The following is a 55,992-nucleotide window of genomic DNA, read 5'->3' as shown; positions in this document are numbered from 1 at the left end:
CGCGACCGGCCGCGAAAGGCCGCGGGGCATGGCGCCGCTCTACAATCGGGGCATGGCTACTGATCGCCCGCAGTTCTTCGACCCCGCCACCGAACAAGGCGTGCTGCGCCTGTCGATCGCCGCCTCGCTGCTACTGGCCGCCGCCGCAGTGGTGTTCGGCCTGCTGGCCAATTCCTCGCTGATCATCTTCGACGGCATCTACGGCCTGATCGACGTGGTGATGACCTGGCTGTCACTGCTGGTGGCGCGGCTGATTGCGCTGTCCACGCAGACCGATGCGCTGCAATCGCGGCTCAACCAGCGCTTCACCATGGGCTTCTGGCACCTGGAGCCGATCGTGCTGGGGGTGAGCGGCACGCTGATGATCGGCGCGGCGCTGTATGCGCTGGTCAATGCGGTAGATGCACTGATGTCCGGGGGCCGCCACATTGCGCTGGGCCCGGCCATCGCCTTCGCCGGGCTGTCCATCGTCGGCGAAGGCGCACTGGCATGGTTCATCCTGCGCGCCAACCGCCGCATCGGCTCGGCGTTCATCGCACTGGATGCGAAGAACTGGGTGATCGCGGCCAGCATGTCGGCCTGCTACCTGCTGGCTTTCCTCGGCGGCGTGCTGGTGCAGGGCACGTCCTGGGCCTGGGTCGGGCCGTACATCGACCCGGCCATCCTTGCCTTCGTCTGCGTGCTGGTGATGATCGCCCCGCTCGGCACCGTGCGCCGGGCGCTGGCCGGCATCCTGCTGGTCACCCCGGCGGAGCTGCAGGCGCACGTGGATGCCGTGGCACGCGCGATCGTGGCCAAGCATGGCTTCGTCGAGCACCGCAGCTACGTGGCGCAGGTGGGGCGAGGCGAGCAGATCGAGCTGTTCTTCGTGGTGCCGGAAAACGACCCACCACGGCCGCTGGTGGAATGGGACCAGCTGCGCGACGAGATCGGCGATGCGCTGGGCGAGGCCTCGCCGGACCGCTGGCTGACCATCATGTTCACCACCGACCGCGAGTGGACGATCTAGGCCGACAGGACGATCGATCAAGTTTTTCGTACGCCCTGCAACCCAACGTACGCGGAAAGCGGGCAAAGTAGGCTCCAACGCACCACCCACCCACCGACCAGGAGCATCCCGATGTCCATCGAAAAGGTTCTGTACACCGCCCAGGCCACCTCCACCGGCGGCCGTGAAGGCCGTTCCGTCTCCTCCGACAACGTGCTGGACATCCAGCTGTCGACCCCGCGCGAGCTGGGCGGCGCCGGTGGCCCGGGCACCAACCCGGAACAGCTGTTCGCCGCCGGCTACTCGGCCTGCTTCCTGGGCGCGCTGAAGTTCGTGGCCGGCCAGGCCAAGGTCGCGCTGCCGGCCGACACCACCGTGACCGGCAAGGTCGGCATCGGCCAGATCCCGACCGGCTTCGGCATCGAAGCCGAGCTGACCATCAACGTGCCGGGCGTGCCGCGCGAGCAGGTGGAAGAGCTGGTGCAGAAGGCGCACATCGTGTGCCCGTACTCGAATGCCACCCGCGGCAACATCGACGTGACGCTGGTCGTGGCCTGATGAGGTGATGCCGGCCAGCGGCCGGCACTACTCGAGCGAGGGAAAAAAATGGGCGGATGCCGGTCGAAACCGAACATCCGCCCATCCCACCTTCGTTGTCCCACAGGGGGCATGAGGTTGCCGGCCAGCGGCCGGCACTACCAGGTCACTTCTCGCTGGTGATCAGCTGCACGACGCTGGAGAAATCCAGCTTGCCGCGGCCAGCCTGGTGGTTCATCGAGTACAGGTTGCGGGCCACTTCGCCCAGCGGGATCGAGGCGCCGACACTCATCGCTGCTTCCACTGCCAGGCCCATGTCCTTCAGCATCAGATCGCTGCCGAAGCCACCGCTGTAACCGCGCGACGCAGGCGCGTTTTCCAGCACGCCCGGCCACGGGTTGCACACTTCGGTGGCCCAGCTGCGGCCAGTGCTGACCGCCATCATCTGCGACAGCACCTTCGGGTCCAGCCCGTGTGCCACGCCCAGCGCAATGGCTTCACCGGTCACCGCCATGATCACGCCCAGCGCCATGTTGTTGCACAGCTTGGCAACCTGGCCGGCGCCGCTGGCGCCCACGTGGAAGATGTTCTTGCCCATCGCCTGCAGCACCGGGCGCGCGCGTTCCAGCGCGTCCTCCTCGCCACCGACGATGAAGGTCAGCGTGCCGGCCTGGGCGCCTGCGGTACCACCGGAGACCGGTGCATCGATCATCTGCAGGCCACGTGCGGCGGCGGCCTCTGACACCTTGCGCGCGCTGGCCGGTGCGATCGTACTGCAGTCGATGACCAGTGCGCCCTCCGGGATCGCGGCCAGGATGCCGTCGTCGCCCAGGTACACGCCTTCGACGTGACGGCTGGCTGGCAGCATGGAGATCACCACTTCGGCGTCGGCCAGGGTGTCGCGTGCCGACGACGCAGCACTGGCACCGGCGTCAACGGCGGCCTGGACCGCGGCCGGAACCAGATCGAACACGCGCACGCTGTGGCCGTTCTTGACCAGATTGGCGGCCATCGGGCCACCCATGTTGCCCAACCCGATGAATGCAATGCGGCTCATGCAAGGCTCCTTTCAACAAGGGGAGAGCGCAGGTCGGCCAGCGGATGCGCGGCATCGGCCCAGGGGGAAGCAAAGAAGGTGTCGGCCCACGCGCCGGTGGCCCCGGCCAGGGTGGCCGGGTTCCACTGCGGATTGCGATCCTTGTCGATCAGCAGCGCGCGGATGCCTTCGGCGAAATCGCCGTGGGCGGCGCAATGCAGGGCGACGATGTACTCCAGGCGGTAGATCGCGGCCAGATCCTGGCCGGCGCTGCGACGCTGAAGCTCGAAGGCCAGCCGCGCCGAACCCGGCGCACCGGCAGCAAGGGTCTTCTGAGCCGCCTGCAACCAGGCGTCGTCGGTCTGCAGGCCGGTAATGCGCGCCACGATGGCCTGCAGGTCATCGCCTTCGCACAGCGCCTCGACCTGTGCCGCATTGGCCAGCAGTGGACCGGTCGCAGCATCACTGGCATGCGACTGCAGCAGGTGGGTCAGGCGTTCGTGGTTGTGTGCGGGGTGGCTGGACCAGGCCACCTGCAGCAGCGCATCGAACACTGCACTGCGGCGCTCTTCGGCCACGTGCACATCGGCCAGGCCGGCATAGATGGCATCGCCCGGGTTGAGCAGTGCACCGGTCAGGGCCAGGAACAGGCCGCCCTTGGCCGGCACCCGCGGCAGCAGCCAGCTGCCACCGACATCGGGGAACAGGCCGACGGTGATTTCCGGGAAGGCCAGCTTGGAACGTTCGCTGACCACGCGGTGGCTGGCACCGGACATCAGGCCGATGCCGCCGCCCATCACAATGCCATGGCCCCAGCACAGGATCGGCTTGGCGTAGGTGTGGATGAGGTAATCGACGCGGTATTCGACGTCGAAGAACTCGGCAGCATAGGCGTTCTGGCGGATGTCGCTGTGGCCGGCCTCGCGGAAGGCGACCATGCTCTTGTACAGGCTGTGCAGGTCGCCGCCGGCGCAGAACGCCTTTTCACCGGCGCCCTGCAGCACCACCATGGCGATGCCGTCGTCGTCGGCCCAGGCATTCAACTGCTTCAGCAGCAGGTGCGCCATCGGCAGCGAGAAGCCGTTGAGCGTGCGCGGCGCGTTGAGCGTGGCGATGCCGATGCGCGTGCCATTGCCGGCCACGCGCTCTTCGAACAGCACCGGTGCGTCGTCGGCAGCGGTGTCGGTGCTCATGCGTTCTTCCACTGCGCGGTGCGCTTTTCCAGGAAGGCGGTCACGCCCTCGACCTGGTCGGCGGTGTCGAACAGGTCGACGAAGGCTTCGCGCTCGGCCACCAGCGCCGAGGCGTGGGTGCCGGTGCGGGTAGACTGCACCAGGGTCTTGCAGGCGGCGATGCTGGTCGGGCTCTGCTTGCCGGCCTTCTTCGCCCATTCCAGGGCCAGTGCCTTGGATTCGCCCTTGCCGACCTTTTCTTCGGCCAGGCCAATGCGCAGTGCGGTCTCGGCATTGATGCGCTCGCCCAGCAGGATCATGCGCTTGGCCCAGCCCTCGCCGACCAGGCGCGGCAGGTTCTGGGTGCCACCGGCGCACGGCAACAGGCCGACGGTGGCCTCCGGCAGCGCCACCTGGGCATGGTCTTCGATGATGCGCAGGTCGCAGGCCAGTGCGCATTCCAGGCCACCGCCCATGGCGTAGCCGTTGATCGCGGCGATCGACACGCCACGGAAACCGGACAGCGCTTCGAAGGCTTCACCGAAGCGGCGCGCGGCCTCGCGCGCAGCGGCCTTGTCGCCGGAGGCGAACTGGTTGAGGTCGGCACCGGCGGAGAAGAACTTCTCGCCGTCACCGGTGATCACCAGCGCGTAGATGTCGCGGTCTGCGTTGAGCGCGCCCACCAGGTCGCGCAGCGCCGACAGGCTGTGCACGGTCCAGGTGTGCGCCGGCGGGTTGTTCAGGGTGACCACGGCGGTGTGGCCATCGACCTCCACCTTCAGGCCCACGTGCTCTTGGGTACGCCAATCCTTCATCGCAGTTCCTCTTCGGTGTTGAGCAGGTGACGGGCAACGATTACCCGCATGATCTCGTTGGTGCCTTCCAGGATCTGGTGCACGCGGCAGTCACGCAGCAGGCGTTCGATCGGGTATTCACGGATGTAGCCGTAGCCACCGTGGATCTGCAGCGCTTCGTTGCAGACGCTGAAACCGGCATCGGTAGCGAAACGCTTGGCCATCGCGCACCACACGTTGGCGTCGCTGGCACCGGCATCGAGCTTGCGTGCGGCGGTGTGCACCATCTGCCGCGCGGCCACCAGCTGGGTGACCATGTCGGCCAGCTTGAACTGCAGCGCCTGGAATTCGGCCAGCGCCTTGCCGAACTGGCGGCGCTCGCCCATGTAGCGGCGTGCGGCATCCAGCGCACCCTGCGCGGCACCCAGCGAACAGGCGGCGATGTTGATGCGGCCGCCGTCGAGCCCCTTCATCGCCAGTTTGAAGCCGCCGCCTTCCTCTCCCAGAAGGTGGCTGACCGGCACGCGGACGTTTTCGAAGGTGATGCCGCGGGTGGGCTGGCTGTTCCAGCCCATCTTCTCTTCCTTGCGGCCGAAGCTGATGCCCGGCAGGTCCGCCGGCACCGCAATGGCGCTGACACCGCCGGCACCGGCACCGCCGGTACGCGCCATCACCACCAGCAGCTCGGTGGCACCGGCGCCGGAGATGAAGGCCTTCGAGCCGTTCAGCACATAGAAGTCACCGTCGCGCACGGCGGTGGTCTTCAGCGAGGCCGCATCGGAACCGGCGCCCGGTTCGGTCAGGCAGTACGAGGCCAGCTTGTTGCCCGATGACAGGTCGCTGCCCCAGGCATCGCGCAGTGCCGGCTGGCCCCACGTGGACACCATCCAAGAGGCCATGTTGTGGATGCTGATGTACGCCGCCGTCGACGGATCGACGCTGGCGAGCTCCTCGATGACGACGGTGGCGTCCAGTCGGCTCAGGCCGCTGCCGCCCACTTCCGGGTCCATGTACAGACCGCAGAAGCCCAGTTCACCGGCCTTGGCGATCGCCTCGCGCGGAAAGATGCCCTCCGCATCCCATCGCGCGGCGTGCGGCGCCAGTTCGGCCAGTGCGAAGTCGCGCGCAGCCTCGCGGTACGCCTGCTGTGCTTCGTCCAGTTCCGTCGTCATCGAGTGGCTCATGGCTGCTCCTGCCGTTACTTCAGGCTGATCGTGGTGTTGACGCCGTGGCTCAGCGTCTCGTCATCGAACCAGCGCGCGGTGACCGTCTTGGTCTGGGTGTAGAACAGCACCACCTGCTTGCCGTACGGGCCCAGGTCGCCCAGCTTGGAGGCGCGCGAACCGGTGAACGAGAACAGCGGCACCGGCACCGGGATCGGCACGTTGATGCCGACCTGGCCGACGTCGATGTCTTCCTGGAACTTGCGCGCGGCAGCGCCGGACTGGGTGAACAGTGCGGTGCCGTTGCCGTTCGGGTTGCTGTTGACCATCGCGATGGCGTCTTCCAGCGTCTCTGCTTCGAGGATGACCAGCACCGGCCCGAAGATTTCTTCCTGGTAGATGCGCATGTCGGTGGTGACACCGGCAAAGATGGTCGGGCCGACGAAGTTGCCCTTCTCGAAGCCATCGACCTGCGGCTTGCGGCCATCCAGCACCAGCTTGGCACCCTGCTCCACGCCCGAGGCGATCAGGCCTTCCACACGCTCGCGGGCGCTGCAGGAGATGACCGGGCCGACGTCGGTGCCGGCCACGGTGCCGGCACTGACCTTCAGGGTCTTGGCCTTTTCAACCAGATCCTGCACCCAGTTGCGCGCTTCACCGACCAGCACCAGGGTGGAGGCGGCCATGCAGCGCTGGCCGGCCGCACCGAAGGCGGCGCCGACCATCGCGTTGAGGGTCTGTTCCTTGTTGGCGTCCGGCAGCACCACGGCGTGGTTCTTGGCGCCCATCATGCACTGCACGCGCTTGCCGGCCAGCGAGGCACGGTTGTACACGTGGGTGCCGACGCGGGTGGAACCGACGAACGACACGGCCTTGATGTCCGGGTGGTCGCAGATCGCGTTGACCACTTCTTCGCCGCCGTGGACGACGTTCAGCACGCCCTTCGGAATGCCGGCTTCCAGCGCCAGTTCGACCAGGCGCATGGTGACCATCGGGTCCTGCTCGGACGGCTTGAGGATGAAGGTGTTGCCGGTGGCGATCGCCATCGGGAACATCCACAGCGGAATCATCGCCGGGAAGTTGAACGGGGTGATGCCGGCGCACACGCCCAGCGGCTGCATGATCGTGTAGGTATCCACGCCATTGGCCACGTTGTTGGCCAACTCACCCAGCTGCAGGTTGCCGATGGCGGCCGCATGCTCGACCACTTCCAGGCCGCGGAACACATCGCCTTCGGCGTCGGGCAGGGTCTTGCCCTGTTCGGCGGTGAGGATGTGGGCCAGCTCGCTCATGTTCTCGCGGATCAGCTGCTGGTACTTCAGGAAGATGCGCGCGCGGGTGCCGATCGGGGTCTTGCGCCAGGTCTTGAAGGCTTCCTTGGCGGCGGCGACGGCGGCGTCCACTTCCGCGGTGGTGGCGAACGGCACCTTGGCCAGCACGTCCTGGGTGGCCGGATTGATCACGTCCTGCCAGTGGGAGGTGGCCGATTCGATGAACTGGCCATCGATCAGCATGCGGATACGGGGCGCTTCAACAGTCATGACGACAATCCCACGGGCTCGAAAGATGCTTGGCATTATTCACAGCAGCCACCTCGATTTCCGGCCTGAATCCGCTTAATCTGGCCAACACGCCAGACGATTCATGTTAATTCTGTGAATTATTCATCCAGCCAGCGGCAGCTTGGCCTTCGCTTGCTGCGGCTGCGCGAGCAGCGCGGCTACAGCCAGGTGGATCTGGCCCGCGCCTTGGGCCTGTCGGCCAGTTACCTGAACCAGATCGAGCGCAACAAGCGCCCACTCACCCCGGCCGTTCAGAAGAAGCTGGGCGAAGTATTGGGCGACGTTTCCTCACTATTCGACGAAGATGAGCCTGCCGCGCTGCAGGAAGCGCTGGGCGAAACCCTGCGCGACCTGGGCTTGGCGGAGGTCAGCGCGACCGAGCTGCGCGCCTTGGCCGGCAACCTGCCGCAGGTCAGCCGCGCCCTGCTGGATCTGCACCGCCGCCACCTGGCGCTGCGTGAGCATGCCGCCGCCCTGGAGTTCCAGCTGGGCGAGCCCGGCGCCGGCAGCATCCTGCCCGCAGGCGACCAGGTGCGTGAGTTCTTCAACCGCATGCACAACCACATTCCCGAACTGGACGAGCTGGCCGAGCGTCTGTTCGCCGAGTGGGGGCTGTCGCCCGGGCACGTCGCACCACGCCTGCGCCAGCTGTTGGTCGACCGCCACGGCGTGCTGGTGGAAGTGGCCGCGCTGCAGGCCGGGCGCGAGAAGCGCCAGTACGACGCCGGCACGCGGCGGCTGTGGCTGCCCGATTATCTGGAACCGGGCCAGCAGGCATTCCAGATGGCCGCCGAGCTGGCCCTGCACGGCTACCTGCCGCAGATCGATGCGGTGGTGGCACGTGCCGGCTTCACCGATGAGGCACGCATCGCTCAGGCCCGCATCGGTCTGTCGAACTATTTCGCTGGCGCCTTGGTGATGCCGTACATGCGCTTCCTGCGTGCGGCCGAGGCCAGCAGCTACGACATCGAACTGCTGGCACACCAGTTCGGCGTCGGCTTCGAAGCGGTCTGCCATCGGCTGAGCACGCTGGCACGGCGCAGCGCGCCCGGGCTGCCGTTCTTCTTCATCCGCGTGGACCGCGCGGGCAATGTGTCCAAGCGCCATTCGGCCACCGACTTCCACTTCTCGCAGGTGGGTGGTTCGTGCCCGCTGTGGATCGTCTACGAGGCGTTCAACCAGCCCGGGCGCATCCTTACGCAGACCGCGCGCATGCCCGATGGGCGACGGCATTTCTGGCTGGCACGGCAGGTCAGCAGTGGTCCGGTCGGTCATGGCCAGCCGCGCAAGACCTTCGCGGTGGCGCTGGGCTGCGATCTGCAGCATGCCGAGCGGCTGGTGTATTCGCTGGGGCTGGATGTGCAGAGCCCGGGCAATTCGGTGTCGATCGGCCCGGGGTGCCGGGTGTGCCCGCGGGAGGACTGCATGCAGCGTGCGTTCGCGCAGTTGCCGGGGCGGTAGGGTTGGTTCGGCAGGGCTGCGCCCTGCACCTGCGGTAGTGCCGGCCGCTGGCCGGCAACCTCAAAAGCAAAAGCGGGCATTCAGTGGGATGGCGGGGTGGGTCCGGTTGCCACGCAACGGGCTCTGACCCCATCCGGATGAATTCTCATCTTGGAATGCATCCACGCGTGGCGTGGCTCTACTGGTAGGTGCCAGCCCTGGTTGGCGCGTTTTAGTCCCAAAACACGGTCAGTACGCGGTGGCCTTCCGAGGGCACGGGTGCGTCGATGTGTTGGCCGTACGGCCAGCCTTCGCCGACGCCGTCGCATTCCAGGCCCTGCAGCCATCCTTCCACGGTTGCGGCGTCGGCGCGGGTCAGCACGTGCACATTTTCCGCGGCAGGCCATTCGCTGTCGTCGTCCAGTGCGCTGCTCCAGTCCTGGTGCAGCCCCACGTAGACACCTTCCACTTCGGGCTTTTCGGCAATCGCGGCCAGGCGTGCGTACAGCTCGGCAATCGGCGGGCGGCCGTAGCCCCACTGGTTCGGTGCAATGCACTCTTCGAAATCGTTCCCTTCGAAGTACGCGGCCAGTGGCACAACCGGCAGGTGCTCCGGGTCGCGGATATCGAGGCGTTCAAGCAGATCCAGCAGTTCCTGGCGGGCAGACATCCAAAACTCCTTGCAGCGTGAAGCGCGATTGTATCGGCGCCGGTCAGTAGATCGGCGTCACCTTCATCTGCGGCAGCGGACGCGGTGCGCCGTCGGTCAGGTCAGGGCCCAGGTCCTCCCAGGTTCGGCCCTGCTCGACCATCTGCGCCCACAGCTGCTGCGAGCCGCGACGCTTGTCTTCCGAGCCCAGCTTGTACGACGGCGGTGTCGGTTCGCCGCGAGCGACCATCGAGTACGCCGCGCGATAGGCCAGTACCTGCTGCGCCGGGTCGTCGGTACGGGCCACTTCCAGCGTGTACCGTTGGTAGGCCGAGGCTAGGTTGCGCCAGCGGATCCAGTAGTGGTTCTCGAACGAGAACGAACAGAACCGCGCACCGGCCAGGCTGCCCTTGTCGGCGATGCGGGTCAGCACCTCCTGCGGCATGTCCAGGTTCATGCCACCTTCGTCGCCCTGCAGGCTCACATGCACGATGCGGTCGCGATAACCCGGCGCGCGCGCCTGCAGCAGGTCGCGCCAGTTCTGCATGGTCGCCACCACCGCGAACAGGAAACGCCCCAGCTCGGCTGCGGCCAGCGGCGTGGCAATGGACTGGTAATGCCGTTGCCAGCCGTGGCGGTTCTCGGTGGGCAGGAACACGGCATGCTCCAGTGCCTGCCGGCTACCGCTGCCCTGGCTCACGTCTTCGGCGTGCTGCGGGTAGACCAGGTTGATGGCGAAGGTCGGCCAGCGCGGCAATGCGGCGTCGAACAGATGGATCGGGAAGTTGCTGCTGATGCCACCATCGGAGAACCAGCAGATGCGGAAGGCGGTGATCACCGGACCGCAAGCCTGCCCGGCGCTGGTCAGCCCTTCCATGCTGTCGGCCACGTTGTGCTCGGGGTCGGCCGCCGGCGCGGTGGGTTCGCAGCGGCGCTCGCGGCGCGAGGGTTCGTGCAGTGGCACCGCGCTGATCAGCAACGGGAAGCTCAGGCTCATGCGTGTGGCCACCAGCACCGGCAGCTTCGGGCCCTGCGGCAGGGGGTAGTACTGCCGCCCCTCCACGTCCAGCGGCGGGCCAGCCTGATCCACCAGCCACTGCACCACGCTGGCCGGGAACAACTGCTCGAACTCTTCGCGCAGGAACCAGAACTGCGCGCCGCCCAGTGGCAGCGTACGCGGCTCGTTGTGCGAGATGCAGGTGGTGATCATCTGCAGGCTGATCGCATGCGGGCTGTCCGGCTCGCCGGCATAGCGCGGTGCGTCGTGCAGGTCGGCGAAGGTCAGCGGTGCATCAAGTGGCTTGCCTGACAACTGCTGCAGGCACTCATGCAGCCACTCGGTCAACGCCGGTTTGCGTGCATCGCGGCCGAGGCCACTGCACAGGCCCAGCAGGTTGCGCCGTGCCACGCGGGCCACGCGCAGCGCGGCACCGGCCACACCGGCACCGTAGGCGCACAGCAGCGACGGCAGCAGCGTGGCGGCCACACCGCTCCAGCCGCCGCCCCACCAGCCCAGGCCCAGCAGCAGCGCCAGCGACACCAGCACTTCCAGCGGCGCGATCTCGAATACCGCCACCGCCAGGCACAGCAGCTTGTGTGGCAGGCCCGCATTGCCGGTCAGCACCACCAGCAGCCGATAGGCCGCACGCGCGCCCCGCGCCGGTTGGAACAGGCTGTAGATGAACCCGCGCCGCGACAGCTGCGCCGACACCGCCGACAGCCCCCCATAACCGGCATCACTGGGCAGGTGCTCGCCGGCCTGCTGGCGACGATCGCCGCATGCCGCCGCAGCCGCCACCGCCGCAGCAATGGCGCCGGCCGAGGTGCCGCCGATGCTCTTGAAGCGATACTCGCGCGCCAGCGCCAGTACCGCATTGGGGTACACGATGCCGCTGGTGATGCCGCCTTTCATGACCAGATCGCAGTACTTCGCCGCCACGAGCCACCTCCCGTCTGTCGATGCCCAGTATGGCAAGCGGCGCTCTCACGGCCTGAGAAACGGACCACAGCCCCGAGCTTTCATTGACCCTTGACCATTGCCCTCGATGCGTCCACCGTGGGCACGCCGAAGGTATCCCCGCCGCAGCGTTGATGGCGACAGGGATTTGAACGGGAATCCGGTGAAGGCGCCTGGCGCGCCCATTCCGGAGCTGCCCCGCAGCGGTGAATGGAAACGAATCCTGCCAACAGCACTGGGCTCGCGCCTGGGAAGCGGCAGGTAGTAGGTGGGCTGCGGCCCGTGTCCATCAGCCCGAATACCGGCCCCGGCCGGGGGACACGACCGTCCCCTGACTCGACCTGGACTCTCCGCGGGGAGGGTGCCGGGGCCGTCGCTGACCTGCGCGTGCGGGCAGTGCGGCCGCGTGCGTCCTTTTCACGGTATCCGGCCAGCCCTGTCCACCCACGCACAGATGCATGGGCCACCGCCGTTGCCGGCGGTCCATGCGGTACCTGACGATGACCGAGTTCCAACGCCCCACCCTGACCCTGCCTGCCAACGGCAAGCGCCTGCTGCTGCATTCATGCTGCGCGCCCTGCTCCGGCGAGGTAATGGAGGCGATCACCGCCTCCGGGATCGACTACGCGATCTTCTTCTACAACCCCAACATCCATCCGGTGAAGGAATACGAACTGCGCAAGCAGGAAAACATCCGCTTCGCCGAGCAGCATGGCATTCCCTTCATCGACTGCGACTACGACACCGACAACTGGTTCAGCCGTGCGCGTGGCATGGAGAACGAGCCCGAACGCGGCATCCGCTGCACGATGTGCTTCGACATGCGTTTCGAACGCACTGCGCTGTACGCGCACGAGCACGGCTACGACACCATCAGTTCGTCGCTGGGCATCTCGCGCTGGAAGAACATGGCGCAGATCAACGATTGCGGCATCCGCGCCGCCTCGCGCTACGAAGGCCTGCAGTACTGGGACTACAACTGGCGCAAGGGCGGCGGTGCCAGCCGCATGATCGAGATCAGCAAGCGCGAGCAGTTCTACCAGCAGGAGTACTGCGGCTGCGTGTATTCGCTGCGCGATGCCAACCGCCACCGTCGCGAGAACGGCCGCGAGCGGATCAAAATCGGCCTGCTGTACTACGGGCAGGACGCTGGGACGCCGCAGGGCGATTGACGTGTGAGCGAGGGGCGGCCACGCTGGTCGCCCCTTCTCTTGTAGTGGATCTGCCATGACCGCCCTGCCCGCCGACGTCGCCCTGCTGGTGATCGACCTGCAGCCGGACTTCATGCCGGGTGGCGCGCTGGCCTGCGACCAGGGTGATGCGCTGGTGGCACCGATTGCCGGACTGCTGGCGCAGCGCCGCTACCGCACGGTGGTGGCCACCCAGGACTGGCACCCGGCCGACCATGCCTCGTTCGCCAGCCAGCACCCCGGCCAACGCCCGTTCGAGACCATCCTGCTGCACGCGCAGCCGCAGACCCTGTGGCCCGACCATTGCGTGCAGGGCAGCGATGGCGCCGCTCTGCACCCGGGCGTGGACTGGGCCATGGCCGACCTGATCCTGCGCAAGGGAACGCGCCAACAGGTGGATTCGTACAGCGCCTTCCGCGAGAACCACGGTCCCGATGGCGAGCGCCCGGCCACCGGCCTGGCCGGCTGGCTGCATGAGCGCCGCATCCGCGAAGTGCACGTGTGCGGCCTGGCCCGCGATTACTGCGTGCTGTGGAGCGCGCAGGACGCAGTGAAGTCCGGCTTCCGGGTGAAGTTCCTGTGGGAGCTGACCAAGCCGGTGACCGAAGCCAACGACGTGATGGTGCGCGAGGCGCTGGGCAAGGCGGGAATCGCGATCGTCTGAGGCGTGACCGCCGGGCATGGCCCGGCGCTACCGGGCACGTCGCTTATGCCGCTTGCGCGCTCCTGCCCACAACAACACAATCGATTCATCCAGCTCCCTAACTACGCCCCCCTACAGATCGCGGGACGGCCGAACCGGGGGCTTTTCATGGGATGAAATCAGGATTCGGTAGTGCCGGCCGCTGGCCGGCAACCTCGGGATCTCTGCAGTTGCCGGCCAGCGGCCGGCACTACCGGATAGCACCCGTGGTAGCGCCGGGCCATGCCCGGCGGACGCGGGATGGGCGATTACCGGAACACCACCGTGCGATGCCCGTTGAGCAGGATGCGGTGCTCCACATGGCGGCGAACCGCGCGTGCCAGCACCAGCGATTCGGTATCACTGCCCAGCCGCACCAGTTCGCGCGGCGCCATCGCGTGGTCCACGCGGGCCACGTCCTGTTCGATGATCGGGCCTTCGTCCAGGTCCTCGGTGACGTAGTGCGCGGTGGCACCGATGATCTTGACCCCGCGCGCGTGCGCCTGGTGGTACGGCTGCGCGCCCTTGAAGCTGGGCAGGAAGCTGTGGTGGATGTTGATCGCACGTCCGGCCAGCGCGCGGCACAGCGTGGGTGACAGGATCTGCATGTAGCGCGCCAGCACCACCAGGTCGATGCGCTCACGCTCGACCAGGTCGATGATCTGCTGCTCCTGCACCGCGCGCGTATCGGCGGTCACCGGCAGGTGGTGGAACGGCACCTGGTAGGAGGCGGCCAATGGCGCGAAGTCGGCGTGGTTGGACGCCACCGCCGCGATGTCGACCTTCAGCTGGCCGCTGTGGGCGCGGAACAGCAGGTCGTTGAGGCAATGCCCCTGTTTGCTGACCAGCACCAGCAGGCGTGCGCGGCGGCGGCCATCGTGCAGCTGCCAGTCCATGCCGAAGTCCTGGGCGAGCGTGGCCATCGCGGCGTGCACGGTCTCCAGCGGCAGGCCGGCATCGCGATCGAAATGCACGCGCAGGAAGAAGCGGCCGCTTTCCTCGTCGCCGAACTGCTGGGCGTCGAGGATGTTGCAGCCGTGGTCGAACAGCAGGCCGGACACGCGATAGACGATGCCGGTACGGTCGGGGCAGGACAGGGTAAGAATGGAATCGGGGCGCATCGCCACAGTGTAGGGCAGCGCCCTGCCCAGCGGCCGGATGATCACGGGTGCAACCGACCTGCTTGGTTCAGTACCAAGCGATACTTGGATCTTCCCGTGGCAAGCTGGTCGGTCATGAACCTGTTGCAACTGATCCGCAGCTTCACCCGCACCGCAGAGACCGGCAGCATTGCCGCCGCGGCCCGCATCCTTGGCATCAGCGCCACCGCGGTCGGCCAGAACATCAACCGGCTGGAGGCCCATCTGGGCGTACGGTTGCTGAACCGGAGTACGCGGCAGCTGGCCCTCAGCGAGGCCGGCGCGCTGTACCTGGCGCAGGTGCGCCACATCGAAGCCGACCTGGCGCGCGCGCAGGCGATGGTCACCGCCGGTGACATCGAACCGGCCGGGCCGCTGCGCATCGCCAGCAGCAGTGCGTTCGGCCGCCATGTGCTGGCGCCGTTGCTGCCTTCGCTGCAGCAGCGCTACCCGCAACTGCAGCTGGAGCTGCGCCTGACCGACCGCGCCGTGCAGCATGGCCCGGAAGCGGTGGATGCCAGCATCCGCATCGGGGCCCAGCTGGAGGACGGGGTGGTGGCGCGGCAGCTGGCGCGTGTTCCGTTCGTGTTCTGTGCCTCGCCGGCCTACCTGAAGGCGCACGGCACCCCGCAACAGCCTTCCGATCTGGGCGGTCATCGCGGGTTGCTGCACCGCTTCCCCACCGATGGCCGGCCATTGCGCTGGGGCCTGCTGAAGGACGGCCAGCGCGTGGACGCCGCGCTGCCACCGAGCATGGTCTGCGATGACATCGATGCGCTGGCGACGCTGGCGGCGGCCGGTGCCGGCATCACCCGGCTGGCCGCATTCCTGGCCGAGCCGTACCTGCGCGATGGCCGCCTGCAGGCGGTGTTCGGCGCCGACACCGCGTGGCGCCCGGAACCGATGGAGGTCTACTTCTGCGTCAGCGACCGCCGCGATTTCACCGCCAAGATCCGCGCGCTGTTCGAACACCTTCAGGCCGGCATCGCGCCGGCCTGGCGGGTGTGAGCCTCAGCGCGTCTTGAACACGCCGCGCGCATCGCGCGGCTCGCAGCGCAGGTACTGTGGCGCCGGTTCCACGCTGTCGCGCAATGCGGCAGCGGCATGCCACGGCCAGCGCGGGTCGTAGAGGATGCCGCGCGCCAGGGCCACGGCATCGGCGTGGCGATGGCGCAGGATCGATTCGGCCTGCTCGGGCTCGGTGATCATGCCCACGGCGATGACCGGCATGCGCACCTTGGCCTTGATCGCTGCCGCGAACGGCACCTGGTAGCCCGCACCGACGGTGATCTTCTGGCGTTCGTCCAGGCCACCGCTGGAGACATGCAGGAAATTGCAGCCGCGCGCGTCCAGCACCTGGGCCAGCGCTTCGCTCTGCACCAGATCCCAGCCGCCATCGACCCAGTCGCTGGCGGAGATGCGCACGCCCACGGCGACCTTGTCCGATACCGCCGCACGCACGGCGTCGAACACTTCCACGAGCAGGCGCAGGCGGTTCGGCAATGAGCCACCGTAGCCATCGGTGCGGCGGTTGCTCAGCGGCGACAGGAACTGGTGCAGCAGGTAGCCGTGCGCGGCATGCAGCTCGATCAGCTCGAAGCCCAGGCGCTCGGCGCGCACCGCACTGGCGGCGAAGGCAGCAACGAGCTCGGCGATGCCGGCCTCGTCCAGTTCCTGCGGCGTCGGATCGGCAGCATGGAACGGCAGCGGCGACGGCGCCACGGTGATCCAGCCACGCGTGTCGTCGGCTGGCAGTTGACCACCGCCGTCCCAAGGGCGGTTCACCGACGCCTTGCGACCGGCATGGCCGAGCTGGATGCCCAGCGGCATCGGCGACCAGCGGCGGACGCTGGCCAGCACCTGCGCCAGGGCTGCCTCGGTGCCGTCATCCCACAGGCCCAGGTCGGCCCAGCTGATGCGGCCACGCGGCTCGACCGCCGTGGCTTCCAGGATCAGCAGGCCGGCGCCGGACTGCGCCAGGTTGCCCAGGTGCATGGCGTGCCAGTCGCTGGCGCGGCCATCTTCGGCGGAGTACTGGCACATCGGCGCGATGACGATGCGGTTGGACAGGGTCAGGGGGCCGAACGAGATCGGCGAAAACAGCTGGCTCAAGACAGTGATGGGACGACGTAGGGGGGCATATTGCACCGCTGCGCGGCTCCCGGATCAACCATCTGGATGGATCGCTGTTTCGCGGGGACGGTTGTCGGTAGAGTCGACTGACAGTCGACTCTACCCAGCCGGTGATTCGATAGCCGACGCCAGCGCCTCGGCGCAGTCCCGCTCATCCTTGAACTGCAGCAGGTCGTCGGCACGGGTGCGGCCACGGTTCAGCGCCGCCACCGGCAGTCCTGCCCTGGCCGCGGCCTGCACGAAACGAAAGCCGGAATAGACCATCAGCGACGAGCCCACCACCAGCACAGCGTCGGCCTGCTGCAGGTGCTCGTGCACCGCCTCCACCCGCTCGCGCGGCACGTTCTCGCCGAAGAACACCACGTCCGGCTTCAACACGCCGCCGCAGTGCGGGCACTCGGGTACCACGAAGCTGGAGAAATCGGTCTCCAGATCGGCATCACCATCCGGGGCGATGCCGGCTTCCAGCGCACCCCAGCCGGGGTTGGCGTCCAGCAGGCGCTGCTGGACGTCCTCGCGGCCACTGCGGCGCTCGCAGCCCATGCAGCGCACCAGGTCCAGGCGGCCATGCAGGTCGATCACGTTGTGGCTGCCGGCGCGCTGGTGCAGGCCGTCCACATTCTGGGTCAGCAGCACCTGCAGCTTGCCGCGGCTTTCCAGGGCGGCCAGGGCCTGGTGGGTGCCGTTGGGCCGGGCCAGGCCGAAGCGCGGCCAGCCCAGCAGGCTGCGCGCCCAGTAGCGCTGGCGGGTGGCCGCCTCGCCCATGAACGCCTGGTAGGTCACCGGCGGGGTGCGCTTCCACTGGCCGTCGGTATCCCGGTAATCGGGGATGCCCGATGCGGTGCTGCAACCGGCGCCGGTCAGCACGAACAGGCGCTGGGCGCGGTCGATGAAGTCGGTCAGCGGCGAGGTCATGGCTGCCAGATGGGGGCGCCGCAGCGCCCGTGCAAGCGCCGGCTCAGGCGGCCGGCAGCGGCGGCACCGCGATCGGGTGGCCTTCCTCGTCCAGCGCGATCATCACGAAGTGGCCGCGGGTACACAGCTTGCGCTCGCCGCTGTGCAGGTCCTCGGCGACCAGTTCCACCTCCACCTTCATCGAGCTGCGGCCGACTTCGACAATGCGGCCGATGGTTTCCACCATCTGGCCGATGCGGATCGGCAGTTTGAAGTCGACCTGGTCGCTGCGCGCGGTCACCACGGTGCGGCGCGAGTAGCGGGCAGCAGCCAGGAAGGCGGCCTTGTCCATCCACGCCAATGCCTGGCCGCCGAACAGGGTGCCAAGGTGGTTGGTGTGGTTGGGAAAGACGATTTCGGCCATGCGCACTTCGATGGGCGGCACGGTCTCGGGGATCGGGGTCATGGGGGTGCTTCGGTGTGGGGTGCTGCGGATTCTAAGCGACCGGCGTGATGGCCATCGGAATGCGCGTGCAACGGTCACCCGGCAGCGGTGCCTGCGCAGGCCGCGCCTGCAGCAGGCGTTACACTGCGCCACGCCCGCTGCCAGGACTGCCCATGCCCGCCACTTCCGACCTGCTGGCCTTTGCGCTGGTTTCGCTGGCCATGGTGCTCACGCCCGGGCCGAACATGATCTACGTCATCTCGCGCTCGATCTGCCAAGGGCCGATGGCGGGCCTGATCTCGCTGGGCGGGGTGGCGCTGGGCTTCGTGTTCTACATGCTGTGCGCGGCATTGGGCATCACCGCCCTGCTGATGACCGTGCCGTTCGCCTATGACGCGCTGCGCATCGGCGGCGCGCTGTACCTGCTGTACCTGGCCTGGCAGGCGCTCAAGCCGGGTGGCCGTTCGCCGTTCGCGGCGCGCGACCTGCCGCAGGACAGCCCGCGCAAGCTGTTCACGATGGGCTTCCTGACCAACCTGCTGAACCCGAAAATCGCGGTGATGTACCTGTCGCTTCTGCCGCAGTTCCTGCATCCGGACAGCGAAGGCAGCGTGCTGATGCAGTCGATCGTGCTGGGCTCGACCCAGATCCTGGTCAGCGTCAGCGTGAACGGCCTGATCGCGCTGACCGCCGGCAGCATCGCCGGCTTCCTGGCCGCGCGCCCCACCTGGCAGAGGGTGCAGCGCTGGCTGATGGGCACGGTGCTGGCCGGGTTGGCGGTGCGCATGGCGATGGAAGGGCGGCGCTGATTGTAGAGTCGAGCCATGCTCGACTTTCTTGCGAACAGCAGTCGAGCATGGCTCGACTCTACAAAAGCAGGCGCGCAACAAAAAACCCCGGCATTGGCCGGGGTTTTTCGTTGCGACAGGCCGGGCCGGTTCGATCAGAAGTTCATGTCGAAGGCGACTTCGCCCTGCACGCCGACCTGGTAGGCCGAGACGCGGCGTTCGAAGAAGTTGGTCAGTTCCTGCACGTCCTGCAGTTCCATGAACGGCAGCGGGTTGCGCACGTTGTACTTCTTTTCCATGCCCAGTTTGGCGAAGTGCTGATCGGCACAGTGCTGCAGGTACTGGCGCATGTCACGGGTGGAGATGCCGGCCACGCCGCCGGACAGCACGTCCTCGGCGAACTGCACTTCGCATTCAATGGCTTCGGCCAGCATGTCGTAGACCTGCTGCTTCATCTCTTCGTCGAACAGGTCCGGCTCTTCCTCGCGCACCACGCGCACCGACTCGAACGCGAACTCCATGTGCGCGCTTTCGTCGCGGAACACCCAGTTGGTGCCCGAGGCCAGACCCGGCAGCAGGCCGCGCGACCGGAAGTAGTACACGTAGGCGAACGCGGCGAAGAAGAACAGGCCTTCGATGCAGGCGGCAAAGCAGATCTGGTTGAGCAGGAACTGGCGGCGCTGCTCGCGGGTCTCGATGCGGGTCAGGTCCTGGATCGAGTCGATCCACTTGAAGCAGAAATCGGCTTTCTTCTTGATCGAGTCGATGTTCTCCACCGCCGAGAACGCCTTGGCGCGCTCTTCCGGGTCCGGCAGGTAGTTGTCCAGCAGGGTCAGGTAGAACTGCACGTGCAGCGCTTCTTCATACAACTGGCGCGACAGGTACATGCGCGCTTCCGGCGCATTGAGGTGCTGGTACAGGTTCAGCACCAGGTTGTTGGACACGATCGAGTCGCCGGTGGCGAAGAACGCGACCAGGCGGTGGATCAGGTGGCGCTCACCCGGCGACATCTTGCTGTGCAGGTCGGTGATGTCGATCTGGAAGTTGATCTCTTCCACCGTCCAGGTGTTCTTGATCGCGTTCCGGTACATGTCATAGAACTGCGGGTAGCGCATCGGGCGCAGGGTCAGTTCAAAACCGGGATCGAGCAGCATCTGCTTGGGCTTGTCGGCCATGGGTGTTTCCTTGTCTTCTCGGGTCAAAACGCCGGGCGTGGCCCGGCGCTACCTGGGTGTTTCCCTGCTGTGGCCGAGCGTGGCTCGGCTCTACAGGTGCGAGGTGCTCGAGTGCCGACCAACGGTCGGCACCCACCGCGCGGTGTGTTACTGGCAGGCCTCGCAGGCTTCCGGGTTTTCCAGCGAGCAGGCGATGGCTTCGTCCGGGCTGAACACCTTGGCCGGGGCCGCGCTGCTCACCGTGGTCTTGGCGATCTTGGTGGCCGGGCGCGAACGCAGGTAGTAGGTGGTCTTGATGCCCTGCTTCCAGGCGTACATGTACATGGAGGACATCGCGCCGATGTTCGGGCTTTCCATGAACAGGTTGAGCGAGGCCGACTGGTCGATGAAGGCGCCACGTTCGGCGGCCATGTCGATCAGCGAACGCATCGGCAGTTCCCACGCGGTGCGATAGACCTCGCGCAGCGTTTCCGGGATCTGTGGCAGACCCGCGATGGAGCCTTCGGCCAGCTTGATGGCATCGCGCATTTCCGGCGTCCACAGGCCCAGCTTCTTCAGCTCGTTGACCAGGTAGCGGTTGACCTGCAGGAAGTCACCGGACAGGGTCTCGCGCTTGAACAGGTTGGACACCTGCGGCTCGACGCACTCGTAGCAGCCGGCGATCGAGGCGATGGTCGCGGTCGGCGCGATCGCGATCATCAGCGAATTGCGCAGGCCGTGTTCCTTGATGCGCTCACGCAGGGCATCCCAGCGCGCAGTGTCTTCCGGCACCACGTTCCAGGCATCGAACTGCAGTTCGCCACTGGCGGCACGGGTGTCGTTGAACGACGGGTGCTTGCCGCGTTCCTGGGCCAGCTCGCAGGAGGTTTCCAGCGCGTGGAAGTAGATCGCTTCGGCAATCTTCTTCGACAGGGCGCGGGCCTCGGCGCTGTCGAACGGCAGGCGCTTGCGGAAGAACACATCCTGCAGGCCCATGCAGCCCAGGCCGACCGGACGCCAGCGCAGGTTGGCGCGGCGGGCGGTTTCGATCGGGTAGAAGTTCAGGTCGATGACGCGGTCGAGCTGGCGCACGGCCAGGCGCACGGTCTCGGCCAGCTTCTCGAAGTCGAACTCGTTGTGCTCGTCGAAGTGGTTGCCCAGGTTGATCGAACCAAGGTTGCACACTGCGGTTTCATCGTTGGAGGTGACTTCCAGGATTTCCGTGCACAGGTTGGACAGGTGGATCACGTTGCCCGGACGCAGGGTCTGGTTGCTTGCGCGGTTGCACTTGTCCTTGAAGGTCATCCAGCCGTTGCCGGTCTCGGCCAGCGTACGCATCATGCGGGCGTACAGCTTGCGCGCCGGGATGGTGCGGTTGGCCTTGCCCTGGGCTTCGGCCTGCAGGTAGGCGGCCTCGAAGGCTTCGCCGAACAGGTCGGTGAACTCCGGCACCACGCGCGGATCGAACAGCGACCATTCCTGGTCGGCCTCGACGCGCTTCATGAACAGGTCCGGTACCCAGTTGGCCAGGTTCAGGTTGTGCGCACGGCGGGCTTCGTCACCGGTGTTGTCACGCAGTTCGAGGAAGTCCTCGATATCGGCGTGCCAGGTTTCCAGGTACACGCAGGCTGCGCCCTTGCGCTTGCCGCCCTGGTTCACCGCGGCCACGGACGAGTCCATGGTCTTCAGCCACGGCACGATGCCGTTGGAGTGGCCGTTGGTCGACTTGATGAGCGAACCACGCGAACGCACGCGGGTGTAGCTGACGCCGATGCCGCCGGAGAACTTCGACAGCTGGGCGATGTCGCCGTACTTGGCGTAGATCGACTCCAGCGAGTCCTGCGGCGAATCCAGCAGGAAGCACGAGGACAGCTGTTCGTGGGTGGTGCCGGAATTGAACAGGGTCGGGCTGGACGGCAGGTAGTCCAGGTTGCCCATGCGCTTGTACAGCGCCAGGGTCTCGGACACGTCCTCGCTCAGCGCACTGGCGATGCGCAGGAAGAACTGCTGCGGGGTCTCGATCACCTTGCGGGTGTGCGGGTGGCGCAGCAGGTAACGGTCATACAGGGTACGCAGGCCGAAGTAATCGAAGTTCAGGTCCAGCGAGATGTCGATGGCGTCGTTGAGCTTGCGTGCATTGGTCTGCACGAAGTTCAGCAGGCGGTCGTTGATCAGGCCGACTTCATGGCCACGGCTGACCGACTGCGAGAAGGCGTAGATTTCCTGGCCCGAGACTTCCTTGGCGATGTAGTTGGCCAGCAGGCGCGCAGCGAGGCGGCCGTACTCGGGCTCTTCACCGATCAGCAGGGCGGCGGTGCGGATGGACAGCTCGTCCAGCTCGCGGGTGGTGGCGCCGTTGTACAGGCCGGAAATGGTGCGGGTGGCCACGCGCATCGGATCGACGGCGTGCAGGCCTTCGGAGGAACGCTGCACCGCGCGCACGATCTTGTTCAGGTCCACCAGCTCGGTGGTCCCGTTGCGCTTGGTCACACTCATCGCGTTGGCCGTCGGCGGCGACGTCAACAGGAATTCGCTTTCCTTCTCGATGGTGGCGCTGGATTCGGTGCTCACGGCGTATGTCCTCTTGGCGTGATTTGGGGGTGCTCGATGCATCGGGGTGACGCAGCCCGGGACATGACGGCCCAGGATGGCAGGACGGCGTCGCAGAGGATGAGACCCTGCGCCTGCCACTGCCGTTGACGATCGCGGATGGGTGCTGCTGCCACCCCCAGACCTGGGGTTGCTGCGACCGACGGCCACAAGATAGTGGGGGTAATGGGGTCCGTCAACGCCAAATGTAGTGAAATTCGGCAATCCCTTGCGCCGCAAGGATCGTGCCATCGGCGCCCTGATCAGACGCTTCAGACCCGCCGGAACGGGCTGCGCAGTCAAGCCCGAAAGGCGTCACTGCGGTGGCACAACGCACCGCAGAAACGGAACAATGACAGCTTCACATGACAGTGATGAAGCTGGCTAGGGACAACCCTGTGGATAGGTGGTGGGCAGCCGGTGGGAATGCGGTGGACGTCGGGGATCACCCGCCGGGCAGCGACTCGAGGCCGCATGTGTCGGCCGGGCCGGAGGAGCGGCCGCAGGTAACGCCGTTTCGCCCTCCCCCCCCGAATCATTGCCGGCCAGCGGCCGGCACTACCGGAATTCCGGGGTGGTCGTGCCGGCCGCCGGCCGGCAATGCACGCCCGCAGCGTCGCTCACGCCCGGTGCGGGGTACCCAGGTACTCGGCGCTCTGCATTTCGATCAGGCGCGAGGCGGTACGCTCGAAGGCGCCCTGCAGGCGCTGGCCGGTGTACAGCTCGATCGGCGAGGTGCTGGCGGTGCAGACCAGGTTGACGTGGCGGTCGTACAGCTCGTCGATCAGGTTGACGAAGCGGCGCGCGGCATCTTCGTTCAGGCGGTCGAAGGCGGGAATGCCGCCCAGCAGCACCGTGTTGAACTCGTGCGCGATCTCGATGTAGTCCGAGGGCCCGCGCGGGCCTTCGCACAGCGCGGCGAAATCGAACCAGGCGATGCTCTTGCCACGGCCGCGCACCGGAATCTTGCGGCCCTCGATCTCGATGTTGCCGGGCTTGGCCGGCTGGCCGCCGCTCAGCTCGTTCCAGCGCGTGGCCAACCATTGATCGCTGTCGGCCGCCAGCGGTGCGCGGTATACCGGCGAGCGGGTCAGCGCGCGCATGCGGTAATCCTCGGTACCTTCGGCGTACAGCTCGACGCAGAAGCGCTGCAGCAGGGCAATGGCCGGCAGGAAGCTCTCGCGCTGCAGGCCGTTGAGGTACAGGTTCTCCACTGCGGTGTTGGAGGTGGTGACCAGGGTCACGCCCTCGGCGAACAGGCGCTCCAGCAGCCGCGCCAGCAGCATCGCATCGCCGATGTCGGTGACGAAGAACTCGTCCAGCACCAGCACGCGCAGGTTGCTGCGCCATTCCTGGGCGATCTTCGCCAGCGGGTCGCTCTGGCCCTGGTGCTCGCGCAGGCGCTCGTGGACGCTGCGCATGAAGCGGTGGAAGTGGGTGCGGTACTTCTGCTTGATCGGCAGCCCGTCGTAGAACAGGTCGACCAGGAAGGTCTTGCCGCGGCCGACACCGCCCCAGAAGTACAGGCCCTTGACCGGCTCGGGCTTCTTCCAGAACGAGGACAGGCGGTCCAGCCAGCCATCCTCGGCACTGTCCAGCAGGCCCAGGTGGATGCGGTCCAGCTCGGCCAGCGCCGCATGCTGGGCCGGGTCGTTCTGCCAGTCGCCACGGGCAACCCCTTCCGCATACCGCTGCGACGGGGTCAGCTCGGTTGCACTCATGCCGCCGCGCCCAACCAATGCTTCACGCCGTGGGTCAGCGCGCCACGCAGGTCGATCAGCTTGCGGTGGAAGAAGTGGCTGGTCTCGGGCATGCGCACCAGCTCATGCGGGAAGTCCAGCGTGTCCAGCCACTGGTAGACGGCCTGCGGGTCGACGATCTCGTCCTGCTCGCCCTGGATCACCAGCCAGCGGGCCGGCGGTGCGATACCGTCGAAATCCCAGCGACCGGCCGGTGGCGCGATCGAGATCAGCGCCTCCGGCTGCAGCGCGGCAGCCGCCTTCAGCGACACGAACGAACCGAAGCTGAAACCGGCCAGCCACAGCCGGTCGTGCGGGCGCTGGCTGCGCACCCAGGCGGCGACCGCCTTCAGGTCATCCTGCTCGCCCACGCCGCCGTCGAAGGTACCAGCCGAAGCGCCGACGCTGCGGAAATTGAAGCGCACCGTGGCGATGCCCAGCTCGCGCAGGGTGGTGGCGGTCATGGTGACCACCTTGTTGTGCAGGGTGCCACCCTCGGTGGACAGCGGATGGCAGACGATGGCCACGATCGGCTGCACCGGTACATCGGCCTTGGGCAGGTCGACGACCACTTCCAGCGGGCCGGCCGGGCCGTCCAGTTCGAGGCAGGCGGTTTCGCCGGGGGCGACGGGGAACGAAGGCTTGTGCATGGCACCATGATACCGTCCCCCGCCCCTGACCTGTGCCCGCCCCATGCTCTACCTGTCCTTGGCCGTGATCTGCAGCGTGCTGGTTTCGGTGCTGTTGAAGGTGGCCGGACGCCGCCAACTGGATGTTGCGCAGATGGTCACCTGGAACTATCTGGTGGCTGCGACCCTGACGGCCGTGGTGCTGCAGCCGCCGCTGGATGCGCTGCGCGAACCGCATGCGCCGTGGCTGTCGCTGCTGGCGCTGGCGGTGGTGCTGCCGTCGATCTTCCTGGTGCTGGGCCGCGCCGTGGCGGTGGCCGGCATCGTCCGCAGCGATGTCGCGCAGCGGCTTTCACTGCTGCTGTCGCTGGCCGCCGCCTTCCTGTTCTTCGGTCAGACCGCGACGCCGTGGAAGCTGGCCGGGCTCGGCCTGGGCCTGCTGGCGATGGTGGCCATCAGCCTGCGCCCGCGCGGCCCGACCGTAGCGTCCTCGCCCGGTGGCTGGGGCTGGCTGCTGGGCGTATGGGGCGGCTTCGCGGTGGTGGACGTGCTGCTCAAGCAGGTGGCGCTGTCCGGCACGCCGTCGATGGCGGCGGTGCTGGCCAGCTTCAGCGTGGCCTTCGTGCTGATGCTGGCATTGCAGCTGTGGCGGCACTTCAGCGCTCGCAGCCGGCTGGGCTGGTGCAACCTCGGCGCTGGTGCACTGCTGGGCCTGCTCAATGGCGGCAACATCCTGTTCTATGTGCATGCGCACCAGGCGATGCCAGAGAGTCCGGCCACCGTGTTCGCCGGCATGAACATCGGCGTGGTGGTCTTGGGCGCGCTGGTGGGTGTGTTCGCCTTCGGCGAGGCCACCACGAAGTGGAACCGCGCCGGCCTGGCACTGGCGGTGCTGGCGATCGGACTGATCGCCTGGGGGTGAGCGTTGGTTGCGGCGGGCCATTTCCGCGCCCGCGGTGGGATGTCGCTTTTCTTTTCGCGCGAAAAGAAAAGTAACCAAAAGAAACGCGCCGCCAGCCGCGAGCCGGTGCTGTGCACCGGTTCCCTGCGCTTCTCGGTGAACCAGGGGACGGCGCCGAACTCGCTGCGCTCAGACATCGGCGCCTCTTCGCCCCTGATCCACTTGCGATGCTCGGCTCGCTTGAAGGCGGACTGGTAGATCAAAAGCAAAGGCGGCATCCGTGCCGATCAAGGTCCCTACCAGACAGATCTCCGGCGAACCCTATCTGTCGAAACCCAGCAGCAGCGGGTCGTGGTCGGAGCTGCGCCACGGGCCCTGCACGTTGCGGCCCTGGTAGCCGCTGGCGTCCTGCTCGTCGGCATTGCTGTGCCATTCGGCGGCACCGCGCAGGCGCTTGGCCATGCCCGGGTTCAGCAGTGCATGGTCGAGGCGGCCGGTATAGCCGTTGTAGACGTAGCTGTAGGGATGCTCGACCTTGGCGACCTTGAATGCGTCCTGCCAGCCCAGGTCACGCAGGGTGCGGATCGGGTCTTCCATCGCGTAGGCATTGAAATCGCCCAGCAGCACCGCGTCCTTTGCACCGGTACCGGTCGGGTCGGTCTGCAGCCAGGCGTGCAGCTGCTGCGCCGAGGTCACGCGGGTGGCGTTCCAGCAGCCCTGGTTGTCGTTTTGGTCGGCGTCGGCACCGGCGGCGTCGCGGCAGCCCTTTGACTTGAAGTGGTTGGCCACCACCACGAACGGCGCGCCCTGCTTGCCCTGGAAGGCCTGCGCCAGCGGCACGCGGCTGTGTTCGACGAACGGACCACCGGTCAGCGTGGCCGGCTTGCCCAGCGGCTGCAGGCGGCTGCTGCGGTAGATGATGCCAACCCGGATCGGATTGTCGCCGGGGCCCTTGCCGGCATCGACGAAGCGCCAGTCGCCCTGCGCGCCACGGTCGCGGTTGAGCGCATCGACCAGTTCGGCGATGGCCGACTGCGGGCCGTAGCCGTCGTTCTCCAGTTCCATCAGCGCAGCGACATCGGCGCCCAAGGCGTTGACCGTGGTGACCAGCTTGGCGAGCTGCGCCTTGTGCTCGTCCAGCGTGCGCGCGCCGCGCAGGGTCGGGAAGCCACCGCCCTGGCCGTCACCATTAAAGAAGTTCTCCAGGTTGAAGGCGGCCACGTGCAGACTGCCCGGCACCGTGGGCACTGCCGGGCGCTTCAGTTCCGGCAGCTTGAGCGCGCCTTCGACCTGCAGGCGCGGATGGCCCTGCGCATCCACGCGCACGATGCCCTCCACGTTGCGCAGCTGCATGCCGGTGCGCAGCACCGGGTTGCCCGGCAGGTAGGGCACGCTGGCGGGGTCGCGGGCGTCACTGCCATCTTCCAGTACCAGCCGGCGACGCTGGTTGTCGGCCATCACCTGCTCGTAGCCGGCGGTGCCCGGCGCAGCCACTTCGGTCGGCTGCCAGAGGCGGCCGTCGAAGGCCACGGTGAGCTGGCCGAAGTGCTGCAGGCCATCGGTACCGGCCAGGGTGAGCGGCGCGGCGATGCGCACGCGCTGGCCATCCAGCGCGCGCCAGTCGGCCGGTGCGGCGGTCAGCACCACGGTGGCGCTGCTGCGCGCGACAGCGGGCGTCGTAGCTGGTGCGGCCTGCGGCTGGGCCTGGGCAAAGGCGCTGGCCGGCAGCAGCAGGGACAGGGCAAGAGCAAGGGAACGGCGGCGCATCGACGGGCGATTCCAGGGAAGAGGGCGCACAGACTAACCCTGAAATGCGGAGATCCGCCTGCGCGGCGGGGCACAGGGGCAATCAGGCCTCGGTGGGCAAAGCCATGTGGGATTGCAGAGCCGAGCCGATGCTCGGCTGCGTCTTCTCCGTTCGCCCGGAACCGCAGCCGAGCGTGGGCTCGGCTCTACAGCAGGCCGCGCGTTGCGCCCGCCTATTTCAGGTTGCCCAGCATCCAGTCCACGGTGGCGTGGATCTGTTCTTCCGTCAGGGCCGGGTTGCCACCCTTGGGCGGCATGATGCCGCCATCCGGGCCGGTATAGCCCTCGATGGCGTGCTTGTAGAGGGTGTCCTTGCCCTGCGCGATGCGCTTGTCCCAATGCGAGTGATCCAGCGTCGGTGCCATGCCCACGCCGGTGGTATGGCAGGCGGTGCACAGGTTGTCGAAGATCACCTTGCCATCCTTGGTGCCGCCGTAAGCCACCTGCGAAGCAGCCTTGGCCAGTGCGGCGGCCTTGGCCGCAGCCTGCGCGGCGGCGCCGGTGCTGCCGGCATAGACCGCGCCAGTGGGCGAAATGCGCTGTTCGGTGCGCTTGGCCGCGGTCGGCGATACTTCGGGTGGAATCCGGGTGTGGATGTAGGCGGCAAGGAGGATGAGGCCGAGGGTGATGGTCGCCAGCAGCGCGATCACCATGGAGAAGCGTTTCAGGAACTCCAGATCGTAATTCCGCACTCTTCGTTACCCCTGGCTGATAGTCGTTGGACCACGGCTGAGCGACTGCGTGATAGGCCGAGTATAGAACGCGCTATGCGTGCGACAACAGGCGTCATGCTGGTGCGGCGCAGCATGCGGCCGTGGCCGCATGCGGGTAGCGCCGGGCCGTGCCCGGCGAGCGCGAAGCGCGGCAACAACGGTCGAGGATGGCAACAGCCGCCGGGCATGGCCCGGCGCTACCGAATTGCCGGGGCACCGATCGCGCGCAGGCAGAAGCTGCAGATTGCGTTCACCAGTGCATCTTCGTCGCGATGTGCTTCGCGGCTTGGCGCGGTCGGGCCGACCATCGCCTCGGTGAAGGCGCCGACCAGGCACGCAGCGGCCACATGCGCGTCCTGCGCAGGCAGCTCACCGGCCGCCACGCCCTCCTCCACCAGCCGCAGGAACACGTCGCCGAAGGCGCGACGACCGCGCATGCGCTCGGCTTCCACGTCCGGGTCGACCGGTTCGACGATGAAGGCGTGCGCCAGCCCCGGCCCAGCCAGGGCACGGCGGACGAAGGCGGTGATCGCCAGCCGCAGGCGCTCGCTGGCCGCCTCCGGGCCACTGGCGATGCGCTCCATGATCGCCACCTCGTGGGCCACCGCGGCGTTGAGCACCTCCACGAACAACTCGGCCTTGGACGGGAAGTGCCGGTAGATCAGGCCGGTGGACACCCCCGCCTGGGTCGCCACGGCGGTCACCGGGGCATTGCGCCAGCCGCCAGTGGCGACCAGTTCGCGGGTAGCCAGCAGGATCCGTTCACGGGCCCCGGCCAGGCGTTCTTCCATCAGTGCAGAGCGTTTGTAGGCCATGTTTTGATTCTGGTTTCAATTTTTGAATTTGTATTCACTTCTTATCCGAACCCCGCTACGCTGGGGTCCAATCGCCCGTGCGGGCAGCGGTCCTGCAGACCGCCGCCCGCTCCCCCGCCGGGTGCGTCCATTTCCTGCCATCCCGTCGTGGAGCCACCACAATGCACGTGCCATCCCTGAACTTCGACCTTGGCGAAGACATCGACCTGCTGCGCCAGAGCGTGGCCCATTTTGCCGCCGCCGAGGTCGCACCGCTGGCCGCCGAGGCCGATGCCAGCAACCAGTTCCCGCTGGCCCTGTGGCCGAAGCTGGGCGAACAGGGCCTGCTCGGCCTCACCGTGGAAGAAGCATACGGCGGCACCGGCATGGGTTACCTGGCCCACGTGGTGGCGATGGAAGAAATCTCGCGTGCCTCCGGCGGCATTGGCCTGTCCTATGGCGCGCACTCCAACCTGTGCGTGAACCAGCTGCGCAAGAACGGCAACGAGGAACAGAAGCAGCGCTTCCTGCCCGGCCTGTGCGATGGCAGCCTGGTCGGTGCGCTGGCGATGAGCGAGCCGGGGGCCGGTTCGGACGTGGTGTCGATGAAGCTGCGCGCCGACAAGCGCGGCGACCGCTACGTGCTCAACGGCAACAAGATGTGGATCACCAACGGCCCGGATGCTGACGTGCTGGTGGTCTATGCCAAGACCGACATGGAGGCCGGCGCCAAGGGCATCACCGCCTTCCTGGTCGAGAAGGGCATGAAGGGCTTTTCCACCGCGCAGAAGCTGGACAAGCTGGGCATGCGTTCTTCGCCCACCTGCGAGCTGGTGTTCCAGGACTGCGAGATTCCCGAAGAGAACGTGCTGGGCCAGGTTGGCGGTGGCGTGCGCGTGCTGATGTCCGGCCTGGACTACGAGCGCGTGGTGCTGTCCGGTGGCCCGCTGGGCCTGATGGCCGCGGCCATGGACGTGGTGATGCCGTACGTGCACGAGCGCCACCAGTTCGGGGAGCCGATCGGCAGCTTCCAGCTTATCCAGGCCAAGATCGCCGACATGTACGTGGGCCTGGGTGCCTGCCGCGCGTATGTCTATGCCGTGGCACGCGCCTGCGACCAGGGCCGCACCACCCGCCAGGACGCCGCCGGTGCCATCCTGTACGCCGCCGAGAAGGCCACCTGGCTGACCGGCCAGGCGATCCAGATCCTCGGCGGCAACGGCTACATCAACGAATACCCGACCGGCCGCTTGTGGCGCGATGCCAAGCTGTATGAAATCGGCGCCGGCACTTCGGAGATCCGCCGCATGCTGATCGGCCGCGAACTGTTCCAGCGCACCCTGTAAGGCCAACGCGATGACCGTCCTGAACAGCCAGCTGCAACCGGGCAGCGAAACGTTTGAAAGCAACCGCGCGGCGATGCAGGCCGTGGTCGACGACCTGCATGCCACCCTCGCCCGCACCGCGCTGGGTGGCAGCGAAGCCGCACGCGCCAAGCACACCGCGCGCGGCAAGCTGCTGGTGCGTGACCGCATCGACGCCCTGCTCGACCCCGGCAGCGCCTTCCTGGAAATCGCGCCGCTGGCCGCGCACGGCATGTACGAAGACGCCGTGCCGGCCGCTGGCGTAGTGGCCGGCATCGGCCGCGTGAGCGGCGTGGAATGCGTGATCGTGGCCAACGATGCCACGGTCAAGGGCGGCACCTACTACCCGATGACGGTGAAGAAGCACCTGCGCGCGCAGGAGATCGCCGAACAGAACCACCTGCCGTGCATCTACCTGGTCGATTCCGGTGGCGCGTTCCTGCCGCTGCAGGACGAAGTCTTCCCCGACCGCGATCATTTCGGCCGGATCTTCTACAACCAGGCCAACCTGTCGGCGCAGGGCATTCCGCAGATCGCCTGCGTGATGGGCAGCTGCACCGCCGGTGGCGCCTATGTGCCGGCGATGAGCGACGAGACCGTGATCGTGCGCGAGCAGGGCACGATCTTCCTCGGCGGCCCGCCGCTGGTGAAGGCGGCCACCGGTGAAGTGGTGACGGCCGAGGAACTGGGCGGTGCCGATGTGCACACGCGCATCTCCGGCGTGGCCGACCACATGGCCGACAACGACCTGCAGGCGCTGGCACGGGTGCGCGCGATCATCGCCCAGCTCAACTGGCGCAAGCCGGAACCGGCGATGGCGGTGCAGGCCAGCGAAGAACCGCTGCTGCCAGCACACGAACTGTACGGCGTGATCCCGGCCGATACGCGCAAGCCCTACGACGTGCGCGAAGTGATCGCGCGGCTGGTCGATGGCTCGCGCTTCGACGAATTCAAGCCCCGCTACGGCGCAACGCTGGTGACCGGCTTTGCCCATCTGAACGGCTACCCGATCGGCATCATCGCCAACAACGGCATCCTGTTCTCCGAGTCGGCACTGAAGGGCGCGCACTTCATCGAGCTGTGCACCCAGCGCAACATTCCGCTGGTGTTCCTGCAGAACATCACCGGCTTCATGGTCGGCCGCAAGTACGAACAGGGTGGCATCGCCAAGGACGGCGCCAAGCTGGTGATGGCGGTGGCCTGCGCAAGGGTTCCCAAGTTCACCGTGGTGATCGGCGGTTCGTTCGGCGCCGGCAACTACGGCATGTGCGGCCGCGCGTACTCGCCGAACTTCCTGTGGATGTGGCCGAACGCACGCATCGGCGTGATGGGCGGCGAGCAGGCCGCCAGCGTGCTGGCCACGGTCAAGCGCGATGGCATCGAAGCCAAGGGCGGCCAGTGGCCGGCTGCAGAGGAAGACGCGTTCAAGGCGCCGATCCGCGAGCAGTTCGAGCAGCAGGGCCACCCGTACTACGCCAGCGCGCGCCTGTGGGACGACGGCGTGATCGATCCGGCCGACACCCGCCGGGTGCTGGCCCTGGCGCTGTCGGCCAGCCTCAACGCCGCCCCGCAGCAGACGCGCTTCGGCGTGTTCCGCATGTAATCCATGCCATGACCGAGCACGCTCCCATGAAGCCCGTTGCCATGTTCACCAAAGTCCTGATCGCCAACCGTGGCGAAATCGCCTGTCGCGTCATCGCCACCTGCCGCCGCCTCGGCATCGCCACCGTGGCGGTGTATTCCGATGCCGACCGCAACGCGCGCCACTTGCGCCTGGCCGACGAAGCCATCCGCATTGGTCCGGCCGCCGCGCGTGAGAGCTACCTGCGCGGCGATGCGCTGCTCGACGCGGCACGCGCGACCGGCGCGCAGGCCATCCACCCCGGCTACGGCTTCCTGTCCGAGAATGCCGACTTCGCCGATGCCTGCACCGCCGCCGGCATCACCTTCATCGGGCCGCCGGCCAGCGCCATCCGCGCGATGGGTGACAAGAGCGCCGCCAAGGCATTGATGGCCAAGGCCGGTGTGCCGCTGACGCCGGGCTACCACGGCGACAAGCAGGCGCCGGACTTCCTGCGCGCACAGGCCGATGCCATCGGCTACCCGGTGCTGATCAAGGCCAGCGCCGGTGGCGGTGGCAAGGGCATGCGCAGGGTCGAGCGCAGCGAGGACTTCGTCGATGCACTGGCCAGCTGCCAGCGCGAGGCCGCCTCGGCGTTCGGCAATGACCACGTGCTGGTCGAGAAGTACGTCGAGCGCCCGCGCCATATCGAGATCCAGGTGTTCGGCGACAGCCACGGTGATGCGGTGTATCTGTTCGAGCGCGACTGCTCGGTGCAGCGCCGCCACCAGAAAGTGCTGGAAGAAGCCCCGGCGCCAGGCATGAGTGCAGAACGCCGCGCGGCGATGGGCAAGGCGGCGGTCGATGCCGCGCGCGCGGTGGGCTACGTCGGTGCCGGCACGGTGGAGTTCATCGCCGGCCCGGACGGCGATTTCTACTTCATGGAAATGAACACCCGCCTGCAGGTCGAGCACCCGGTGACCGAATACATCACCGGCACCGACCTGGTGGAATGGCAGCTGCGCGTGGCCTCGGGCTTGCCGCTGCCGCTGCGCCAGGAGCAGCTGGCGATCCACGGCCATGCCATCGAAGCACGCCTGTACGCAGAAGATGCCGACCGCGGCTTCCTGCCCTCCACCGGTACCCTGCGCCGCCTGCGCCTGCCGGCTCCGTCTGCCCATGTGCGCGTGGATACCGGTGTCGAGGAAGGCGACAGCATCACGCCGTACTACGATCCCATGATTGCCAAGCTGATCGTCTGGGACGTGGACCGCGACGCCGCGCTGCGCCGCATGAGCCAGGCCCTGGCCGACTGCCAGGTGGTGGGCGTGACCACCAACGCTGGTTTCCTGCGCCGCCTGGTGAATACCGGTTCGTTCGCGCAGGCCAGGCTGGATACCGCGCTGATCGAGCGCGAGAAGGCGGCATTGAGTGCCGTCATCGACGCGGGTGCGGACCTGTGGCTGCTGGCCGCCGTGGCCGCAGTGGCAAGCACGGCACCCGCCAGCACCGACGCACGCGATCCGCATTCGCCGTGGCAGTCACAGGACGGCTGGCGCCTTGGCGCGCCCGCGCCGCGCGTGCTGCCGCTGCAGCAGGGCGAACGCCGGCACACGCTGAAGGTGTGGGCGCAGGCCGATGGCTGGCGTGTGCAGTGCGATGACGCGGCACCCGTGCAGGTGGTCGGCACAGCCGATATGCGCGGGCTGGTGGTGCAGCTGGGCGGGCGCCGCTGGGCACTGCAGCTGCTGCGTGACGGAGACCAGCTGTACCTGTTCGGTGCTGACGGCCAGCACCGTTTCACCCTGCATGATCCGGTGGGCGAATCGGACCACGCCGTGGCCGATGCCGGCAGCCTGCTGGCACCGATGCCGGGCAAGATCGTCGCCACGCTGGTCACCGCCGGTACCGAGGTCAAGCGCGGCACGCCGCTGGTGGTGCTGGAAGCGATGAAGATGGAGCACACCCTGCAGGCGCCGGCCGACGGGACGGTGAAGGGCTACCGCGCCAAGGCCGGCGACCAGGTCGGCGACGGCGCGGTACTGGTGGACTTCGAGGCGGCGTGAACGCTGGGGTGGCGACCGCTCAGCGGTCGTCGCCCGCTACCACCCGCCCGGCGGGATCGAATTCGGCCGTGTCCAGCGTGGCACTGCGCCAGCCCAGGCCACAGATGGCCATCGCGCTCTGGCCGATGCCATCGAAGCCGAAGGCACGATCAACATCGGCATCGTTGATGGCCGCCGTCACGAACGCCGCCAGCCCGCGCTCGGTCGCACACAGGTACAGCAGCTGCGAAATGTGACCGACATCCAGCGTCACCGCACGATGCGCCTTGGCGTGGTTGCGGTACTTCCAGAAGCAGCGGTCATAGCGCGGCGCCAGCACCAGCAGCGCCGGCGCATCGGCGAACCACGCCTGCCCGGACAGCATCCGCCGCGCCAGCGCCGGCAGTGCCTGCGGCGGTGGCGAGGGCAGCGGCAGCACGGCGTGCTGCACCGGGTGGTAGTGGTACAGGCCCGGTGCCAGTCCTTCCACGTTCTGCACCAGCAGGAAGCCTTCGGTGGGATGCAGGCCGCCACCGGAAGGCACGTTCTTCTTCAGGAACTCGGTATCGCGCTCGACCTTCTGCACCGCGTGGGCCATCAGCGTGCGCTGCAGCACCTGGGCCAGCAACGGCAGCGGCAGCGCGCGCTGGGTATCGAAATTGCGGCAGGTGCTGCGGCGCGCCAGCAGTGTGTCGAACGGCGCCTCTTCGCTGCGCGGCAGCGGCTGGTAATCGCCCTGCATCGGCTGCACCACCGGCGGTGGCGGCCCGAGGCGCTGGCGCAGGCCGGCAGCAGTGTCCAACCCTTGCCGACGCATGTCCTCCACGCTGTCCACGGCCTGCCAGCGCGCATGACGATGGGCCAGCGCCGCCAGCGGCCACCACTGGCTGCGCCGCAAAGCCTCGTCGCGCAGCTGGTGCCCCACCTCGCTCGGTGGGTCGGTCAACAGCAGGCCCTGCTCGACCAGGCGGGCCAGCATGGCCGGGCAGGCATCGGCGGGGGGTTCGCACCAGCGGTGCGCACTGAGCTCGCCGAGCAGCTGGCGCTCCTCGGCGTCCACCGGCAGTGGCTGGTCCAGATGCGCGGCCAGGGCCACCCAGCTGATCTGGCTGTCCATCTCGGCGTGGCCGGCCAGCATCGCGCGCAGGTCGAGGGTGATCGCCTCGCGGGGCTCGAACATCAGGCTGGCGCAGCGGCGCAGGCGCATGGGATTCCTTCCTTCTGCCGCACAACCGGCATAGCAGCAACGACCGCAGCGCGGCCAACTTTAGCGACGTAGGCAGCGCGGCCCTCAATGGCAGGCTGTCGCGGCCGATACGAGGACTTCAGCCTACGGACGATCCCCATGAGCACCTATCCCCGCCTTTCCGCCGCAGACGCCAGCACCCTGCTGGACCACCTGATCGGCAACGATGACTTCCGCAGCCACTTCACCACCTCGCCGGCCAAGGCTCTGGCCTCGATCGGGCTGGACGGTGCGGTCGGCGAAAGCGACTGCATGAAGATCGGCACCCTGGCTTCGGTCGAGGAGCTGAGCCAGGTGCGTGACAGCCTGCAGGCCCACCTGTCCGGGTCGGTGGCGGCGATGACCGTGGTGTTCTGCTTCGAAGCGGGCAAGGTCGGCGAGCGCATCGACGGCTGACCCGTCATCAGGGCGCGCCGGCCGCGGCCGGCGATGCCCACGTGGACACGTCGTGCACATTCAGTGGTTGCCAGACCTGCATGGCGGTGACCTCGGCAATGGCCTGGCCGCGATGCTGGGACAGCCAGGCCTGCTCGCGGCGTACGGCAGCTTCATTGCCCTGTGCGCGCAGCGCGAGCAGCAGCACGACGTGTGCCTGCACCGGCTCGCTGCCATCGAGCATTGGCTCGATCAGGGCGCGGGCAGCTTCGGGCCGCTGCATCTGCAGTTCATCCACGGCGCTGACAATGCGCAGCCAGCGATCGGCGACCGGACTGCGCAGGCTGCGCAGCAGCGGCCGCTGCTCGTCCAGCCAGCGCCTGGCCAGCTCGAACTGGCCCTGTCGCTGGGCCAGATGGACCAGAGCCAGCCATTGCAGGCCGCGGGCATGCAGCATGGGATCATCGCGCTGCTCCAGCAACGGATGCAGCAACGCAGCGATGGCCTGCAACTCGGCGCGGTCCGCGCTCGGGCACAGAGCTGCCACGCTGGCGTGCTGCAGCCGCTGCTGCACCTGGAAGTCGACCAGCGCCGGCGCCGACGCGTCGTCGCGTACCGCCTGCTGCATGGCCGCGCAATCGCGCTGCGTGGCCGCCAGCAGCAGCTGCGCACGCAGCTTCATGCGCTGCTGCAGGGCATCGTTGGCACGGATCTGCGGCAGCAGTTGGGCGGCCTTGGCGTACTTGCCCTGCGCGACCAGTACGTCCACGCCGGTCTCATCGGCATCATCACGACCGCGCAGGACCTGTGCCTGGGCCAGTGTCTCGGCCGCAAGCTGCGGTTGGTTGGCGGCGATCTGTATCCGCACCAGGTGGATCAGCGGATACAGGCGCAGCGGATCCTGCGGCACCGCAGCCGCACGCGCGTAGGGTTCGGCCTCGCTGAACTGGTTGGCCTGCAGCAGGTACCAGGACGTGTTGGACAGCCCGGCGAACGAATCCGGATAGACCTTGGCCAGCGTGCGCCAGTGCTCCAGCGCCCAGCCACCAGGCTCCAGTTCGGCCATCCAGGCCTTCAGGTACAGGCGCTCGCGTGGCGGCAACCGATCCTGCAGGTCCAGCGCGTGCTGCATGGCTTCGCGTGCGCGCCGCCCTTCATCGACGCGCGCATGCAGTTTGGCCACGCCCATGTAGGCCAGGGCGAAACCGGGATCAATATCGATTGCAGCCTGATAGAGGTTGCGCGCCTCCTCGAAGCGACGCTGGCCCAGTGCATTCTCGGCCAGCGCGAACGCTCGCAGTGCGCGAAGGTCCTGGGTCGATGCCCGCGGCAGCGGCAACGACTGTTCCAGGCTCGCCACCGATTCGCCCAGTCCGCGACGCAGGCGCCCGACCACGTCGTCCACCGCGAATACCATCTGGTCGGATCGATCCGTGGTGGCGGTGAACGTCTGGATCACCTGGCCGGTGCCGGGTGCGGCGACATCAATGGCCAGCTCGTAGCCACCGATCTTCTGCCGCACCGTCGGCAGCAGCACGGCGCGCGCGCCCTCCCGCACCGCCACGTTGGCCGCGGTATCGCGGCTGAGCCGGGTATCGCCCGAGAGCCGCGCCATTTCCAGGCTTTCGCGGATCTTGCCCTCCGACAGCACGTTCACGTAGCGCGACTGCTCCAGCGCGATCCGGATCGCGTGCCGCATCGAGTCGTCGAAAATCGGGTCGCCGGTGAGGTTGTCGACATCGCCAAGCACCACCCAGTCCCGCTCGGCGAACGCGATCGCCGGTTCCGACCGCAGCAGCAACCAGCCGCCCAGCACGGCCACCGTCAGCACCAGGCCCTCGGCGGCCAGCACCAGCGGCTGCCGCCACAGCGGCAGGTCACGGCGTGCCTTGGCAGTGGCGCGTGGCATGCGCAACGGCGCTGAACCGATCTCACCCACTTCGATCACTTCCTGCACCACCGGCATTCCCTTGAAGCGCCAACGGCCGTGCGACTTCCACAGCAGGCGCGCACCCCGTTCCCCCAGCGCGCCGGTGGCGCGACGGGTCAGCGATTCGGCCACCGCCGACAACAGGATCTGGCCAGGGCGGGCCAGCGTCATCAGGCGCGCTGCCATCGGCTTGGCCAGGCCTTCCACTTCCATCGACTTGGCGCCGGCACGGACCGCCTCGGCACTGTTCTCCCAGGTCAGCACGTCACCCACATGCAGGCCTGCACGCGCGCGCAGTTCGATCGCCCGCTGCTGGCCCAGCGCGTGCAGTTCGCGCTGGTAGTCCAGGGCGAAGCCCAAAGCATCGATGGCCCGCTCGAACAGCATGAACAGGCCGTCGGAGCGATCGATCAGCTGGCCGTTCCAGCGCTGCTGCAGGACCAGCACCAGGCGGTCGTGTTCCTGGAACAGGCTGGCGGCCGCCACATCGCCGATCCGCTCGACCAGTTGCAGCGAATCACACAGATCGGTGAACAGCAGGGCGCGTAGCTGTGGGCTATGCGGGGCTGACGTTCCGTTGTCGCCGTTCATCGCCTGCCTCTCCCTATTGGCCGTCCGGATCATCCGCCCAGCGCAGGCAGTTGCCGCCATCGCGCTTGGCCTGGTACAGCGCACGATCCGCGCGCGCGTACCACTCGCTCCAGCCTGCCTCCGGCGCCAGCAGGCACGCACCGATGCTGACCAGGCTGACATGCGGCGTACCGGGGCTGCGTTCGAGCAGGCCATGCACCGCGCTGAGGATGAACTCGGCCGCGTGCTGCACGATCTCGTGGTTGCCGCGGCGCAGGATGAGGCAGAACTCATCACCGCCAAGGCGGCAGGCCAGGTCATGCTCGCCGGCCATCGAGCGCAGGATGTTGCCCATGCTCTGCAGCACGCGGTCGCCGGCCTGGTGGCCGTGGCGGTCGTTGATCTGCTTGAAGCGGTCACAATCGATCAGCAGCAACGCCTGCGGCAGCCCCTCGGCACGCTCGCGGCACTCCTGCAGGTACAACGTGAGGCCACGGCGGTTGTGCAGCCCGGTCAGTTCATCGGTGCGCACCAGCTCGCGGGTATGGGTCAGCTGATGAGTGGTGATGTACAGGTTGTCCAGCGCGGTTTCCAGATCGTGGTTGCGGCGCCGCAGCTGGCTGATCAGGGCCTGTTCGTTGGTCAGCACGCGCATGATCGTGCGACGCAGGAAGTACGCCACCAGCCCGGGATCGGATTCGACCAAGCGGTGGAAATCGGCCGGCCCCAGCTCCAGGACATCGCAATCGACCAGCGCGCGCGCGCTGGCGCTGCGCAGGTGGTCGCCAACCAGCAGGCCCAGTTCGCCGAAGAACTCATACTGCCCGAGTGTCTTGATCACCAGGTCCTCGCCGAAGTCCAGTTCGATCTGGCCGTCGAGGATCACATACATGCGCTCGCCGCGGTGGCCCCGCTGGAACAGCCACTGTCCGGCATGAAGCTTGCGTGGGCGGGCGAATCTGGCAAACAATGCCACCTCGGCATCCGACAACAGCGCATGCACGATCTCGGCCATCGCCACCCGGGCGATACCTGTCGTCATATCACTGTTCTCGGCCGCACCCCTGCCGGTCATTCCCTGCACCCGCCGCCAGCGTCCCCTGGTGAGCCGCGGAGCATAGCACCGCTTTAAAGTGTGCGCCCTATCTCATTTTGAGCCTCAGGGCGCTCTTGTGTGATGTGAAGATCGGTGGTGGCCCGTTCTGGTCACCCATGTCCGGGCAAAACCCCTGCTGGATCAATCCGATGCCGGGTTTCACAGGATTTCGGCCAAGTTGCGGCCAAGGGGGTGCGCCTGATTGACGCTGCCTGCCGGCCGCCGCGCCTTTGCACCGATACAACAACGCCGGCAGGTCCCCCGACCGGCCGGCGTTGCCTGGCCCTTCCCTGGCCACCCTGATCAGATTTCGAGGCTTCGGTAGAGCCGGCCGCTGGCCGGCTTCCCTGTGGTGCCCGAAGGATCACGTGGTTGCCGGCCAGCGGCCGGCACTACCGCATCACGCCGCGCGTTCGCTGCGCCCGCCATGGAACTGCTCTTCCTCGGTGGAGCCGGTCAGCGCGGTGGTCGACGACTGCCCCTGCTGGATCGCCTGGGTCACCGCATCAAAGTAGCCGGTACCGACTTCACGCTGGTGCTTGACCGCCGTGAAACCGCGCTCGGCCGCTTCGAACTCGGCTTCCTGCAGCTCCACGAAGGCGCTCATCTGGCGGCGTGCATAGCCGTGGGCCAGGTTGAACATGCCGTAGTTCAGCGCGTGGAAACCGGCCAGGGTGATGAACTGGAACTTGTAGCCGTAGCTACCCAGTTCGCGCTGGAACTTGGCAATGGTGGCGTCGTCCAGGTTCTTCTTCCAGTTGAAGCTGGGCGAGCAGTTGTAGGCCAGCAGCTTGCCCGGGAACTTCGCGTGGATCGCCTCGGCGAACTTGCGGGCGAACTCCAGGTCCGGCTTGCCGGTCTCGCACCACACCAGATCGGCATAGGGCGCGTAGGCCAGGCCGCGGCTGATCGCCTGGTCCAGGCCATTGCGGGTCTTGTAGAAGCCTTCCACGGTGCGCTCGCCGGTGGTGAACGGCTTGTCGTTGCCGTCGATGTCGCTGGTCAACAGATCAGCCGCTTCGGCATCGGTGCGCGCCACCAGCAGGGTCGGCACGCCCAGCACGTCGGCAGCCAGGCGCGCGGCGTTGAGCTTCTCGATGGCCTCGCGGGTCGGCACCAGCACCTTGCCGCCCATGTGCCCGCACTTCTTCACCGAGGCCAGCTGGTCTTCGAAGTGCACGCCGGCCGCACCGGCCTCGATCATCGCCTTCATCAGTTCGAAGGCGTTGAGCACGCCGCCAAAACCGGCCTCGGCATCGGCCACGATCGGCTGCAGGAAGTCGATGTCGTCCTTGCCTTCGGCATGATGCAGCTGATCGGCACGCAGCAGGGTGTTGTTGATGCGCTTGACCACCGCCGGCACCGAATCGGCCGGGTACAGCGACTGGTCCGGATACATCTGCCCAGCCAGGTTGGCGTCGGCCGCCACCTGCCAACCGGACAGGTAGATCGCCTTCAGGCCCGCCTTGACCTGCTGCATGGCCTGGTTGCCGGTCAATGCACCCAGCGCGTTGACGAACTCGCGCTCATGCAGCGACGCCCACAGCTTCTCCGCACCCAGGCGGGCCAGCGAGTGCTCGATGTGGACGGTGCCGCGCAGGCGCACCACGTCGGCGGCGCTGTAGTTGCGCTGGATGCCTTCCCAGCGCGGGTTGGTGTCCCAGTCGTGCTGGATCTGTTCGGCAGTGGGCAGCTTGCTCATGTCTTTCTCCAGTTCGGTTCGTGCGTGCAGCGGGGAGGGAAACGGCAGGAGGGCCGGCAGTCGGTCAATCGATGCGCGCGTAGGCCGGCAGGGTCAGGAAATCGGTCAGTTCGTCACTGCGGCTCAGTTCGCCGAGCAGGGCGATGGCCTCGCCGATGCGCGCACCACCGGGCAGTACGGCGGTATCGCCCAGCCGTGCCGGCAGCTGCGAGAGGGTGGAATCCAGCAGCGCCAGATCGATCGCAGTGCCATCGTCCAGCTGCTGGCCCGGCGTATGCAGCCACTGCCACAGCTGGCTGCGGCTGATCTCGGCGGGGGCCGCGTCCTCCATCAGGTGATGGATCGGCACGCAGCCGTTGCCATCCAGCCACGCCGCCAGATAGCGCACGCAGACTTCCACGTTGCCCTCGAAGCCGGCGCGGGTGACGGTGCCCGGCGGCCGTGCGATCAGTTCGTCGCGGCCGACGCGCACATCCTGGCGCAGCACGCTGTGCTGGTTCGCACCGGGCATGTGTTCGTCGAAGATCGCCATCGCCACCGGAATCAGCGCCGGGTGCGCAACCCAGGTGCCGTCATGGCCGGCGGTGACTTCGCGCAGCTTGTCGGCGCGCACCCGGGCCATCGCCTGTTCGTTGGCGGCGGCATCGTTGTTGATCGGAATCTGCGCGGCCATGCCACCCATCGCATGCGCCCCGCGGCGGTGGCAGGTCTGGATCAGCAGTTCCGAATACGCCTTCAGGAACGGCTGGGTCATGGTCACCTGACCACGCTCGGGCAGCACGCGGTCGGCGTGGCGGCGGAAGGTCTTCAGGTACGAGAAGATGTAGTCCCAGCGCCCGCAGTTCAGGCCGACGATGCGGTCACGCAGCGCGTGCAGGATCTCGTCCATCTCGAACACCGCCGGCAGCGTTTCGATCAGCACGGTCACCTTGATCTGGCCGTGCGGCAGGCCGAGCATGCCCTCGATATGCGAGAGCGCGGTCTCCCACAGCGCCGCCTCTTCCATGCTCTGCAGCTTGGGCAGGTAAAAGTACGGGCCACGATCCTTCGCCTGCAGGGTGCGGGCGTTGTGGAAGGCGAACACCGCTGCGTCGAACAGGCCACCGGCAAGGAACTGGCCGTCGATGCGCACGTGCTTTTCATCCAGGTGCCAGCCACGCGGGCGCACGATCAGCACCGCCTGCTCGTCGTACGGGCGCAGCGTGTAGTGCTTGCCATTGGGGGCGGTGTATTCCAGATCGCCGCGCACCGCCGCCGCCAGCGACTGCTGTCCGGCCAGCAGGTTGCGCCAGGTCGGCGAGGTCGAATCCTCGAAGTCGGCCATGAACACCTTGGCGCCGGAGTTCAGCGCGTTGATGACCATCTTCGGGTCGGTCGGGCCGGTGATCTCGACGCGGCGGTCCTGCAACGCGGCCGGCAGCGGGGCCACGCGCCAGTCGCCGCTGCGGATGGCGGCGGTGTCCTCGCGGAAGTCCGGCAGGCCGCCCTGGTCGAAGAATGCCTGGCGTTCACGGCGGGCCTGCAGCCTCGCCTGCCGGCCCGGTTCCACCGCACGGTGCAGCGACACCAGCAGGGCCAGCAGCGGCGCCGGCAGCAGGGTGTCCTGGCCGGCCACGCGGGTCGCCAGGGCGATGCCGGGGGTAGCCTTCGCGGCGGGGGTGGGAACAGCGGAAGCGACGGCGGACATGGGGCAACTCCAGCGGTGGGGGAACGGCTCCACGGTGCCGCCGGGCCCGAGTATTTGGCAAAACAGTTTTTGCAATGTTCTACATAAGTTGTGCTAATACTCGTGACACGATGAGCACACGCACCCCGCCAAGTCCGCGTTTTTCCTACAAATCCGACCGGCTGAAGCCGTTGCGTGCGTTCTGCCAGACGGTGCGCCTGGGTTCGGTCTCACGGGCGGCTGAGGCACTTTTCGTCAGCCAGCCGGCGATCAGCCTGCAGTTGCAGGCCCTGGAACGGGAGCTGGGGGTGCCATTGTTCGAACGCAGCGGGCGGCGCCTGGTGCCCAGCCGCGAGGGCCAACTGCTGTACGAGATGGCGCAGCCGCTGGTGGAGAGCCTGGACGGGCTGGAGGCGCGCTTCCGCGACAAGGTACGCGGCCTGGACGCGGGCGAGCTGAACATCGCCGCCAACAGCTCGACCATCCTGTACCTGCTGCCGAAGATCGTCGAACGCTTCCGCCTGCACCATCCGGATGTGCGCCTGACCCTGCACAACGCGATCAGCGCCGACGGCACCGACCTGCTGCGCGAGGATGCCGCCGACCTGGCCATCGGTTCGATGACCGATGTACCGGCCGACCTGACCTACGCCCCGGCCTACCGCTTCGAACAGGTGCTGATCGCGCCGCACGACCATCCGCTGGCCAGCGGCGGCGAGCTGGAGCTGGCCGACATCGCGCGCTATCCGCTGGTACTGCCGCCGAAGCGGCAGATCACCTACCGCCTGGTCGACCAGGTATTCCAGCGCCACCGCATTGCCTACACCGTGGCGCTGGAAGTGGGTGGATGGGAAGTGATCAAGCAGTACGTGGCGATGGGCATGGGCATTTCCATCGTGCCGGCGCTGTGCCTGCACGAAGCCGACCGCGAGCGGCTGGCGGCGCGGTCGATGAAGCGCTGGTTCCCCGAGCGCAGTTACGGGGTGATCGTGCGCCGCGGCAAGGCACTGTCGGCGCAGGCGCGGGCGTTCATCGAGCTGATCCAGCCGGAGTTGTTCAGTCCGCGCGATTACGACCAGAGCGGGCATTCGGAGCGGTGAGGGGTGTTCGGCAGGGCTGCGCCCTGCACCCGCCGAAGCCGAAGCAACAACAAAAGCCGGCTATCCGTGGGATGGCGGGGTGAGTCCGGTTGCGGGGGACGCCGTAAACCCGTCCATGGGGGCTTGGTCGCTGCTGTTGGTGCCAGCTGCTGTTGGTGGGTGCCGACCGTTGGTCGGCACGGGATCGGATCCCATCTCTGATTCATTTCCGGCTGACGATGAATAAACTGGCCCCATGTCCATCGAACTGCGCCACCTGCGCTACTTCCTCGCTGTTGCCGATACGCTGCACTTCGGCCAGGCGGCCGAGCGCCTGGGCATGTCGCAGCCGCCGCTCAGCCAGCAGATCCGGCAGCTGGAGGAACTGATCGGCGCGCGCCTGTTCGTGCGAAGCCATCGCCGCGTGCAGCTGACGACTGCTGGGGAGCTGCTGCAGGAACGCGCGCGCGCAATCGTGCAGCAGGTGGAAACCGCGGTGGACGAGGTGCAGCGTGCGCAGCGCGGCGAGCAGGGTGAACTGCATATCGGCCTGACCCGGGCCACGCCGCTGTCGCCACAGATCCCGCGTTCGATCCTGCATTACCGCCAGCAGTATCCGCAGGTGCGGCTGCAGCTGAGCGAGATGAACACGCTGCAGCAGATTGATGCGCTGCTCGACGGTTCACTGGACGTGGGCATCATCCGCAAGCGTGCGTTGCCGCCGGAACTGGTGGCACACAGCCTGTTCGTCGATCCGCTGGCGCTGATCGTGCATGCCGGCCACCCTGCCCTGCGCAGGCTGTCGAAGCAGGGCACCTTGTCGTTGCGCGACTTCGCGCAGGAGCCGTTCGTGGCATTCCGGCGCAGCGCGGGCGCGGGCATCCACGACCACATGATCGCGTTGTGTGCGGCGGCGGGCTTCACGCCGCGCATCGTGCAGGAAGCTGGTGAAGCATCGACGTTGATCAGCCTGGCCGCTGCGGGCCTGGGTGCGGCGATCCTGCCGTCGTCGTGCGATCACATCCGGGTGGAAGGATCGCGCTTCGTGGCGTTGGCCGATGCTGGCGCGCATTCGGAAGTGCAGCTGGCGTGGCATCGCGAGCGGGTGACGCCGCTGATCCGAAACTTCGCCGGGCTGCTGCGCGGGGCGTTCGCCGGTGGGTGAAGTGCAACCCACCCGGGTAGTGCCGGCCGCTGGCCGGCAACCCCACATGGGCCGGCATGCCGGCCAGCGGCCGGCACTACCGTACACGTTGGTTCACGCTGTCACCGGCTGCGGCGCGCGCTGCTGCAGCGCCCAGACGATGCCACCACCGATCAGGGTCAGCACCGCGGCGAACGCGCACACGCCCCACCAGTCCCAGGCCGCGTAGGCCAGGCCGCCGACCCCGCCCAGCACGCTGGAGCCCAGGTAGTAGGCGAACAGGTACAGCGCCGAGGCTTCCGCACGCATCGCACCGGCGCGGCTTCCAACCCAGCTGCTGGCCACGGAATGACCACCGAAGAAGCCGAAGGTCACCAGTGCGATACCCAGCGCCATCGTGCTCAGCCACGGCATCGCCAGCAGCGCGATGCCGGCGCCGATCAGCGCGAACGAGATCGACAGGATGCGGCCGCGCCCGTACCGCGTGGCCTGCTGGCCCATCCACGCCGAACTGAAGGTGCCCACCAGGTACACGCTGAAGATCAGCCCGACCACGGTCTGGCTGAGGTGGTACGGCGGCGCCAGCAGGTGGTAGCCCAGGTAGTTGTAGAGGGTGACGAACACGCCCATCAGCACGAACGAGGTGGCGAACAGCCACGGCAGGCCCGGGTCGGCGAACAGCAGGCGCCAGCGCGACGGCAACTGGCGCAGGCCATCGCGGCGGGGATGGAAATGGCGCGACGGCGGCAGCTGCAGCCACAGCAGCACGGTGCTGGCCACGGCGATGATCGAGACCACGCCGATGCCCCAGCGCCAGCCCCAGTGATCGGCGATGATGCCGGCCAGCAGGCGCCCGCTCATGCCACCGATGGCGTTGCCGCCGATGTACAGGCCCATCGCCAGGCCTAGCGCGCGGCTGTCCATTTCCTCGACCAGGTAGGTCATCGCCACTGCCGGCACGCCGCTCAGCGCCAGGCCAAGCAGGGTGCGCAGCACCAGCAGCGTGGTCCAGTCGTCCACCAGCGCCGTGCTCAGCGACAGCATGGCCGACGCCAACAGCGCAACGATCATCAACGGGCGACGGCCGACCGCATCGGACAGCAGGCCGGCCAACAGCATCGCCACCGCCAGCGTGCCGGTGGTCAGCGACAACGACATCGCGCTGCCTGCGGCCGACACGCCGAAGTGGCGGCTGAACTCGGGCAGCAGCGGCTGCACGGTATACAGCAGGCCGAAGGTGGAGAAGCCGGCCAGGAACAGTGCCAACGCGGTGCGGCGGAAGGCCGGGGTGCCCTGCTGGATGCGGGTGTCGGTGCCGGTATCGAGAGTGGAGGGACGGTCTTCAACGGCCGCCGCAGTTTCGCCAGTCATGGAATCGAAGGGCCGGTGGGGACGGCCGGGCGTGGGAGGGAACGGGCCTCAGACTAGGCCCGTCGATCCAGTCGATCCATAACCTGATAGATCAGGATTGATATATAGAAAGTATCAATTCAGCTTACAGGCGCTGCCACTCGAAACCGTCGCCCCGGCGGTAATACACCGCCACCGCCCGGCCGTAGACCTTGTCCGCATCGACGAAACCGAAGAAGCGGCCGTCGAAGCTGTCGCCACGGTGGTCTCCCAGCACCAGCAGCTTGCCGGCCGGCACCACCAGATCGTCAATGTCCGGGCCACCGCCCATGTCCAGGTCGAGACGGGCACGGCGCTCGCCGAAGGCTTCCACGTCCTGCAGGTCGGCAATCTGCAGCGGCTGGCCGTTGATGCTCAGATGGCCCTCGCGCATCTGCACATGGTCACCGGCCACCGCCGCCACGCGCTTGATCAGCCGGGTGCCGTCGGCCGGTGAATCGAACACCGCCACTTCACCACGCTGCGGAACGCCGGTGGACATCAGTTCCCTGCCGGTGAACGGCAGGCGCAGGCCATAGGCACGCATGTCCACCACTACCCGGTCGCCGGGCTGCAGGGTTGGCTGCATCGAGCCACTGGGCACCACGTAGTGGTTGGCCAGGGTATCGCGGGCGGCGGCGAGCAGGCCGAGCATCACCAGCAGCGGCAATGCTTCCTTCTTCAGCCAGAGCAGCGCGCGTTCGGGAAGGGGAGGACGGGCAACAGCATCCATGACAGGCTCCGGGTGGGTGGTCGCTGCATCAGACCACACTCGGGCGGGAGAGGTTCCCGCGCCGGCTTGTTGTAGAGCCGAGCCCGCGCTCGGCTGCTCTTCGAGCGTCGGTGCACGCCAGCCGAGCGTAGGCTCGGCTCTACAGGAAGGGTTACGCAGGTTTTACGCGCGGAACCGGCCACGGGCATCGCACCTTTACGGGCACCACGCGCATCGTGTGCCCACCGCGCCACAGGGCGCATTCCGCAAGGTGTTGTATGACCCTCCTGGTGATCCGCCACGCCTCTTCGTCGGCACCGCGTCCCCAACTGCCGGCGCAGCTGGCCGGCCATCGCGTGCTGTGCAGCGACTGCGCCAGCCTGTCCGAGGTACGCCAGTGCCTGTGCCAGCCGCAGGCGCGCTCGGCCGACTGGGTACTGCTGGATGTCGGTACCGCTGACGAGGCGCAATGGCAGGCCGAAGGTGGCGCGCTGCAGGCGGCGCTGGAACGGCTGCCGGCGCAGTACATCGAACTGCAGGCCCCCAGCGAGCCAGGGCTGGATGCGCGCCTGCGCCTGCAGCACGGTCCCGCCGCCGTGGTGGTCGACCAGCGCAGCCAGCAGGCCGGCTACCCATTGTCGCTGGCCATTGTCGGCCGTCGCCTGGCACAGGAGGGCTGAGCCATGTCGATCTTCATCATCCGTGGCCCGGAAGCGGCCGGCGCCCTGATCCGCACCGCGATGCCGCTGCCGGCACCGGTCCTGAAGTCGCTGGTGCATCGCGCGATCGACGCCGGCACCAGCGTGGCGATCCGCGCCTGTGGTTCGGAACAGGAACTGCTGGACGCCCTGCGCGTGGCCGACCACAGCCGCGGCGAGGTGACCCTGCTCGACCCGGGCGCGTGTGCCAACAGCCTGCGTCTTCAGCGCCTGCTGCCCTACCTGCACAATGCCTACGTGGAGGTCCACGACGACGGCGCGGTGGCCGAGCCCTGCCTGCCGGCCGGTGTCGGCCAGCGCTTGGGCATCGCCGCCGGCTATGGCGCGCAGAGCTATGTGCTGGCGTTGGATATCGCGCTCGATCACCTCGGGTTGGCCGAGCAGGCCAACCGGGTGCACGTGGGGACGTGATCCGCTTGTGTAGAGCCGAGCCCATGCTCGGCTGCGTCTCCAGAAAAAGCCAGCCGAGCATGGGCTCGGCTCTACACAAAGAAAAACGGCGGGGGTGCCCCCGCCGTTTTCGCTTTCCTATTTCAGCCCGCGGAACTTCAGCAAAGGTTCCACCGACGGGTCCTTGCCGCGGAAATCGCGGTACAGGGTCGACAGCTCCACGCTGTTGCCGCGCGAGAGGATCTTGTCGCGGAACTCCTGGCCGTTGGCCGCCGTCAGCCCACCGTGCTCGGTGAACCACTGGTAGGCGTCATGGTCGAGCACTTCGGCCCAGAAGTAGGCGTAGTAGCCGGCCGAGTAACCGCCACCCCAGATGTGGTCGAAGTAGGTGGTGCGGTAGCGCGGCGGCACCTGCGGCAGGTCGACCTTGAACTTCTTCAGCGCGCTGGCTTCAAAGGCGCCGACATCCTGCAGCGGCGCGTCGGCCTTCTGCGTGTGCCAGGCCAGGTCCAGCAGTGCGGCCGACAGGTACTCGGTGGTCGCGTAGCCCTGGTTGAAGCTGCGCGCCTTGAGGATCTTGTCGACCAGTTCCTGCGGCATCGCCTCGCCGGTCTTGTAGTGCTTGGCGTAGTTGGCGAACACCTTCGGATCCAGCGCCCAGTGCTCGTTGAACTGCGACGGGAACTCGACGAAATCACGCGAGGTGGCGGTGCCGGCGATCGACGGGTACTTCACGTTCGAGAACATGCCGTGCAGCGCATGGCCGAACTCATGGAACATGGTGGTGACGTCGTCGAAGCTGATCAGCGCAGGCTGGCCTGCGGCCGGCTTGGTGAAGTTGCAGACGTTGTAGACCACCGGCTTGGCACCGGTCAGGCCGTCCTGTTCGACGAACACGTCCATCCAGGCGCCGCCGGACTTGCTGTCACGCTTGAAGTAGTCAGTGTAGAACAGCGCCAGCGAGGTGCCGTCCTTGTCGAACACTTCGTACACCTTCATGTCCGGGTTGTAGGTCGGAATGTCGGTGCGCGGCTTGAAGGTGATGCCGTACAGCTGGGTGGCGGCGTAGAAGACGCCGTTCTGCAGCACATTGTCCAGTTCGAAGTACGGCTTGATCTGCGATTCGTCCAGATCGTACTTGGCCTTGCGCACCTGCTCGGCGTAGAAGTCCCAGTCCGAAGCGGCGACCTGGAAACCACCCTTCTGCGCGTCGATCACCTTCTGGATCTCACCGGCCTCGGCGCGCGCCTTGGCGGTGGCGGCCGGCACGGTGTCGGTCAGCAGCTTGAGTGCCGCAGCCGGGGTCTTGGCCATCTGGTCGCCCAGCTGGTAGTCGGCGAAGGTCTCGAAGCCGAGCAGCTTGGCCTTCTGCGCACGCAGCTGGGCCAGGCGCTGCACGGTCTGCCGGGTGTCGTTGGCATCACCGCGCTCGGCGCGGGTCTCCGAGGCCTTCAGCACGGCGGCGCGCTGGTCGCGATCGCTCAGCGAGCCGAGCACCGGCTGCTGGGTGGTGTTCTGCAGCGGCAGCAGGAACTTGCCGTCCAGCTTGCGTTCCTTGGCGGCGGCCGCGGCGTTGTTGATCGCATCCTCGTCCAGGCCGGCCAGCTTGGCCTTGTCGTCGACGACGACGGCCGCAGCGGCGGTGGCGGCCACCAGGCGGGTGTGGAACTGGGTGGAGAGGGTGGTCTCTTCCACGTTGAGCTTGCGCAGGGTCGCCTTGTCAGCGTCGGACAGCTGCGCACCGGCGCGCACCAGGCCGTCGTAGTAGTGCTCGACCAGGCGCTTCTGCACCGGATCCAGTTCCAGCGTGTCGCGCTGGTCATAGATCGACTTCACGCGCGCGAACAGCTTCGGATCGAGATTGATCTCGTCCTGGTGCGCAGCCAGCTTTGGCGCCACTTCTTCCTGGATCTTCTGTCGTGCATCGTTGGTATCGGCCTGGACCAGGCCGAAGAAGATGCGCGAGACGCGGTTCAGCGTCTCGCCGCTGCGCTCCATCGCCACGATGGTGTTGTCGAAGGTGGCCGGCTCGCTGCTGTCGGCGATCTTGCGCACGTCGGCCAGGTGCTGGCGCATGCCCTCTTCGAACGCCGGCAGGTAGTCGCTGTCCTTGATCTTGTCGAACGGCGGGGCCTGGAACGGCAGCGTGCTCGCACTCAGCAGAGGGTTGGTGGAGGCTTCGGCCGGCTGCTGGGCCGGGGTCTTCTGGGCATCGGACACGGGGGTGGACTCCTTCCCGGAACAGGCCGCCAACGCCAGGCTGATGGCGGCGGCCAGGACTACGGTACGCGACATGTAAAACACTCCTTGGGCAGACGGTACGGGATACCAGCCCTCCACCCTACTCCTGTCGCGCTCGCCCGGCATGTGCCGGACGTGGCGTCTATGCAGCGGCCTGCGGCAGGCTCAGACCGTACCGCGGGTCTTGCCGATCCAGGGCCGGTAGAACTCGCGGATCGCGGCCATGTCGGCAGCGTCATCACCACTGGGCGTGAACAGCGGGCCGATACCGATGGTCTTTTCCGGGTAGTGGAAGTACGCGGCAAGGATCGGCACGTCAGCCATCCGGGCGATCTTCAGGAAACCGGCCTTCCAGTCCTTCACCGCCTTGCGGGTGCCCTCGGGGGTGATGGCGAACCACATCTTCTCGTTGTTGCGCAGCAGGTCCACGGCCTGTCCGACGGTGCCCTGCGGCGAGCTGCGATCGAGCGGGATCACGCCCAGCCTGTGCAGCAGCGGGCCCAGCGGCCACCAGAACAGCGACGCCTTGCCCAGTACCTTCACCTTCATGCCCAGCGCGATCTTGGCCGCCATGCCCCACAGCCCATCCCAGTTGGACGAATGCGGGGCGATGATGAAGACCAGCCTGGGGATGTCAGGCAGGGTGCCGGTCACCTTCCAGCCGCCCATGCGCAGGGTGCAGCGCGCCAGCCAGCGCAGGAAGGCGTTGGGTTTGACCTGCGGCATCTGCGGCGGCACGGCCGGCAGCAACGAAGTCGGGTTGTTCAAGCAATCACTCCCAGTCACGTGATGAGCGACCGCGCTTGATCTGCGCGCGCCCGCGTTTGGCGTCCAGACGACGCAGTTTCGACCCGAGGGTCGGCTTGGTGGCCTTGCGCGGCTTGGGCACGCTCAGCCCGGCCTGGATGAAGGCCGCCAGCCGCTCGCGCGCATCCTCGCGATTGCGATCCTGGGTCCGGAAACGTTGCGCATCGATGACCAGCACGCCTTCGCCGGTCATGCGCCGGTCACGCCGCGCCAGCAGGCGTGCGCGCAACGGTTCGGGCAACGAAGGCGAGTTGGCCACGTCGAAACGTAGTTCCACCGCGGTGGAGACCTTGTTGACGTTCTGGCCACCGGCACCGCTGGCACGCACGAACCGCTCGACGATCTCGCCGTCGGGGATTTCAAGCTGCGCGCTGATGGTGACCGGTCCACTGCCCATCCGCGCATTGTAGCGGCAGCCACGTGCCGGAGTGCGGCATCGCGCGCCGTATGCCGCCGATCAGGTACCGAACACGCCGCCTTCGCCTTGGCTGCGGGTATGCTGGCCGTCCCATGTACCGCAGGAAGCCCGCATGACCCGCACCACACCCGCCCTGCCGTCCCTGCTGCGCCGCGCCGCCCTGCTGCTGGCGCTGGCCGTGGCCAGCGTTCCGGCCCTGGCCGCGCCACCGACAGACGGCGACATCAACCGCCTGCTGTCGGCCTCGCGTGCGCAGAGCATGATCGACACCATGCTGCCGCAGATCGAGGCGATGCAGCAGCAGCAGTTCCAGCAGGTGGCCGCACAGCGCCAGCTCAATGCCCAGCAGCAGGAACAGCTGAAGCGGATCCAGGCACGCACCAGCCAGACGCTGCGCCAGGCCCTGTCGTGGCAGCAGCTGCGGCCGATGTACGTGGACCTGTACAAGAAGACGTTCAGCAAGGAAGACGTGCTGGCGATGGCCGAGTTCTACGAGAGTTCGGCCGGCCAGAGCCTGCTGGACAAGACCCCGGCGCTGATGCAGAACGTGATGGTGGCCATCCAGGCGCGCATGCAGCCGCTGTTCGCGGATCTGCAGAAGGATCTGGAGGCGATCGTCAACGAGCCGGAAAAAAAGTGAGGTAGTGCCGGCCGCTGGCCGGCAACCTCGTACGGTTGGGATCAGGCAGGGGCCGGCCAGCGGCCGGCACTACCGTCTATAGGTCCACCTGCCAGCCAAACAGGTCCAGCGCCTTCTGGAACCCGCCGTCCAGCGGTGCCCTGACATCCACGTCGCCGCCCTCCGGATGCGGGAAGCGCAGGCGCTCGGCGTGCAGCAGCATGCGGTGCACGCCCTGCATGCGGAAGATGCGGTTGTGGCGGCCATCGCCATGGCTGGTGTCGCCAATCATGTGGTGCGAGAGGTGCTTGAGGTGCCGGCGGATCTGCCGGAAGCGCCCCGTCTGTGGCTGGCAGCGCAGCAGTGCATAACGCGAACGGGTGAACTCACCGACCGGCACCGACAGCTCGCCCGTCGCCAGGCGCTGGAAGTCGGTGATCGCCGGCTTCTTCACCGGCTTGCCCGGGCCGCCATCCAGATCATGGTCCACCCGCCAGGACAGTTCCGCCGGCCATCCCCGGCAGACCGTCAGGTAGTCCTTCAACACTTCGCCGCCCATCAACGCCTTGCCCAGCGCGCTGGCGGTCTCGCGGTCGAAGGCCAGCAGCAGGCAGCCACTGGTGGCCCGGTCCAGGCGGTGCACGAGGAAGATCGGCCGCCCCAGCTGCTCGCGCAGGCGGTCGGCCAGGAAGTCGTCTTCGCCACGGGCCAGCTTGCTGTCGTGGACCATCAGCCCGGCAGGCTTGTTGACCACGGCCAGGCGCTCATCCAGGTGCAGCAACTGCAGGGGCGCGGTGTCGGTCTCGACCGCGGCGAGGGTATCGGGTTCGGTGCTCACCGCGGGATTATCGGGGCTGGGCACTGAATGGGGTAGAGCCGGCCGCTGGCCGGCTGCCTCAGGGTCGTCTGGCTGCTGGGGTTGCCGGCCAGCGGCCGGCACTACCAGATCAGGCGCGGCCGGCCCTGCCGGATCAGGCGCGGGCAACGCTGCAGTCAGGCGCTGCGTACGGCCAGCAGCTCGCCGTTGCCAACCGGCACCAGGCTGACGCTGAAGTCCGGATCAGCGTCCAGCAGCACGCGCAGCGGTTCCATTTCCTGCGCATGCGAGGTGGCGTTGTCCACCACCAGCAGGCCCCCCGGCCGCAGCACGCGGCGCAGCTGCGGCCACCAGCCGGCGTACTGCCCGCGGTCCGAATCGAGGAACAGCAGGTCAATGCTGGCATCGACGGCCTGTGCCAGCCACGGCCCTGCATCGTCGTGAACCAGCGTGATGCGATCGGCCAGGCCACTGCGCGCGAAGGTGTCACGCGCCATCGCCGCCTTGTCCTGTGCGTATTCCAGCGTGATCACGTGGCCGTCGATGGCGGCGGCAGCCTCGGCCAGCCACAGCGTCGAATAGCCGTTGGAGGTGCCGATCTCCAGCACCCTGCGCGCGGCGCCGAAGCGGACCAGCACGGACAGGAATTCACCCGTGTCCGGCGTGATGTTGAGCATGCGGCGGCCACGCGCGCTCTCGCGGGCGTCGTTGTCGGCGCCGAAGCGTGCCAGTTCGTCCTTGAGCGCTTGCAGCATGGGACCTACTTCCACCACGCGCGCGCCAGCGCCACTGCGCCCAGCGCACCGGACAACCAGCTCCACATTGGCAGGTCGCCCCAGTACCAGCCCGGCGGCTGCAGCACGTACATGAGCGCGGCAATGGCCAGCAGGCCCACGCCAGTGATCGCCCCCACCGCGCGCTTCTGCAGGCGCTGCACGCTGGCGTCCAGAGCGGCCAGGTCGCGCGAGCGCATCGACAGTTCATGGCGGCCTTCCACCTGCTGGGTCAGCCAGGCGTGTACCAGACGTGGCATGTCCGGGGCATGGGTCATGATTTCCGGCAGGCGCTTGCCGATCTCGCGTACCACCCGGCGCGGGCTGTAGCGCTCGCGCAGGATCTTCGCCAGCACCGGCTTGGCCACCGCCCAGATGTCGATCTGCGGGTCCAGCTGGCGGCCGACGCCTTCGATGTTCAGCAGGGTCTTCTGCAGCAGGATCAGCTGGGGCTGCAGGGTCAGCTGGTAACGCTGCGCCACGCGGAACAGCTTCATCAGCACTTCGGCCAGCGAGATCTGCGACAGCGGCCGGGTGAAGTAAGGTTCGCAGACCGATCTCACCGCCGCTTCCAGATCGTCGATGCGTACGTGGTCCGGCATCCAGCGCGCCTGCACGTGCAGTTCGGCAATGCGGCGGTAGTCACGGTTGAAGATGGCCATGAAGTTCTCGGCCAGGTAGTACTGATCTTCCTGCGAGAGCTGGCCCATGATGCCGAAGTCCAGCGCGATGAAGCGCGGGTTGGCGCGACGCGCCGGATCGGTGTCGACCCAGATGTTGCCGGCATGCGCATCGGCATGGAAGAAGTTGTCGCGGAACACCTGGGTGTAGAACACCCGCACGCCCTTGGCGGCCAGCGCCTTGCGGTCGATGCCGGCCTTGTCCAGCGCGGCGATGTCGTCGGACGGAATGCCCCACACGCGCTCCAGGGTCAGTGCGCGCTCGGCGGTATGGCTCCAGATCACTTCCGGCACGTACAGGTCGTCGCTGTTTTCCCAGAAGCGGCGCAGCACGCTGGCATTGGCGCCTTCGCGCTGCAGGTCCAGCTCTGCGGCCAGGGTGTTCTCGACCTCGGCCACCACTTCGCGCGGCCGGATTTTGTCGGCGCGCGGGTGGGTGCGCTCGACCAGCGCGGCCAGCGAATTGAGCAGTGCGATGTCGGCGTCGATCTGCTTCTCGATGCCCGGGCGAAGTACCTTGACCACCACCTGGCGGCCATCGGCCAGCGTCGCCGCGTGCACCTGCGCGATCGAGGCCGAGGCCAGCGGTTCGGTGTCGAAGCTGGCGAAGGCCGCACTGACCGGCAGGCCGAGCGCGTCCTCGACGATGCGGCGCGCGGTCTCGCCATCGAACGGCTTGACCCGGTCCTGCAGCAGGGTCAGTTCATTGGCCACGTCCGGTGGCACCAGGTCGCGGCGGGTGGACAGGATCTGGCCGAACTTGACGAAGATCGGGCCGAGGTCCTGCAGCGCCAGGCGCAGGCGTGCACCGCGCGACTGTGCGGCGATGTCGGCCGAGGCCCGCGGCACGAACGGCTTGGCCAGGCGCAACCAGCGCTCGGCCGGTGTGCCCTGCAGCAGGTCGTCGAGGCGGTAACGCAGGATCACCCGGCCGATGCGGCTGGCCCGCAGCACGGCCTTCATGCGGCACCCCGCAGGCGCTGCACGCGTGCACCCAGACGCTCGACGTCATCGCGCAGCACGTCCACGTCATCGTGGAAGGCGTCCAGCTCGGCACGCGGCACCACATCGCGCGATTCCTCGGTGATGAACTCGGCGGCGCTGTGGGCCAGATCGATCGCGCCCTGGCGCGCGTGCTGCAGGCCGTTGCGCAGGGTGTTGGCAACCTGCACGCCCAGTACCTCGCCGAATACGCTGACGAAGGGCTGCTGCCAGTCCGGGTCGAAGCCCTTGGCCAGCTGCTGCAGGCGTCGCGCCAGTTCGGCATCGCCGGCCACGCGCACGCGACCCTTGCCGTTGCTGTCACCGCGCCGCGCGTTGGCCAGCAGCGGCAGCTGCGCCAGCACGCCGGCCAGGCTGCTGCGCACGGCCAGGTCGGCTTCCTGCGCGTCCACCGGACCGACCCGCAGCTGGTCGCCGTCGACGCTGATGCGCATGGCCAGCGACGGCGCTTCCAGGGTCAGGTCGATATGCCGGCCATCCAGGCTGGTCAGCGCATGGCGGGTATCCGGATCCAGCGCCAGCGCGCGGTTCAGGGCGATCTGCAGGGCGCGGCCGGCGACCGGCTTGAGGGACTTGAGCAGGGAGAGAGCCATGTGCGCATTCTACCTGCGTGGGTGGGGGGCTTGGGCCGGGCTGCCGCCCGGCACCCGCAGAGGCAACGGCAACGGCAACCGCAATAGCCGAAGCAACAGCAACAGCGGGCATTCCGTGGGTTGGCGGGATGGGTCCGGTTGCGGGGGACGCCGTAAACCC

At 67.5% G+C, this 55,992-nt stretch carries 49 protein-coding genes and 1 riboswitch; of the genes, 17 read left to right on the top strand and 32 right to left on the bottom strand.

Features of this window, described 5'->3' with window-relative positions:
* Positions 1-28 precede the first annotated feature (28 nt).
* Together BN1263_RS04225 and BN1263_RS04220 are read left to right on the top strand one after the other, a co-directional pair.
* Positions 29-1,009, top strand: a complete 981-nt coding sequence (locus BN1263_RS04225) for a cation diffusion facilitator family transporter (RefSeq protein ID WP_058979770.1) — start codon at positions 29-31, stop codon at positions 1,007-1,009.
* A 111-nt stretch (positions 1,010-1,120) separates the two neighbouring features.
* Positions 1,121-1,546, top strand: coding sequence for an organic hydroperoxide resistance protein (locus BN1263_RS04220; RefSeq protein ID WP_005411948.1), 426 nt, complete (start codon positions 1,121-1,123; stop codon positions 1,544-1,546).
* A gap of 145 nt (positions 1,547-1,691) precedes the next feature.
* Here the strand turns inward: BN1263_RS04220 and mmsB are convergent, their stop codons facing one another.
* The 5 genes from mmsB to BN1263_RS04195 are packed head-to-tail and all read right to left on the bottom strand — an operon-like array spanning position 1,692 to position 7,231.
* Positions 1,692-2,582, bottom strand: coding sequence for a 3-hydroxyisobutyrate dehydrogenase (gene mmsB / locus BN1263_RS04215; RefSeq protein ID WP_019661847.1), 891 nt, complete (start codon positions 2,580-2,582; stop codon positions 1,692-1,694).
* Positions 2,579-3,754, bottom strand: a complete 1,176-nt coding sequence (locus tag BN1263_RS04210) for an enoyl-CoA hydratase/isomerase family protein (protein WP_058979768.1) — start codon at positions 3,752-3,754, stop codon at positions 2,579-2,581. Before BN1263_RS04210 ends, mmsB begins: the two co-directional genes overlap by 4 nt.
* Entirely contained in the window at positions 3,751-4,548 is a 798-nt protein-coding gene (locus tag BN1263_RS04205) for an enoyl-CoA hydratase (RefSeq protein ID WP_058979766.1), read from the bottom strand. Before BN1263_RS04205 ends, BN1263_RS04210 begins: the two co-directional genes overlap by 4 nt.
* Complete coding sequence (locus tag BN1263_RS04200) at positions 4,545-5,711, bottom strand: acyl-CoA dehydrogenase family protein (protein WP_058979764.1); 1,167 nt, start codon at positions 5,709-5,711, stop codon at positions 4,545-4,547. Before BN1263_RS04200 ends, BN1263_RS04205 begins: the two co-directional genes overlap by 4 nt.
* Before the next feature lie 14 nt (positions 5,712-5,725).
* Complete coding sequence (locus tag BN1263_RS04195) at positions 5,726-7,231, bottom strand: CoA-acylating methylmalonate-semialdehyde dehydrogenase (RefSeq protein ID WP_019661851.1); 1,506 nt, start codon at positions 7,229-7,231, stop codon at positions 5,726-5,728.
* 114 nt (positions 7,232-7,345) lie between these two features.
* Between BN1263_RS04195 and BN1263_RS04190 the strand changes: the two genes are divergently transcribed.
* On the top strand, positions 7,346-8,713 hold the full coding sequence (locus BN1263_RS04190) for a helix-turn-helix domain-containing protein (protein WP_058979762.1): 1,368 nt from the start codon (positions 7,346-7,348) through the stop codon (positions 8,711-8,713).
* Between the two features lie 211 nt (positions 8,714-8,924).
* On the opposite strand, the gene BN1263_RS04185 is transcribed toward BN1263_RS04190, so the two are convergent.
* Positions 8,925-9,362, bottom strand: a complete 438-nt coding sequence (locus tag BN1263_RS04185) for a YfbO family protein (RefSeq protein WP_058979760.1) — start codon at positions 9,360-9,362, stop codon at positions 8,925-8,927.
* Positions 9,363-9,405: 43 nt separating this feature from the next.
* A complete protein-coding gene (locus BN1263_RS04180; RefSeq protein ID WP_058979818.1) occupies positions 9,406-11,253 on the bottom strand; it encodes a patatin-like phospholipase family protein in 1,848 nt (615 codons plus the stop codon).
* A gap of 154 nt (positions 11,254-11,407) precedes the next feature.
* Positions 11,408-11,622: riboswitch (cobalamin riboswitch) on the top strand.
* A 161-nt stretch (positions 11,623-11,783) separates the two neighbouring features.
* On the opposite strand from BN1263_RS04180, the gene BN1263_RS04175 reads away from it, so the two are divergent.
* Complete coding sequence (locus BN1263_RS04175; protein ID WP_019661858.1) at positions 11,784-12,470, top strand: epoxyqueuosine reductase QueH; 687 nt, start codon at positions 11,784-11,786, stop codon at positions 12,468-12,470.
* A gap of 55 nt (positions 12,471-12,525) precedes the next feature.
* Positions 12,526-13,152: a bifunctional nicotinamidase/pyrazinamidase gene (gene pncA, locus BN1263_RS04170; protein WP_058979758.1), complete on the top strand. Its 627-nt coding sequence runs from the start codon at positions 12,526-12,528 to the stop codon at positions 13,150-13,152.
* 287 nt (positions 13,153-13,439) lie between these two features.
* Here pncA and purU read toward each other — a convergent pair whose 3' ends face one another.
* On the bottom strand, positions 13,440-14,291 hold the full coding sequence (gene purU / locus BN1263_RS04165; protein WP_026347242.1) for a formyltetrahydrofolate deformylase: 852 nt from the start codon (positions 14,289-14,291) through the stop codon (positions 13,440-13,442).
* Positions 14,292-14,405: 114 nt separating this feature from the next.
* Here purU and BN1263_RS04160 point away from each other — a divergent pair, with 114 nt between their 5' ends.
* On the top strand, positions 14,406-15,317 hold the full coding sequence (locus tag BN1263_RS04160) for a LysR family transcriptional regulator (protein WP_058979756.1): 912 nt from the start codon (positions 14,406-14,408) through the stop codon (positions 15,315-15,317).
* A gap of 3 nt (positions 15,318-15,320) precedes the next feature.
* Here the strand turns inward: BN1263_RS04160 and BN1263_RS04155 are convergent, their stop codons facing one another.
* The 3 genes from BN1263_RS04155 to BN1263_RS04145 form a co-directional block, all read right to left on the bottom strand.
* The gene (locus BN1263_RS04155) at positions 15,321-16,421 is read right to left on the bottom strand and encodes an NADH:flavin oxidoreductase/NADH oxidase (protein ID WP_058979754.1); all 1,101 of its coding nucleotides are present in this window, start codon (positions 16,419-16,421) and stop codon (positions 15,321-15,323) included.
* A 120-nt stretch (positions 16,422-16,541) separates the two neighbouring features.
* Positions 16,542-17,357 (bottom strand): NAD-dependent protein deacetylase, encoded by an 816-nt coding sequence (locus tag BN1263_RS04150; protein WP_058979752.1) that lies wholly within the window; start codon positions 17,355-17,357, stop codon positions 16,542-16,544.
* Between the two features lie 43 nt (positions 17,358-17,400).
* Positions 17,401-17,802: an acyl-CoA thioesterase gene (locus BN1263_RS04145; protein ID WP_005407672.1), complete on the bottom strand. Its 402-nt coding sequence runs from the start codon at positions 17,800-17,802 to the stop codon at positions 17,401-17,403.
* A 152-nt stretch (positions 17,803-17,954) separates the two neighbouring features.
* On the opposite strand from BN1263_RS04145, the gene BN1263_RS04140 reads away from it, so the two are divergent.
* Positions 17,955-18,590, top strand: a complete 636-nt coding sequence (locus tag BN1263_RS04140) for a LysE family translocator (protein WP_058979749.1) — start codon at positions 17,955-17,957, stop codon at positions 18,588-18,590.
* Between the two features lie 134 nt (positions 18,591-18,724).
* Here the strand turns inward: BN1263_RS04140 and BN1263_RS04135 are convergent, their stop codons facing one another.
* The 4 genes from BN1263_RS04135 to BN1263_RS04120 form a co-directional block, all read right to left on the bottom strand.
* The gene (locus tag BN1263_RS04135) at positions 18,725-19,744 is read right to left on the bottom strand and encodes a ribonucleotide-diphosphate reductase subunit beta (RefSeq protein ID WP_019661865.1); all 1,020 of its coding nucleotides are present in this window, start codon (positions 19,742-19,744) and stop codon (positions 18,725-18,727) included.
* Between the two features lie 147 nt (positions 19,745-19,891).
* Positions 19,892-22,294, bottom strand: coding sequence for a ribonucleoside-diphosphate reductase subunit alpha (locus BN1263_RS04130; protein WP_019661866.1), 2,403 nt, complete (start codon positions 22,292-22,294; stop codon positions 19,892-19,894).
* Between the two features lie 638 nt (positions 22,295-22,932).
* Positions 22,933-24,033 (bottom strand): cell division protein ZapE, encoded by a 1,101-nt coding sequence (zapE, locus tag BN1263_RS04125; protein WP_019661867.1) that lies wholly within the window; start codon positions 24,031-24,033, stop codon positions 22,933-22,935.
* A complete protein-coding gene (locus BN1263_RS04120) occupies positions 24,030-24,701 on the bottom strand; it encodes an alpha/beta hydrolase (RefSeq protein WP_019661868.1) in 672 nt (223 codons plus the stop codon). Before BN1263_RS04120 ends, zapE begins: the two co-directional genes overlap by 4 nt.
* Before the next feature lie 43 nt (positions 24,702-24,744).
* Between BN1263_RS04120 and BN1263_RS04115 the strand changes: the two genes are divergently transcribed.
* On the top strand, positions 24,745-25,602 hold the full coding sequence (locus BN1263_RS04115) for an EamA family transporter (protein ID WP_058979747.1): 858 nt from the start codon (positions 24,745-24,747) through the stop codon (positions 25,600-25,602).
* Positions 25,603-25,902: 300 nt separating this feature from the next.
* Here the strand turns inward: BN1263_RS04115 and BN1263_RS04110 are convergent, their stop codons facing one another.
* From BN1263_RS04110 to BN1263_RS04100, 3 genes are all read right to left on the bottom strand, one after another.
* A complete protein-coding gene (locus tag BN1263_RS04110) occupies positions 25,903-27,348 on the bottom strand; it encodes an ExeM/NucH family extracellular endonuclease (RefSeq protein WP_058979745.1) in 1,446 nt (481 codons plus the stop codon).
* Between the two features lie 212 nt (positions 27,349-27,560).
* A complete protein-coding gene (locus tag BN1263_RS04105) occupies positions 27,561-28,079 on the bottom strand; it encodes a c-type cytochrome (protein ID WP_005407662.1) in 519 nt (172 codons plus the stop codon).
* Positions 28,080-28,297: 218 nt separating this feature from the next.
* The gene (locus BN1263_RS04100; protein ID WP_053442371.1) at positions 28,298-28,915 is read right to left on the bottom strand and encodes a TetR/AcrR family transcriptional regulator; all 618 of its coding nucleotides are present in this window, start codon (positions 28,913-28,915) and stop codon (positions 28,298-28,300) included.
* Between the two features lie 161 nt (positions 28,916-29,076).
* Between BN1263_RS04100 and BN1263_RS04095 the strand changes: the two genes are divergently transcribed.
* The 3 genes from BN1263_RS04095 to BN1263_RS04085 are packed head-to-tail and all read left to right on the top strand — an operon-like array spanning position 29,077 to position 33,885.
* A complete protein-coding gene (locus BN1263_RS04095; protein ID WP_058979744.1) occupies positions 29,077-30,240 on the top strand; it encodes an isovaleryl-CoA dehydrogenase in 1,164 nt (387 codons plus the stop codon).
* A gap of 10 nt (positions 30,241-30,250) precedes the next feature.
* Positions 30,251-31,861, top strand: coding sequence for a carboxyl transferase domain-containing protein (locus BN1263_RS04090; protein WP_058979742.1), 1,611 nt, complete (start codon positions 30,251-30,253; stop codon positions 31,859-31,861).
* An 8-nt stretch (positions 31,862-31,869) separates the two neighbouring features.
* The gene (locus tag BN1263_RS04085; protein ID WP_448226376.1) at positions 31,870-33,885 is read left to right on the top strand and encodes an acetyl/propionyl/methylcrotonyl-CoA carboxylase subunit alpha; all 2,016 of its coding nucleotides are present in this window, start codon (positions 31,870-31,872) and stop codon (positions 33,883-33,885) included.
* Positions 33,886-33,904: 19 nt separating this feature from the next.
* On the opposite strand, the gene BN1263_RS04080 is transcribed toward BN1263_RS04085, so the two are convergent.
* Entirely contained in the window at positions 33,905-35,071 is a 1,167-nt protein-coding gene (locus tag BN1263_RS04080) for a putative peptide maturation dehydrogenase (RefSeq protein ID WP_058979737.1), read from the bottom strand.
* 138 nt (positions 35,072-35,209) lie between these two features.
* Between BN1263_RS04080 and BN1263_RS04075 the strand changes: the two genes are divergently transcribed.
* A complete protein-coding gene (locus BN1263_RS04075; protein ID WP_058979735.1) occupies positions 35,210-35,506 on the top strand; it encodes an NHLP-related RiPP peptide in 297 nt (98 codons plus the stop codon).
* Between the two features lie 7 nt (positions 35,507-35,513).
* Here the strand turns inward: BN1263_RS04075 and BN1263_RS04070 are convergent, their stop codons facing one another.
* The 4 genes from BN1263_RS04070 to aceB all read right to left on the bottom strand — a co-directional run bounded on the left by BN1263_RS04070 (position 35,514) and on the right by aceB (position 42,470).
* Positions 35,514-38,006 (bottom strand): putative peptide modification system cyclase, encoded by a 2,493-nt coding sequence (locus BN1263_RS04070; protein WP_058979733.1) that lies wholly within the window; start codon positions 38,004-38,006, stop codon positions 35,514-35,516.
* Positions 38,007-38,019: 13 nt separating this feature from the next.
* On the bottom strand, positions 38,020-39,060 hold the full coding sequence (locus tag BN1263_RS04065) for a GGDEF domain-containing protein (protein ID WP_058979731.1): 1,041 nt from the start codon (positions 39,058-39,060) through the stop codon (positions 38,020-38,022).
* Positions 39,061-39,481: 421 nt separating this feature from the next.
* On the bottom strand, positions 39,482-40,783 hold the full coding sequence (gene aceA / locus BN1263_RS04060) for an isocitrate lyase (protein WP_019661879.1): 1,302 nt from the start codon (positions 40,781-40,783) through the stop codon (positions 39,482-39,484).
* Positions 40,784-40,847: 64 nt separating this feature from the next.
* Positions 40,848-42,470, bottom strand: coding sequence for a malate synthase A (aceB, locus tag BN1263_RS04055; RefSeq protein WP_058979729.1), 1,623 nt, complete (start codon positions 42,468-42,470; stop codon positions 40,848-40,850).
* Positions 42,471-42,580: 110 nt separating this feature from the next.
* Between aceB and BN1263_RS04050 the strand changes: the two genes are divergently transcribed.
* Both BN1263_RS04050 and BN1263_RS04045 read left to right on the top strand, forming a co-directional pair.
* Complete coding sequence (locus BN1263_RS04050; protein ID WP_019661881.1) at positions 42,581-43,549, top strand: LysR family transcriptional regulator; 969 nt, start codon at positions 42,581-42,583, stop codon at positions 43,547-43,549.
* A gap of 235 nt (positions 43,550-43,784) precedes the next feature.
* Positions 43,785-44,693, top strand: a complete 909-nt coding sequence (locus tag BN1263_RS04045) for a LysR family transcriptional regulator (RefSeq protein WP_058979727.1) — start codon at positions 43,785-43,787, stop codon at positions 44,691-44,693.
* A gap of 93 nt (positions 44,694-44,786) precedes the next feature.
* Here the strand turns inward: BN1263_RS04045 and BN1263_RS04040 are convergent, their stop codons facing one another.
* Positions 44,787-46,043, bottom strand: coding sequence for an MFS transporter (locus tag BN1263_RS04040; protein ID WP_058979724.1), 1,257 nt, complete (start codon positions 46,041-46,043; stop codon positions 44,787-44,789).
* Between the two features lie 124 nt (positions 46,044-46,167).
* Complete coding sequence (lepB, locus tag BN1263_RS04035) at positions 46,168-46,794, bottom strand: signal peptidase I (protein ID WP_058979722.1); 627 nt, start codon at positions 46,792-46,794, stop codon at positions 46,168-46,170.
* A gap of 257 nt (positions 46,795-47,051) precedes the next feature.
* Here lepB and BN1263_RS04030 point away from each other — a divergent pair, with 257 nt between their 5' ends.
* Both BN1263_RS04030 and BN1263_RS04025 read left to right on the top strand, forming a co-directional pair.
* A complete protein-coding gene (locus tag BN1263_RS04030) occupies positions 47,052-47,453 on the top strand; it encodes a hypothetical protein (RefSeq protein ID WP_053496494.1) in 402 nt (133 codons plus the stop codon).
* Positions 47,454-47,456: 3 nt separating this feature from the next.
* Positions 47,457-47,903 carry a 3-dehydroquinate dehydratase gene (locus BN1263_RS04025; RefSeq protein WP_004153636.1) on the top strand — a complete coding sequence of 149 codons (447 nt, stop codon included), beginning with the start codon at positions 47,457-47,459 and terminating at the stop codon, positions 47,901-47,903.
* A 117-nt stretch (positions 47,904-48,020) separates the two neighbouring features.
* Here BN1263_RS04025 and dcp read toward each other — a convergent pair whose 3' ends face one another.
* From dcp to arfB, 3 genes are all read right to left on the bottom strand, one after another.
* Positions 48,021-50,177, bottom strand: coding sequence for a peptidyl-dipeptidase Dcp (gene dcp, locus BN1263_RS04020; RefSeq protein ID WP_019661886.1), 2,157 nt, complete (start codon positions 50,175-50,177; stop codon positions 48,021-48,023).
* A gap of 111 nt (positions 50,178-50,288) precedes the next feature.
* Positions 50,289-50,891: a lysophospholipid acyltransferase family protein gene (locus BN1263_RS04015; RefSeq protein ID WP_010487088.1), complete on the bottom strand. Its 603-nt coding sequence runs from the start codon at positions 50,889-50,891 to the stop codon at positions 50,289-50,291.
* 4 nt (positions 50,892-50,895) lie between these two features.
* Entirely contained in the window at positions 50,896-51,327 is a 432-nt protein-coding gene (arfB, locus tag BN1263_RS04010) for an alternative ribosome rescue aminoacyl-tRNA hydrolase ArfB (RefSeq protein ID WP_005420755.1), read from the bottom strand.
* 133 nt (positions 51,328-51,460) lie between these two features.
* Between arfB and BN1263_RS04005 the strand changes: the two genes are divergently transcribed.
* Positions 51,461-51,988, top strand: coding sequence for a DUF2059 domain-containing protein (locus BN1263_RS04005; protein ID WP_019661887.1), 528 nt, complete (start codon positions 51,461-51,463; stop codon positions 51,986-51,988).
* Positions 51,989-52,064: 76 nt separating this feature from the next.
* On the opposite strand, the gene BN1263_RS04000 is transcribed toward BN1263_RS04005, so the two are convergent.
* The 4 genes from BN1263_RS04000 to BN1263_RS03985 all read right to left on the bottom strand — a co-directional run bounded on the left by BN1263_RS04000 (position 52,065) and on the right by BN1263_RS03985 (position 55,832).
* On the bottom strand, positions 52,065-52,805 hold the full coding sequence (locus tag BN1263_RS04000) for a pseudouridine synthase (RefSeq protein WP_058979720.1): 741 nt from the start codon (positions 52,803-52,805) through the stop codon (positions 52,065-52,067).
* Between the two features lie 155 nt (positions 52,806-52,960).
* On the bottom strand, positions 52,961-53,539 hold the full coding sequence (locus BN1263_RS03995) for an O-methyltransferase (protein ID WP_019661889.1): 579 nt from the start codon (positions 53,537-53,539) through the stop codon (positions 52,961-52,963).
* A 5-nt stretch (positions 53,540-53,544) separates the two neighbouring features.
* The gene (gene ubiB / locus BN1263_RS03990) at positions 53,545-55,200 is read right to left on the bottom strand and encodes a ubiquinone biosynthesis regulatory protein kinase UbiB (protein ID WP_058979718.1); all 1,656 of its coding nucleotides are present in this window, start codon (positions 55,198-55,200) and stop codon (positions 53,545-53,547) included.
* A complete protein-coding gene (locus BN1263_RS03985; protein ID WP_058979716.1) occupies positions 55,197-55,832 on the bottom strand; it encodes a ubiquinone biosynthesis accessory factor UbiJ in 636 nt (211 codons plus the stop codon). Before BN1263_RS03985 ends, ubiB begins: the two co-directional genes overlap by 4 nt.
* Positions 55,833-55,992 lie beyond the last annotated feature (160 nt).

The organism is Stenotrophomonas thermophila (assembly GCF_001499715.1).
Lineage (GTDB): Bacteria > Pseudomonadota > Gammaproteobacteria > Xanthomonadales > Xanthomonadaceae > Stenotrophomonas > Stenotrophomonas hibiscicola.
Note: the sequence above shows the minus strand (reverse complement) of the source record. Positions and strands in the feature narration are given on the sequence as shown.

Excerpts from the sequence above, each read along its gene's own strand:
- BN1263_RS04225 (WP_058979770.1), top strand. The coding sequence starts at position 29 with ATGGCGCCGCTCTACAATCGGGGCATGGCTACTGATCGCCCGCAGTTC.
- BN1263_RS04220 (WP_005411948.1), top strand. The coding sequence starts at position 1,121 with ATGTCCATCGAAAAGGTTCTGTACACCGCCCAGGCCACCTCCACCGGC.
- mmsB (WP_019661847.1), bottom strand. The coding sequence starts at position 2,582 with ATGAGCCGCATTGCATTCATCGGGTTGGGCAACATGGGTGGCCCGATG.
- BN1263_RS04210 (WP_058979768.1), bottom strand. The coding sequence starts at position 3,754 with ATGAGCACCGACACCGCTGCCGACGACGCACCGGTGCTGTTCGAAGAG.
- BN1263_RS04205 (WP_058979766.1), bottom strand. The coding sequence starts at position 4,548 with ATGAAGGATTGGCGTACCCAAGAGCACGTGGGCCTGAAGGTGGAGGTC.
- BN1263_RS04200 (WP_058979764.1), bottom strand. The coding sequence starts at position 5,711 with ATGAGCCACTCGATGACGACGGAACTGGACGAAGCACAGCAGGCGTAC.
- BN1263_RS04195 (WP_019661851.1), bottom strand. The coding sequence starts at position 7,231 with ATGACTGTTGAAGCGCCCCGTATCCGCATGCTGATCGATGGCCAGTTC.
- BN1263_RS04185 (WP_058979760.1), bottom strand. The coding sequence starts at position 9,362 with ATGTCTGCCCGCCAGGAACTGCTGGATCTGCTTGAACGCCTCGATATC.
- BN1263_RS04180 (WP_058979818.1), bottom strand. The coding sequence starts at position 11,253 with ATGAAAGGCGGCATCACCAGCGGCATCGTGTACCCCAATGCGGTACTG.
- BN1263_RS04175 (WP_019661858.1), top strand. The coding sequence starts at position 11,784 with ATGCGGTACCTGACGATGACCGAGTTCCAACGCCCCACCCTGACCCTG.
- pncA (WP_058979758.1), top strand. The coding sequence starts at position 12,526 with ATGACCGCCCTGCCCGCCGACGTCGCCCTGCTGGTGATCGACCTGCAG.
- purU (WP_026347242.1), bottom strand. The coding sequence starts at position 14,291 with ATGCGCCCCGATTCCATTCTTACCCTGTCCTGCCCCGACCGTACCGGC.
- BN1263_RS04160 (WP_058979756.1), top strand. The coding sequence starts at position 14,406 with ATGAACCTGTTGCAACTGATCCGCAGCTTCACCCGCACCGCAGAGACC.
- BN1263_RS04150 (WP_058979752.1), bottom strand. The coding sequence starts at position 17,357 with ATGACCTCGCCGCTGACCGACTTCATCGACCGCGCCCAGCGCCTGTTC.
- BN1263_RS04145 (WP_005407672.1), bottom strand. The coding sequence starts at position 17,802 with ATGACCCCGATCCCCGAGACCGTGCCGCCCATCGAAGTGCGCATGGCC.
- BN1263_RS04140 (WP_058979749.1), top strand. The coding sequence starts at position 17,955 with ATGCCCGCCACTTCCGACCTGCTGGCCTTTGCGCTGGTTTCGCTGGCC.
- BN1263_RS04135 (WP_019661865.1), bottom strand. The coding sequence starts at position 19,744 with ATGGCCGACAAGCCCAAGCAGATGCTGCTCGATCCCGGTTTTGAACTG.
- zapE (WP_019661867.1), bottom strand. The coding sequence starts at position 24,033 with ATGAGTGCAACCGAGCTGACCCCGTCGCAGCGGTATGCGGAAGGGGTT.
- BN1263_RS04120 (WP_019661868.1), bottom strand. The coding sequence starts at position 24,701 with ATGCACAAGCCTTCGTTCCCCGTCGCCCCCGGCGAAACCGCCTGCCTC.
- BN1263_RS04115 (WP_058979747.1), top strand. The coding sequence starts at position 24,745 with ATGCTCTACCTGTCCTTGGCCGTGATCTGCAGCGTGCTGGTTTCGGTG.
- BN1263_RS04110 (WP_058979745.1), bottom strand. The coding sequence starts at position 27,348 with ATGCGCCGCCGTTCCCTTGCTCTTGCCCTGTCCCTGCTGCTGCCGGCC.
- BN1263_RS04100 (WP_053442371.1), bottom strand. The coding sequence starts at position 28,915 with ATGGCCTACAAACGCTCTGCACTGATGGAAGAACGCCTGGCCGGGGCC.
- BN1263_RS04095 (WP_058979744.1), top strand. The coding sequence starts at position 29,077 with ATGCACGTGCCATCCCTGAACTTCGACCTTGGCGAAGACATCGACCTG.
- BN1263_RS04090 (WP_058979742.1), top strand. The coding sequence starts at position 30,251 with ATGACCGTCCTGAACAGCCAGCTGCAACCGGGCAGCGAAACGTTTGAA.
- BN1263_RS04085 (WP_448226376.1), top strand. The coding sequence starts at position 31,870 with ATGACCGAGCACGCTCCCATGAAGCCCGTTGCCATGTTCACCAAAGTC.
- BN1263_RS04080 (WP_058979737.1), bottom strand. The coding sequence starts at position 35,071 with ATGCGCCTGCGCCGCTGCGCCAGCCTGATGTTCGAGCCCCGCGAGGCG.
- BN1263_RS04075 (WP_058979735.1), top strand. The coding sequence starts at position 35,210 with ATGAGCACCTATCCCCGCCTTTCCGCCGCAGACGCCAGCACCCTGCTG.
- BN1263_RS04070 (WP_058979733.1), bottom strand. The coding sequence starts at position 38,006 with ATGAACGGCGACAACGGAACGTCAGCCCCGCATAGCCCACAGCTACGC.
- BN1263_RS04065 (WP_058979731.1), bottom strand. The coding sequence starts at position 39,060 with ATGACCGGCAGGGGTGCGGCCGAGAACAGTGATATGACGACAGGTATC.
- aceA (WP_019661879.1), bottom strand. The coding sequence starts at position 40,783 with ATGAGCAAGCTGCCCACTGCCGAACAGATCCAGCACGACTGGGACACC.
- aceB (WP_058979729.1), bottom strand. The coding sequence starts at position 42,470 with ATGTCCGCCGTCGCTTCCGCTGTTCCCACCCCCGCCGCGAAGGCTACC.
- BN1263_RS04050 (WP_019661881.1), top strand. The coding sequence starts at position 42,581 with ATGAGCACACGCACCCCGCCAAGTCCGCGTTTTTCCTACAAATCCGAC.
- BN1263_RS04045 (WP_058979727.1), top strand. The coding sequence starts at position 43,785 with ATGTCCATCGAACTGCGCCACCTGCGCTACTTCCTCGCTGTTGCCGAT.
- BN1263_RS04040 (WP_058979724.1), bottom strand. The coding sequence starts at position 46,043 with ATGACTGGCGAAACTGCGGCGGCCGTTGAAGACCGTCCCTCCACTCTC.
- lepB (WP_058979722.1), bottom strand. The coding sequence starts at position 46,794 with ATGGATGCTGTTGCCCGTCCTCCCCTTCCCGAACGCGCGCTGCTCTGG.
- BN1263_RS04030 (WP_053496494.1), top strand. The coding sequence starts at position 47,052 with ATGACCCTCCTGGTGATCCGCCACGCCTCTTCGTCGGCACCGCGTCCC.
- BN1263_RS04025 (WP_004153636.1), top strand. The coding sequence starts at position 47,457 with ATGTCGATCTTCATCATCCGTGGCCCGGAAGCGGCCGGCGCCCTGATC.
- dcp (WP_019661886.1), bottom strand. The coding sequence starts at position 50,177 with ATGTCGCGTACCGTAGTCCTGGCCGCCGCCATCAGCCTGGCGTTGGCG.
- arfB (WP_005420755.1), bottom strand. The coding sequence starts at position 51,327 with ATGGGCAGTGGACCGGTCACCATCAGCGCGCAGCTTGAAATCCCCGAC.
- BN1263_RS04005 (WP_019661887.1), top strand. The coding sequence starts at position 51,461 with ATGACCCGCACCACACCCGCCCTGCCGTCCCTGCTGCGCCGCGCCGCC.
- BN1263_RS03995 (WP_019661889.1), bottom strand. The coding sequence starts at position 53,539 with ATGCTGCAAGCGCTCAAGGACGAACTGGCACGCTTCGGCGCCGACAAC.
- ubiB (WP_058979718.1), bottom strand. The coding sequence starts at position 55,200 with ATGAAGGCCGTGCTGCGGGCCAGCCGCATCGGCCGGGTGATCCTGCGT.
- BN1263_RS03985 (WP_058979716.1), bottom strand. The coding sequence starts at position 55,832 with ATGGCTCTCTCCCTGCTCAAGTCCCTCAAGCCGGTCGCCGGCCGCGCC.